This is a genomic window from Metabacillus sp. YM-086, assembly GCF_048059995.1.
GTDB classification, from domain to species: Bacteria; Bacillota; Bacilli; order Bacillales; family Bacillaceae; genus Metabacillus; species Metabacillus litoralis_B.
The window spans coordinates 1-57,671 of record NZ_JBLUOI010000001.1 but is presented as its reverse complement, the minus strand read 5'-3'; the positions used below and the strand labels follow the sequence as shown (position 1 = coordinate 57,671).

The 57,671-nt window shown below is 34.3% G+C and carries 61 protein-coding genes and 2 pseudogenes; 19 read left to right on the top strand and 44 right to left on the bottom strand.

The genetic code is table 11. The features are described 5' to 3' along the window. Window positions 1–143 precede the first annotated feature (143 nt). On the bottom strand, window positions 144–278 hold the full coding sequence (locus ACEWK1_RS00315) for a YjcZ family sporulation protein (protein ID WP_373995118.1): 135 nt from the start codon (window positions 276–278) through the stop codon (window positions 144–146). Window positions 279–632: 354 nt separating this feature from the next. On the opposite strand from ACEWK1_RS00315, the gene ACEWK1_RS00310 reads away from it, so the two are divergent. Further along, a complete protein-coding gene (locus ACEWK1_RS00310) occupies window positions 633–1,142 on the top strand; it encodes a DUF3231 family protein (protein ID WP_251403332.1) in 510 nt (169 codons plus the stop codon). Between the two features lie 150 nt (window positions 1,143–1,292). Here ACEWK1_RS00310 and ACEWK1_RS00305 read toward each other — a convergent pair whose 3' ends face one another. Together ACEWK1_RS00305 and ACEWK1_RS00300 are read right to left on the bottom strand one after the other, a co-directional pair. Beyond that, a complete protein-coding gene (locus ACEWK1_RS00305) occupies window positions 1,293–2,066 on the bottom strand; it encodes a TerC family protein (protein WP_121661573.1) in 774 nt (257 codons plus the stop codon). Between the two features lie 320 nt (window positions 2,067–2,386). Further along, window positions 2,387–2,767, bottom strand: a complete 381-nt coding sequence (locus ACEWK1_RS00300) for a YbaN family protein (RefSeq protein WP_257535979.1) — start codon at window positions 2,765–2,767, stop codon at window positions 2,387–2,389. 231 nt (window positions 2,768–2,998) lie between these two features. Here ACEWK1_RS00300 and ACEWK1_RS00295 point away from each other — a divergent pair, with 231 nt between their 5' ends. Further along, entirely contained in the window at window positions 2,999–3,256 is a 258-nt protein-coding gene (locus ACEWK1_RS00295) for a hypothetical protein (RefSeq protein WP_416635263.1), read from the top strand. A gap of 58 nt (window positions 3,257–3,314) precedes the next feature. Here ACEWK1_RS00295 and ACEWK1_RS00290 read toward each other — a convergent pair whose 3' ends face one another. The 10 genes from ACEWK1_RS00290 to ACEWK1_RS00245 all read right to left on the bottom strand — a co-directional run bounded on the left by ACEWK1_RS00290 (window position 3,315) and on the right by ACEWK1_RS00245 (window position 11,774). Then, complete coding sequence (locus ACEWK1_RS00290) at window positions 3,315–4,094, bottom strand: Cof-type HAD-IIB family hydrolase (protein WP_251393993.1); 780 nt, start codon at window positions 4,092–4,094, stop codon at window positions 3,315–3,317. A gap of 35 nt (window positions 4,095–4,129) precedes the next feature. After that, complete coding sequence (locus ACEWK1_RS00285; RefSeq protein ID WP_251403092.1) at window positions 4,130–5,089, bottom strand: LacI family DNA-binding transcriptional regulator; 960 nt, start codon at window positions 5,087–5,089, stop codon at window positions 4,130–4,132. Between the two features lie 66 nt (window positions 5,090–5,155). Beyond that, entirely contained in the window at window positions 5,156–5,296 is a 141-nt protein-coding gene (locus ACEWK1_RS00280; protein ID WP_162987244.1) for a hypothetical protein, read from the bottom strand. Between the two features lie 234 nt (window positions 5,297–5,530). Continuing rightward, entirely contained in the window at window positions 5,531–5,998 is a 468-nt protein-coding gene (locus ACEWK1_RS00275) for a DUF523 domain-containing protein (RefSeq protein ID WP_121661568.1), read from the bottom strand. Between the two features lie 26 nt (window positions 5,999–6,024). Beyond that, window positions 6,025–7,074: a flavin-containing monooxygenase gene (locus ACEWK1_RS00270; RefSeq protein WP_251403328.1), complete on the bottom strand. Its 1,050-nt coding sequence runs from the start codon at window positions 7,072–7,074 to the stop codon at window positions 6,025–6,027. 146 nt (window positions 7,075–7,220) lie between these two features. Then, the gene (locus tag ACEWK1_RS00265) at window positions 7,221–8,003 is read right to left on the bottom strand and encodes an ABC transporter permease (protein WP_251403090.1); all 783 of its coding nucleotides are present in this window, start codon (window positions 8,001–8,003) and stop codon (window positions 7,221–7,223) included. Continuing rightward, complete coding sequence (locus tag ACEWK1_RS00260) at window positions 8,003–8,629, bottom strand: ABC transporter ATP-binding protein (RefSeq protein WP_416635259.1); 627 nt, start codon at window positions 8,627–8,629, stop codon at window positions 8,003–8,005. Before ACEWK1_RS00260 ends, ACEWK1_RS00265 begins: the two co-directional genes overlap by 1 nt. Before the next feature lie 114 nt (window positions 8,630–8,743). After that, window positions 8,744–9,529: a cytochrome c oxidase assembly protein gene (locus ACEWK1_RS00255; protein ID WP_416635257.1), complete on the bottom strand. Its 786-nt coding sequence runs from the start codon at window positions 9,527–9,529 to the stop codon at window positions 8,744–8,746. Beyond that, window positions 9,519–10,004 carry a DUF2243 domain-containing protein gene (locus ACEWK1_RS00250; protein ID WP_416635255.1) on the bottom strand — a complete coding sequence of 162 codons (486 nt, stop codon included), beginning with the start codon at window positions 10,002–10,004 and terminating at the stop codon, window positions 9,519–9,521. The genes ACEWK1_RS00255 and ACEWK1_RS00250 overlap by 11 nt, the downstream gene beginning before the upstream one ends. Window positions 10,005–10,157: 153 nt before the next feature. Next, window positions 10,158–11,774, bottom strand: coding sequence for an ABC1 kinase family protein (locus ACEWK1_RS00245; RefSeq protein WP_416635253.1), 1,617 nt, complete (start codon window positions 11,772–11,774; stop codon window positions 10,158–10,160). 265 nt (window positions 11,775–12,039) lie between these two features. On the opposite strand from ACEWK1_RS00245, the gene ACEWK1_RS00240 reads away from it, so the two are divergent. Next, window positions 12,040–12,393: a hypothetical protein gene (locus ACEWK1_RS00240; protein WP_121661562.1), complete on the top strand. Its 354-nt coding sequence runs from the start codon at window positions 12,040–12,042 to the stop codon at window positions 12,391–12,393. A 692-nt stretch (window positions 12,394–13,085) separates the two neighbouring features. Here ACEWK1_RS00240 and parC read toward each other — a convergent pair. The 3 genes from parC to ACEWK1_RS00225 all read right to left on the bottom strand — a co-directional run bounded on the left by parC (window position 13,086) and on the right by ACEWK1_RS00225 (window position 18,173). Continuing rightward, window positions 13,086–15,524: a DNA topoisomerase IV subunit A gene (gene parC / locus ACEWK1_RS00235; RefSeq protein ID WP_251403066.1), complete on the bottom strand. Its 2,439-nt coding sequence runs from the start codon at window positions 15,522–15,524 to the stop codon at window positions 13,086–13,088. A 3-nt stretch (window positions 15,525–15,527) separates the two neighbouring features. After that, window positions 15,528–17,495, bottom strand: coding sequence for a DNA topoisomerase IV subunit B (gene parE, locus ACEWK1_RS00230; protein WP_251393983.1), 1,968 nt, complete (start codon window positions 17,493–17,495; stop codon window positions 15,528–15,530). Window positions 17,496–17,759: 264 nt separating this feature from the next. Further along, the gene (locus tag ACEWK1_RS00225) at window positions 17,760–18,173 is read right to left on the bottom strand and encodes a CoA-binding protein (protein ID WP_416635250.1); all 414 of its coding nucleotides are present in this window, start codon (window positions 18,171–18,173) and stop codon (window positions 17,760–17,762) included. A 219-nt stretch (window positions 18,174–18,392) separates the two neighbouring features. Between ACEWK1_RS00225 and plsY the strand changes: the two genes are divergently transcribed. Beyond that, window positions 18,393–18,977: a glycerol-3-phosphate 1-O-acyltransferase PlsY gene (gene plsY, locus ACEWK1_RS00220; protein WP_098798273.1), complete on the top strand. Its 585-nt coding sequence runs from the start codon at window positions 18,393–18,395 to the stop codon at window positions 18,975–18,977. Window positions 18,978–19,115: 138 nt separating this feature from the next. After that, entirely contained in the window at window positions 19,116–19,403 is a 288-nt protein-coding gene (locus tag ACEWK1_RS00215; protein ID WP_121661558.1) for a HesB/YadR/YfhF family protein, read from the top strand. A gap of 44 nt (window positions 19,404–19,447) precedes the next feature. On the opposite strand, the gene ACEWK1_RS00210 is transcribed toward ACEWK1_RS00215, so the two are convergent. The 8 genes from ACEWK1_RS00210 to acnA form a co-directional block, all read right to left on the bottom strand. Continuing rightward, window positions 19,448–19,750, bottom strand: coding sequence for a hypothetical protein (locus ACEWK1_RS00210; RefSeq protein WP_416635248.1), 303 nt, complete (start codon window positions 19,748–19,750; stop codon window positions 19,448–19,450). Continuing rightward, complete coding sequence (locus ACEWK1_RS00205) at window positions 19,750–20,166, bottom strand: acyl-CoA thioesterase (protein ID WP_416635246.1); 417 nt, start codon at window positions 20,164–20,166, stop codon at window positions 19,750–19,752. The genes ACEWK1_RS00210 and ACEWK1_RS00205 overlap by 1 nt, the downstream gene beginning before the upstream one ends. Window positions 20,167–20,311: 145 nt before the next feature. Then, entirely contained in the window at window positions 20,312–20,557 is a 246-nt protein-coding gene (gene tlp / locus ACEWK1_RS00200; RefSeq protein ID WP_121661556.1) for a small acid-soluble spore protein Tlp, read from the bottom strand. Between the two features lie 98 nt (window positions 20,558–20,655). Beyond that, a complete protein-coding gene (locus tag ACEWK1_RS00195; RefSeq protein WP_098798278.1) occupies window positions 20,656–20,793 on the bottom strand; it encodes an acid-soluble spore protein N in 138 nt (45 codons plus the stop codon). Between the two features lie 103 nt (window positions 20,794–20,896). After that, window positions 20,897–21,028 carry an FbpB family small basic protein gene (locus ACEWK1_RS00190; RefSeq protein ID WP_121661554.1) on the bottom strand — a complete coding sequence of 44 codons (132 nt, stop codon included), beginning with the start codon at window positions 21,026–21,028 and terminating at the stop codon, window positions 20,897–20,899. A 143-nt stretch (window positions 21,029–21,171) separates the two neighbouring features. Then, the gene (locus ACEWK1_RS00185; protein ID WP_212135149.1) at window positions 21,172–21,684 is read right to left on the bottom strand and encodes a TlpA family protein disulfide reductase; all 513 of its coding nucleotides are present in this window, start codon (window positions 21,682–21,684) and stop codon (window positions 21,172–21,174) included. 11 nt (window positions 21,685–21,695) lie between these two features. Beyond that, window positions 21,696–22,106 carry a hypothetical protein gene (locus ACEWK1_RS00180; RefSeq protein WP_212135190.1) on the bottom strand — a complete coding sequence of 137 codons (411 nt, stop codon included), beginning with the start codon at window positions 22,104–22,106 and terminating at the stop codon, window positions 21,696–21,698. Between the two features lie 196 nt (window positions 22,107–22,302). Continuing rightward, entirely contained in the window at window positions 22,303–25,029 is a 2,727-nt protein-coding gene (gene acnA / locus ACEWK1_RS00175; RefSeq protein ID WP_416635243.1) for an aconitate hydratase AcnA, read from the bottom strand. Window positions 25,030–25,343: 314 nt separating this feature from the next. On the opposite strand from acnA, the gene sspO reads away from it, so the two are divergent. Then, a complete protein-coding gene (sspO, locus tag ACEWK1_RS00170; protein ID WP_098798283.1) occupies window positions 25,344–25,493 on the top strand; it encodes a small acid-soluble spore protein O in 150 nt (49 codons plus the stop codon). A gap of 43 nt (window positions 25,494–25,536) precedes the next feature. Here sspO and ACEWK1_RS00165 read toward each other — a convergent pair whose 3' ends face one another. Further along, window positions 25,537–25,800, bottom strand: a complete 264-nt coding sequence (locus ACEWK1_RS00165) for a hypothetical protein (RefSeq protein ID WP_121661552.1) — start codon at window positions 25,798–25,800, stop codon at window positions 25,537–25,539. Window positions 25,801–25,932: 132 nt separating this feature from the next. Between ACEWK1_RS00165 and ACEWK1_RS00160 the strand changes: the two genes are divergently transcribed. Both ACEWK1_RS00160 and ACEWK1_RS00155 read left to right on the top strand, forming a co-directional pair. Then, window positions 25,933–26,079: a small acid-soluble spore protein P gene (locus ACEWK1_RS00160; RefSeq protein WP_098798285.1), complete on the top strand. Its 147-nt coding sequence runs from the start codon at window positions 25,933–25,935 to the stop codon at window positions 26,077–26,079. 160 nt (window positions 26,080–26,239) lie between these two features. Next, window positions 26,240–26,644: an Hsp20/alpha crystallin family protein gene (locus tag ACEWK1_RS00155; RefSeq protein WP_162987301.1), complete on the top strand. Its 405-nt coding sequence runs from the start codon at window positions 26,240–26,242 to the stop codon at window positions 26,642–26,644. A gap of 299 nt (window positions 26,645–26,943) precedes the next feature. On the opposite strand, the gene ACEWK1_RS00150 is transcribed toward ACEWK1_RS00155, so the two are convergent. From ACEWK1_RS00150 to glnA, 4 genes and pseudogenes are all read right to left on the bottom strand, one after another. Next, a complete protein-coding gene (locus ACEWK1_RS00150) occupies window positions 26,944–27,159 on the bottom strand; it encodes a hypothetical protein (RefSeq protein ID WP_212134702.1) in 216 nt (71 codons plus the stop codon). A gap of 33 nt (window positions 27,160–27,192) precedes the next feature. Next, window positions 27,193–28,614, bottom strand: a complete 1,422-nt coding sequence (locus ACEWK1_RS00145) for a PAS domain S-box protein (protein ID WP_212134701.1) — start codon at window positions 28,612–28,614, stop codon at window positions 27,193–27,195. A 160-nt stretch (window positions 28,615–28,774) separates the two neighbouring features. Further along, window positions 28,775–29,654, bottom strand: a pseudogene (locus ACEWK1_RS00140) (DUF4003 family protein). 327 nt (window positions 29,655–29,981) lie between these two features. Then, window positions 29,982–31,346: a type I glutamate--ammonia ligase gene (glnA, locus tag ACEWK1_RS00135; RefSeq protein ID WP_121661547.1), complete on the bottom strand. Its 1,365-nt coding sequence runs from the start codon at window positions 31,344–31,346 to the stop codon at window positions 29,982–29,984. 330 nt (window positions 31,347–31,676) lie between these two features. Between glnA and ACEWK1_RS00130 the strand changes: the two genes are divergently transcribed. The 6 genes from ACEWK1_RS00130 (at window position 31,677) to ACEWK1_RS00105 (ending at window position 37,500) form a co-directional block, all read left to right on the top strand. Next, the gene (locus ACEWK1_RS00130) at window positions 31,677–32,534 is read left to right on the top strand and encodes a VOC family protein (protein ID WP_212134696.1); all 858 of its coding nucleotides are present in this window, start codon (window positions 31,677–31,679) and stop codon (window positions 32,532–32,534) included. Between the two features lie 332 nt (window positions 32,535–32,866). Next, complete coding sequence (locus ACEWK1_RS00125; protein ID WP_212134695.1) at window positions 32,867–33,415, top strand: cysteine hydrolase family protein; 549 nt, start codon at window positions 32,867–32,869, stop codon at window positions 33,413–33,415. 102 nt (window positions 33,416–33,517) lie between these two features. Further along, window positions 33,518–34,990 (top strand): nicotinate phosphoribosyltransferase, encoded by a 1,473-nt coding sequence (locus ACEWK1_RS00120; RefSeq protein WP_212134694.1) that lies wholly within the window; start codon window positions 33,518–33,520, stop codon window positions 34,988–34,990. 35 nt (window positions 34,991–35,025) lie between these two features. Continuing rightward, window positions 35,026–35,847, top strand: coding sequence for an ammonia-dependent NAD(+) synthetase (nadE, locus tag ACEWK1_RS00115; protein ID WP_212134693.1), 822 nt, complete (start codon window positions 35,026–35,028; stop codon window positions 35,845–35,847). A 179-nt stretch (window positions 35,848–36,026) separates the two neighbouring features. Then, window positions 36,027–36,773 carry a hypothetical protein gene (locus ACEWK1_RS00110; protein ID WP_212134692.1) on the top strand — a complete coding sequence of 249 codons (747 nt, stop codon included), beginning with the start codon at window positions 36,027–36,029 and terminating at the stop codon, window positions 36,771–36,773. 220 nt (window positions 36,774–36,993) lie between these two features. Continuing rightward, window positions 36,994–37,500, top strand: a complete 507-nt coding sequence (locus ACEWK1_RS00105; RefSeq protein ID WP_212134691.1) for an acyl-CoA thioesterase — start codon at window positions 36,994–36,996, stop codon at window positions 37,498–37,500. A gap of 277 nt (window positions 37,501–37,777) precedes the next feature. Here ACEWK1_RS00105 and ACEWK1_RS00100 read toward each other — a convergent pair whose 3' ends face one another. The 3 genes from ACEWK1_RS00100 to ACEWK1_RS00090 form a co-directional block, all read right to left on the bottom strand. Continuing rightward, window positions 37,778–38,176, bottom strand: a complete 399-nt coding sequence (locus ACEWK1_RS00100) for an acyl-CoA thioesterase (protein WP_212134689.1) — start codon at window positions 38,174–38,176, stop codon at window positions 37,778–37,780. Between the two features lie 84 nt (window positions 38,177–38,260). Next, window positions 38,261–39,409: an iron-containing alcohol dehydrogenase gene (locus tag ACEWK1_RS00095; protein ID WP_212134687.1), complete on the bottom strand. Its 1,149-nt coding sequence runs from the start codon at window positions 39,407–39,409 to the stop codon at window positions 38,261–38,263. A 105-nt stretch (window positions 39,410–39,514) separates the two neighbouring features. Continuing rightward, window positions 39,515–40,804: a TrkH family potassium uptake protein gene (locus ACEWK1_RS00090; protein WP_212135147.1), complete on the bottom strand. Its 1,290-nt coding sequence runs from the start codon at window positions 40,802–40,804 to the stop codon at window positions 39,515–39,517. Between the two features lie 372 nt (window positions 40,805–41,176). Between ACEWK1_RS00090 and ACEWK1_RS00085 the strand changes: the two genes are divergently transcribed. Further along, window positions 41,177–41,737, top strand: coding sequence for a DUF2179 domain-containing protein (locus ACEWK1_RS00085; RefSeq protein ID WP_121661537.1), 561 nt, complete (start codon window positions 41,177–41,179; stop codon window positions 41,735–41,737). A 295-nt stretch (window positions 41,738–42,032) separates the two neighbouring features. On the opposite strand, the gene ACEWK1_RS00080 is transcribed toward ACEWK1_RS00085, so the two are convergent. After that, window positions 42,033–42,542, bottom strand: a complete 510-nt coding sequence (locus tag ACEWK1_RS00080) for a phosphatase PAP2 family protein (protein WP_212134684.1) — start codon at window positions 42,540–42,542, stop codon at window positions 42,033–42,035. Between the two features lie 174 nt (window positions 42,543–42,716). On the opposite strand from ACEWK1_RS00080, the gene ACEWK1_RS00075 reads away from it, so the two are divergent. Next, on the top strand, window positions 42,717–42,842 hold the full coding sequence (locus tag ACEWK1_RS00075; RefSeq protein WP_257535978.1) for a hypothetical protein: 126 nt from the start codon (window positions 42,717–42,719) through the stop codon (window positions 42,840–42,842). A gap of 43 nt (window positions 42,843–42,885) precedes the next feature. Here the strand turns inward: ACEWK1_RS00075 and ACEWK1_RS00070 are convergent, their stop codons facing one another. From ACEWK1_RS00070 to ACEWK1_RS00055, 4 genes are all read right to left on the bottom strand, one after another. Then, window positions 42,886–44,190 (bottom strand): DEAD/DEAH box helicase, encoded by a 1,305-nt coding sequence (locus ACEWK1_RS00070; protein WP_212135145.1) that lies wholly within the window; start codon window positions 44,188–44,190, stop codon window positions 42,886–42,888. Between the two features lie 383 nt (window positions 44,191–44,573). Further along, window positions 44,574–46,133, bottom strand: a complete 1,560-nt coding sequence (locus ACEWK1_RS00065; RefSeq protein WP_212134682.1) for a fatty acid--CoA ligase — start codon at window positions 46,131–46,133, stop codon at window positions 44,574–44,576. A gap of 224 nt (window positions 46,134–46,357) precedes the next feature. Continuing rightward, the gene (locus ACEWK1_RS00060) at window positions 46,358–47,164 is read right to left on the bottom strand and encodes a rhamnogalacturonan acetylesterase (protein ID WP_232273481.1); all 807 of its coding nucleotides are present in this window, start codon (window positions 47,162–47,164) and stop codon (window positions 46,358–46,360) included. A gap of 129 nt (window positions 47,165–47,293) precedes the next feature. After that, complete coding sequence (locus tag ACEWK1_RS00055; protein WP_212134680.1) at window positions 47,294–47,827, bottom strand: HPP family protein; 534 nt, start codon at window positions 47,825–47,827, stop codon at window positions 47,294–47,296. 145 nt (window positions 47,828–47,972) lie between these two features. Between ACEWK1_RS00055 and ACEWK1_RS00050 the strand changes: the two genes are divergently transcribed. Further along, window positions 47,973–48,917: a GntR family transcriptional regulator gene (locus ACEWK1_RS00050; RefSeq protein ID WP_212134678.1), complete on the top strand. Its 945-nt coding sequence runs from the start codon at window positions 47,973–47,975 to the stop codon at window positions 48,915–48,917. A 45-nt stretch (window positions 48,918–48,962) separates the two neighbouring features. On the opposite strand, the gene ACEWK1_RS00045 is transcribed toward ACEWK1_RS00050, so the two are convergent. Next, window positions 48,963–50,945, bottom strand: a complete 1,983-nt coding sequence (locus ACEWK1_RS00045) for a methyl-accepting chemotaxis protein (RefSeq protein WP_212134676.1) — start codon at window positions 50,943–50,945, stop codon at window positions 48,963–48,965. Window positions 50,946–51,162: 217 nt separating this feature from the next. On the opposite strand from ACEWK1_RS00045, the gene ACEWK1_RS00040 reads away from it, so the two are divergent. Together ACEWK1_RS00040 and ACEWK1_RS00035 are read left to right on the top strand one after the other, a co-directional pair. Beyond that, window positions 51,163–51,330 carry a Fur-regulated basic protein FbpA gene (locus tag ACEWK1_RS00040; protein ID WP_121661531.1) on the top strand — a complete coding sequence of 56 codons (168 nt, stop codon included), beginning with the start codon at window positions 51,163–51,165 and terminating at the stop codon, window positions 51,328–51,330. Between the two features lie 171 nt (window positions 51,331–51,501). Then, window positions 51,502–51,645: a hypothetical protein gene (locus tag ACEWK1_RS00035; protein ID WP_162987297.1), complete on the top strand. Its 144-nt coding sequence runs from the start codon at window positions 51,502–51,504 to the stop codon at window positions 51,643–51,645. A 64-nt stretch (window positions 51,646–51,709) separates the two neighbouring features. On the opposite strand, the gene ACEWK1_RS00030 is transcribed toward ACEWK1_RS00035, so the two are convergent. The 6 genes and pseudogenes from ACEWK1_RS00030 to ACEWK1_RS00005 all read right to left on the bottom strand — a co-directional run. Then, a complete protein-coding gene (locus ACEWK1_RS00030) occupies window positions 51,710–52,864 on the bottom strand; it encodes a glycosyl hydrolase family 18 protein (protein WP_212134675.1) in 1,155 nt (384 codons plus the stop codon). A gap of 94 nt (window positions 52,865–52,958) precedes the next feature. After that, a complete protein-coding gene (locus ACEWK1_RS00025) occupies window positions 52,959–54,092 on the bottom strand; it encodes a hypothetical protein (RefSeq protein WP_212134673.1) in 1,134 nt (377 codons plus the stop codon). Then, entirely contained in the window at window positions 54,076–55,410 is a 1,335-nt protein-coding gene (locus ACEWK1_RS00020; RefSeq protein ID WP_212134671.1) for a F390 synthetase-related protein, read from the bottom strand. The genes ACEWK1_RS00025 and ACEWK1_RS00020 overlap by 17 nt, the downstream gene beginning before the upstream one ends. Continuing rightward, window positions 55,403–56,254 carry an MBL fold metallo-hydrolase gene (locus ACEWK1_RS00015; RefSeq protein ID WP_212134669.1) on the bottom strand — a complete coding sequence of 284 codons (852 nt, stop codon included), beginning with the start codon at window positions 56,252–56,254 and terminating at the stop codon, window positions 55,403–55,405. Before ACEWK1_RS00015 ends, ACEWK1_RS00020 begins: the two co-directional genes overlap by 8 nt. Continuing rightward, window positions 56,244–57,236 carry an NAD-dependent epimerase/dehydratase family protein gene (locus ACEWK1_RS00010; protein WP_212134667.1) on the bottom strand — a complete coding sequence of 331 codons (993 nt, stop codon included), beginning with the start codon at window positions 57,234–57,236 and terminating at the stop codon, window positions 56,244–56,246. The genes ACEWK1_RS00015 and ACEWK1_RS00010 overlap by 11 nt, the downstream gene beginning before the upstream one ends. Then, window positions 57,233–57,671: pseudogene (locus ACEWK1_RS00005) on the bottom strand (hypothetical protein); the annotation flags it as partial. The gene ACEWK1_RS00010 and the pseudogene ACEWK1_RS00005, both read right to left, overlap by 4 nt.

Sequence of the window (57,671 nt, the reverse complement as noted above, 5' to 3'; positions counted from 1 at the left end):
AATTACGGTTATTTCAAATTTTGTACTTCAAAACCGAACCCACCCATAAATAAAAACACGATGATTTTCTAACACCCATTCCATTTGTGAAAAGGAACTAAAAAAGACACTAAAAAATAGTGTCTTTTTTAGGGTGTATGTGGTTAACACTTATTACCGTAAATCGTTGCACCTATAATAATTAGCAAAATAAATAACACAACGATAAGCGCGAATGTATTCGGTCTATAAGTAGGAGCACAATATCCATAAGCAGGGGCTTCATAAGTGTAAGGCATTACAACTGGCTGATGAGGAACATTTTCTGCAGCAACATGAGGCATGTTTGCTCCAGCCATATGTGGACTATTTTCATATCCGTACATTTAAACATCTTCCTTTCGATTGTCAATATTAAATTCTTAGACGATATAGTATATACGTTTATAACAATTTGGAGCCCGTCTAATGCTAAGAATGATTCATTAAGGAGCCTAAAATGGAGCCCATTTTTCTAATTCATAACATTTTCAAATATCTTTTTGTAAAAGATTAAAGAAGAAAGATTTAACGCATACTATTTTTTGTCTATAAGACATTAAGAAATTAGGAGAGTTTTTATGGATATGAAAAAAACTATAGGGAGTGTTTTAATGGGAATTCTAAGTGATAATCCTCAAAACGAACCATTACATTATGGAGAAGTTTTTGGTGCTTGGTCGTATCTTCTAACTTCAAAGGGAGCAGTTGCTGGATATCAAACTAAGGTTAATCATGCTGGAGATGAGGACCTTCGTAAATTACTAATGGAAGCGATTGATCTATGTCAACAAGAAATGAAACAAATTGAGACAATTTTAAAAGACAATGGAGTCGCTCTTCCTCCTACACCTCCTGAACGTCCTAACGCTCGTATCGAGGATATTCCAGCAGGGGCAAAGTTTATGGACCAAGAAATTGCAGCAGCTTTATCCGCAAGCATAGCTGCTGGATTGGTGGCATGTAGTCAAATGATTGGTCAAGCAATCAGAGAGGACATCGCTATGATGTTTGGTCAATTCCATACACAAAAAGCAGCACTTGGTGGCAAAGTGTTACGACTAAATAAAGAAAAAGGCTGGCTAATCCCACCTCCTCTTCATTTAAATAAAACAGAAGAATAATAAAAGGGAAAAAATTTCCTTAAACAGCTAAAAGATGACCTTAGTGAATAAGGTCATCTTTTTATATTTCTTTTGAAATTGTTTCTATATTTTACAAGTGTCAGTCAATTTTGTAATGAACTCACACTTTAATTATTCAAAAAGCTTACTTTAAGTTAAATCTTTTTCTAAAGACTTATTAGCAGGTGCAAACCATCCAAGTAAGGCTATTCCAACTAACACTCCATAAAAGATCAAAGTCCAAACAGTACTATGTGGAAAATGATGATCTAAGATACCTATATCTTCATGAGCCAAAGTAATGACTGCAAGTTTAACACCTACCCAAGCAACAATTGCATATGCTGTCGTTTCTAGAGCTGGACGTTTTGCAAGTAGCTGGACAAACCATGTTGCAGCAAACTTGATCAGGATAAGACCAGCAATACCTCCTAAAACAACTACTATAAACTTTCCTCCATCCATACCACCGAAGTTGCCTAGTGGTGAATCCGGAAGTCCAAGCGCCAGTGCGACTGCTGCGAGAATTGAATCAATCGCAAAAGCAAGGTCTGCCAATGCTATCTTACCTACAGTTGGCCAAAAACCTTTACCAGCTGCTTCCTTCTCTTCTTCCTCACGAATATTTTCATTTTCTTTACCGAAACGTGCCTGAATAATATGCTTCAATCCTAAGTAAAGAAGATAAGCTGCACCTATCGCCTGAATTTGCCAGACGTTCGCAATAAATGATATAGCAAAAAGTGCAAGAAACCTGAAAACAAAAGCCATGATAATTCCATAATTTATAGCTCTTTTTTTCTCATCCTCAGGTAAATGTTTAGCTATAACTGCCAGCACTAACGCATTGTCAGCAGATAGCAGTCCTTCCAATCCAATTAAAATCAACAATGCCCAGGCATACTCTAACCATAATGACTCCATTAAATTTCTCTCCCTTCCATGACTAAACCTCTCGTGTAAATGTTTCAATATCTATATAATTTCCCAGCTAGCATCAGGTATCCTAGTGAAATAATGCTAAAAACTTTTAAGCATTGTATTTGTTGAAAAGATCGTACGTTTTGTACTATCACGCTGTAAGTAGTCTCGTCCTTCATAGAAAAATCATGCTGTTTACTTTTTTATGAAAAAGTGCACAATATTAATGTGATAAAACTGAATCATCCCAAAAAAGTATGATGTATAACTACTCACAACTTTCTTCATACCTTATCCACTACTCTTAATCATTGCTAAATAAATCACTTCCTAAAAAAAATTTTATCTGCTTCTTTTTGCTTTGGGTTAATCGTTTTAATTTTCTTTAAGAAATAATAGTGCTTGTATATTGCAAGTAGCACTAAAATAACTTTTATTACTAGGATGTTTATGTAAAAGACCGAAAATAAGATGAACGCATCTGCAATTAGGTTGATACGAATTTTTTCTTTGAGTGTCATACCTTTCTTCTGCCGGAAACCTTCAACGTATTTCTTATAGAATGAGGTACTTTTAAACCATCTTTCAAATTTCTTAGAGCTTTTTGCAAAGCAGAATGAGGCTAAGAGAAAAAATGGACCTCCGGGTAAAATAGGAAGAATAATTCCCGCAACTCCAACACCGAGGGAAATGAATCCAAGCATAGCAAACATCATATTTTTGATATTTTTGATGATCGATCACCTTATTCCTAATATAGTGTTGCTCTTGAAAGCTTTAGCAAAAACGATTCATCTTTATTATAAGTTATTTTAAGGAAGATGTAGAATATTTTGTAACTAAATGAAATTAGGGAAAACTCAATATCATAAATAATCAATCAGGGGACATACTGTATTTTGGCTGTGATGAATAAATGAAAGGGGTTTTCAAATATGGATAGAAGCAACGAAATAGTAGATAGAATGGAGAATATTTTTCAAAATACATGCGGGTCATGGCAAAACTGTACCGATACAACAATTCAGGCTTTCCTTGATCAATGTGAACAAAACAATATTGATCCACAGTTTTGCATGAGCTGGGTTGAACAGCATAAATCTGAAATACCGGGATGGGATACTGTTTCTAAGGTATCTCTTCAGTGGGTGAATGAACATACTTCAACAGGTGCTCCTCACTCATTTAAATAGTAGAAACCAAATAGGCGCTCTGAATGTTTAAGCACCTGTTTTCTATCCTATATATAAATTATAAAAGCCCTACCTGTTGAAGTCCATGAAGTATACCATTTTCCTCAACTGATTTTGTTACGTATTTTGCGACTTCCTTCACCTGATTTTCTGCATTACCCATTGCAACACTATTTTTGATCGTTGAAAGCATTTCAATGTCATTTAAACCATCGCCAAAAGCATATTGATGTTCTTCCGAAAACCCAAGCTTCTCAACAATTTTCTTAATTCCAATTGCCTTTGACCCGCCACTCGGGACAACATCCACTGAAAAGGGATGCCATCTTACAAAGTCAAAATCCTGATAATTTAGTTCGTATTGCTTTTCCTCTCCTTCTGGACAGAATAAAAGCGTTTGATACAACTCACGACCTTTATAGTAGTGCGGATCATGTGTAGGAAATTGTTTGATCTTTAATGATTGAATGCTTTCGTTAATATAGCGGTGTTCGGAAACATTTGCTTTCATATCCTCATGATCCATAAAGACAACAGGATGATCGTTCAGAAGAGCGTTTTCTGTTAATTTTTCAAGTGATGAAATCTTTAAAGGATTTGTAAAAAGCACTTCGCCATCTAAAACGACAAATTGACCATTATAGCTAACATATGTATTTATATTTAATTCTTCACGTAAATCTTCAAACATAAAAGGAGCACGACCAGTTGCGATCGCAACAATATGGCCTTCATCTTTTAGTTTAAAAATAGCTTCTTTAGTTGAAAGAGGTAATTCTTTATCATGAGTAAGTAAAGTCCCGTCTATATCAAAAAAAATTACACTTTTAGTGGTCATCATTATTCCTACTTTCTAATCATATTCCTATCATATCAAACTGTTTTTCTCTGAATTAACTTTACCGATATTTCCTTGTTCGACACCTGATCGTTAATAGCTTGAAGGAAGAGATTTTTCCCCATTTCCTCGAGAGGAATTTCTATTGATGTAATATTCATCATTTTAGCAATTGGTTCGTTGTCAAACCCGATAATTGATAGTTGATCTGGTATTGAGATATTGTGTTTTTGGCAGCATGTTACAACCCCAGCAGCAACCTGGTCACTCGTTATCAACAATGCAGTTGGTGGTGTATCCATATCATTTAGTTGCTTTACTACTTTTTCCCCGTCTTCAAAGTACAGGCATTCATCCATTATATAATAAGAATTGTAAGGTAAATTATATTTTTCATGAAAATCTCTATACGCACGTTCACGATTTTGACTGTTGGTTCCTGATTTTCTGCCAATAGTGTAACCGATTTTACTATGACCCTTACTATAAAGATATTCTAGTGCATCAAAGAAGACCTCATAATGATTAACAAAAGTAGTAGACACTTTTTTATTTATCATATTTTCGCATAACGTAATTGTACCATAAACCAAATGTTCCTCAATAATCGACCAATTACTAGTTCTCGAACAAATAATGAGAGAGTCGATTTGTTTATGCTTTAACATATACAGAGCTTCCAATTCACGGCTCTCAATGTAGTCTGTCTGAAATAAGACCAATTTATAGTTGTGTTCTAACGCTTGTTTAGCTATTCCCTTTAACAACTGACCAAAGTAAGAATGGTCAGTATATGGAAGAACAACACCTATTAGTTGAGTTTTACCTTTGCTTAAATGAACCGCATTTATATTTTTGTGATAGTTACTTTCTTCTATAGCTCTTAAAACAGCCACCTTTTTTTGTTCACTAACATATGGATGGTTATTTAAAACACGAGAAACAGTAGTTACGGATACGCCAGCCATCCTAGCTAAATCTTTTATATTTGTCATAAAATCACCCCGTTAGCAAGTGCACATTGAGCCTCGTAATCATTCCATAAGTTTAATGAAAGTGCTTTACATTTTCTTTTTCGAATCGATAAAGAAATCATCAAATGTTTTTAGTGTTTTTATTTTTGGTGACTGTCCTGAAGCCTTTATACAGAAATAAGCTCCAGTATAAATGATAAAACAAAGCAATACTAATACCCACATCATTAATCTCCTCACTTTTACTTTTTAAGTAAAAACTAATTGTTGAATTCTTCCTTTATTTAGAGCAAAAACAACAATTAAAGCTTAGAAAAAACCTATTTGTAAGGAGTTTAAATGATGAAACGCGTTTCATGTCAAATAGAAATTTTTAATGAATTCGATGTGTTTGTAACAAGTAAACTCGTTGTTTTGTATTCATTTTTTTATCTATAGCATAATCCTGATATAAGTAAACTTTTATAAAAGTTTACTTATATCGTTAGGCAGATTGTTTTCAGAAAACACCTTTATCCCGTTTCTCTCTAGTAAAGCGGCTGTTACTCCGTTTCCTATTATTTTATTTCCCTTAAATTCTCCATTATAAATCATCGAACTGCCGCATGAAGGACTATAATCTTTTAATATCACTGCCTTAGCTTTCATCTTTTTGGCTTTTTCAAGTGTAGAATATGCCCCTTTTATGTACAAATCTGTTACATCGTTTCCTGAACTTTCTATAACTCTAGCATAACCATCTAAAACATTTTCTCCATTTCCTCCAACAATTTCTGCTGGCTCTCTAGGTGTGGTGAAGCCTCCGAGTAATTCCGGACACACCGCTACAGCTTTATTTTCTTTTACTAATTCCCTTATTTCTTCAACTAGGCTGTGTGTTCCATTGTATCTTACTTCCATTCCGGCTAAACAAGAGCTAACCAACAACATTCCCCTGTCCCCTTCCTACACACTATTTAAGTTTTTTCAATAATTTGTTGAAATAGATATTTTGCATCATTTCCAACCCCAAGCAATAGGGCTGATCCTCTTCTATGCTGCCATGGAAGTCCTAAGAAATACAATCCACTAACACTAGTAACACCTCTTTTATGCTTTGGATTTCCTTGCATATCAAAAGCTTCCTTTATTTTAATCCATTGATAATCTAAGCAAAAGCCTGTTGCCCATATGATGTTTTTTACCTTTATAGTATCTCCATCTTCAAAGTATATGGTCGAATGTTCAGCATTTCTTGTTCTAGGCTTTAAGCTTACATTCCCTTTTTGAATTGATTCTTTTAACTCATACCCAAAAACAGGATCACCCTGCTGCTGAAGCTTTTTAGCTATAAAAGAGTCACGGTTTGCATGTAATATACCTAATTTATCAAACCACCAAAATATACTTTTAGAGGCAAAAGTTAACGGTAAGAATTTCAGCTTTTGACTAATAGATAAATATACTTCTCTTGTTTTCGATAATTCAACGGCTATTTGTGTCCCAGAGTTACCTCCCCCAATCACTAAAACAGCCCCATCCTGTAGTTGATTACTATTTTTATATTGAGATGAGTGAAGTTGTTTAATGCTCTTATCTAGATTTTGAGAGATTTCAGGTATTTTCGGTGTTTGAAAAGGTCCTGTAGCAACTACTATTTGTTTTGCTAACAACTCTCCTCTATTTGTTACCACATGAAAAATATTTTTAGTTTTTTCAACACTAATCACTTCGGTACCATGTTTTATTGGTAAAGAGTAAGTAGTTGCATATTTTTTAAGATACTCAACTACCTCGTCTCTTTTTGGAAATTCATCTACATTTCCTTCCATCATCAAACCTGGTAAAGAACTGTATCTTTTAGGTGTAAATAAAACCAAAGAATCATAGCGTTTCCGCCATACATCTCCAATTTCTTGTTCCTTATCTATAATTAAAAAAGATAAATGACTTTGTTTAAGAAAATACCCCATTGAAAGACCCGCTTGACCTGCACCAATAATTAAAACATCATACATCATCGTAATCACACCTTACATACAATACATGAACATATTATCATATATAATTTATTCTTCTAGGTAGAATTTGTCAATAATATTTTCAAAGCATTTACTGTTGGTAAACAAAAAAGCCAATTACGCAGCTTCGAGAGCTGCATAATTAGCTTTTACTACTTAATAAACTGTTGACGGTCATTAAAGAAAGTTTTATAACCAAATGATGTGAAAATCATGACTGTTAGAGCTACACTTCCAGCAATACCGAGCAAAACTGCAATTTGATATTCAATCGCTATGATTGGATTTATTCCGGCTAATATTTGACCTGTCATCATCCCTGGTAAGAAAACGATTCCCATACCTACCATACTATTAATTGTTGGTAATATTGCTGAATCAAATGCAGAGTTGACAACAGACTTGGTGGCGGCTTCAGGCTTAGCTCCTAACATGAGTGCACCCTCAATTAAGTGCTTTTCCTTTTCGATACCTTCTACTAAATTCTTCACACCAAGAGTAATCCCTGTCATTGAGTTTCCTATTATCATTCCTGCTATTGGAATCAGATAATGAGGCTCATACCAAGGTTGAAAATGAATGACAACAAAATTAAAGTAAATTAACGTAAGAAGCGAACCGGCAGTCATTGAGAGAGCAATAATTTGTTTTAGTTTTTTAGATAATGGTTTTGCCACCTGCTTATATGTATTAAAAATTGAAAAAGTAAGCATAAACAGCACGATAAACATGATGATATAAGGGTTTGGCTCTTCAAAAATGTACGTCAGGATGTATCCAACGAGCACTAATTGAATCGTCATTCTTGCTGTAGAAACAATAATGCGGATTTCTCTATTTAAGCCTCTCCATCTAACGAATGCAATCAATAATATAATAAATAAATATCCAGCAGCTAGCCTCCACAGCTCAATATCTCTTATCACATTCTCCATCAACTCTCACCCCCACTTTTCTTTAAGGTAACAACATTTTCAGCATAAGTGGAAACAAGCTTTTGAGAATGTGTAATAAGAATGGCTGTTTTATTATTTTTCTTTATCATTTCGATAAAATTCTTCATGACCATTTCTTCTGTTACCTCATCTAGGGCTGAAGTCGGTTCATCCAATAAATAAACTTCCGCATCTAACAAAAGAATTCGTGCAAGCGCAAGTCTTTGTTTTTCCCCTCCTGAAAGGGTATCAGCCTTTTCATCAAGATTTTTCTCTAAATAAACAATAGTTAGTGCTTGCTTTAGCTCTTTATCTTCTTTTTCTTTTTCACCTGCGAAAATAAGACCTTTGTTCAAGTTTTCTCTAATTGTTCCTTCAAATATCGTCGGTTGTTGTGATAGCATGATAACATTTCTTCTATGATATATAGGATCAAGATCATCTATATTTTCTTTCTTATAAAAAATCTGACCATGGTCTGGAGACAACATGATATTTAACATTTTTAATAATGTTGATTTTCCTGCACCACTTTCTCCGACAAGAAAAGTCACTTTATTTGCTGGTATATTAAGTGATTCAATATTTAATATTTCTTTGTAACGAATATTTTGTAATGTAAACATTGCACTACCTCCATAAAACCTATAATCTACTAAATTTAGAGATTTGTAAAATATTTTTCTTTTTTCAGTCCAAAAGTAGAAATTATCAAAAAAACCTACGTAAAGCTAATTCCATTACGTAGGTATTGTAATTGCTCTTGGTCTAGTTGCTTTATACCATTCTAAACAAAGAAAATAAATAAGAACAAGGTCTATGAGATCCCCACCATAGTACATCAACATTGCTCCAGCCTCTGCCTGAACTTTTGAAACAGAAGCTGGTGGATTAGCATATATTAATTTTGATAATATCCCATGACTAGCTAGAGCACTGATTAAGACACAAGCACGATATGTAAAACTTGCTTTATGAGGGTTTGGGTCAAACGATATCATGGAAGACGTAAACAGATAACCTGCCAAAAAAACATGAATATGTATGATCAAATGCAAAAACACATTCTGATGCATGAGTGAGTAAAGGTCAGTTAAATAAAGTATCCATAACCCACCTATATTAAGCAAAGAAGAAGCGATTGGGTCACTAATCGTTCTAATAGGCCAGCTTCTTAAAACACGAGACAAACGTCGGGAAGCTGTTACACTCAATGCCTTCATCATTAATGATATTGGAGCTGCAAGGACCATTAATAACGGGGAAAGCATTCCAAGCAATAAATGACCAATCATATGAAATGTAAAATCGAAATGGGCTCGGTTAGCAATAGGTCCTACCAATGAAATAGCAGCACATAAAATACCTAATATCCATAATATTGTTCGGTAAAGGGGCCACTTTCTATTTTTATGATTCGCAAATACAGCTGCAAGAACATAAATGAAAAGAAGCAAGCAAAATCCTATTATAAAGTATAAATCAAGGGTATCCCAAGTTGAATGGTGATTATGATTATTGTTCATATGTAGCATCCATTCCCTTGCTTTTTTTCGCGTGATTTTTTGTTTGGAATAAAAGAATACAGCCAACTAAAATCATTATTGCGGCTATTATATTCCAAATCAAATCATATGGAAGGATATTTTCTACATAGCGAATCTGATGAATTCTCATTAATTTGTGTTGAATAATCCCATCGTAAAGTTGAAATCCACCCGAACCTACAAGCATACCTCCCCACCACCTTTTAAACCAAAACCCTTGTTTTCTTCGAAGATCGGCAAGCAGGAACAAACCCCAAATAGTAGCAAACCAACTAAATGCATGAAAAAGTCCATCTGATATTAGACCAACATCTGTTGTTGATCGATCATAAAAATGATGCCAACGCAAAAGTTGGTGAAACACAGTTTCATCAATAAAGGCTGCTAAGCCTATTCCAAATAAAAAACCAGACCATAGATTACGTGATAAATATTTTTTGAAATCAGAAAACATCCTTTTCCTCCTCAATTAAACCTACCGATATATCCAGATAAACAGTTTAACCATTAAAAGGAATCCTATATACACCTTTTAATATCCTTGAAATAAAAAGAGTATACACTCTAGACGAATGTATACTCTTACTTTTAAACAGGGCAACTTCATTCATTTTCGTTCCTGCATATATTTCATCCATTTTTTCAGTTTAAAACTACAAATGAAAAACCCAATAATCGATATGAACCCAATAGCTGTAGATAATTGCCAAAGAACAGATTGTCCGCTATATAATCCAAAACAGAATCCGATTAGCCCAATTAGTAGTAGTTGAAAAAATCGTTTTTTATTATTTTCATATATAACAAACTGGAAATGTCTTCTCTGCTCCTTTTCCTTTATTGACTCTAATTTTTGAGGTAATTGTAAAAACTCATTTACAGAATGTACAACCTTAAAAACAGGCTGAGATTGAGCCCATTGCCAGAGAAACGACCACTTATTATTTCCTTGCTTTTGTAGCCACCTCATAAAAACAGGTCTTCCTAATTCTAGCATTTCTGCTTCAGGTGCAACTTGACGAAGAATTCCTTCAATTGTTACAACTGATCGACCGAGAAAAACAAACCTTGTTGGAACTTGAATAGGTAATGCCTGAATTATATCGTTCATTTCCATTTTTAATTGAATTAAATCTGTTTCTTTTAAAGCAGCTATATCAAAGGTAACTAATTCAGCAAGTAGTTTTTCCATTGTCCTAAGATCAGCTTGAGGATGTAGAAATCCTAATTGTGATAAGCATTCAACTGCTTTAGAGTAATCTTTTGCAAGTATACTGCCAATTAAACTTTGAAAATAAGAGGCGTCTTTTTTAGTTATTTCCCCCACCATTCCAAAATCTAATAAAATTACTTGTCCATCCTTAGTAATGAGAATATTTCCCGGATGTGGGTCTGCATGAAATATTCCAGGCTCGAGCCATTGAGGAAGAAACACCTTAAGGAGTCGTTGTGCGAGTTCTTCACGGCTTAATTCTATTGATTCAAGAGCTTTATCGTTTGTTAACCTTATTCCTTCTACCCATTCCATTACGATAATCTTTGATGTGCAAAGATCAGAATATACATGTGGAATTTTCACATCATCATCTGTTTTAAATCTTTCTTTGAAAAATAATAATGATTTCATTTCTTTTTGAAAATCGAGCTCTTGTTCAATCACATGATTTAATTCTTTATATAACACTTTAAAATTAATAAACCCCTTAGGAACCGGAACAAAAAGATCCGCAAACCATATAATAATCCCTAATGTGCGAAAATCAGTTGAAACAATAGACTGAATCCGGGGTCTTTGTACTTTTATCGCGACTTTTTCTCCATTATTTAAAACTGCTCGGTACACTTCCCCTATTGATGCAGATGCAATTGAAGCTTTCTCAATTGAAAGTAGGTTTTTATTAAGTTCGCATCCCCATTCTTCTTCAATCACAGCTTTAATCTCTTTCCATTCTGAAGGAGGTACTTTATCCGTTAAATCCTGAATTTCCTTTATAAAGGAATGAGGAAGTAAATCCGCACGAATAGTTAAAATTTGACCAACCTTTATAAGTAAACCTTCTAATTCAAAAAGTGTTTTTCGAAACTCTTCGCCGATCTTCCCCCATAACAAATCCCATTCTTGTTCAGATTTTTTCCTCAGTTTAAACCAGTAAATCCTTATAAATATTGAAAAAAATAATAACAAAACCTTTGACATTCGACTCCACTTACTTCTTATTTTCATTATATAAACCTCTTTTTCTAATTGTTAAAATCCTTAGCACAGCAAATCAGCTACTAATCTTTCTCCGCTTAATTCAACAAAAAAAGAGAAACTCCTTTTATTAAAGGAAAATTTATACAAAGAATGACTGAAGTAAGTATGCCTCTTGGTAACCCTTACAACTCTCATTCGAAAGAAAATGGCCTTTTAAGGCAAACAAATCTCTTTTCAAATGAATAAAAAAGGTTTAAGATATTATCTATCAAACAGCAAAGGGGTGAGACAATTGAAACATCTATTGCTGATAAAGTCATTTATGGTGCTATTAATCTCTCTTTCTGGCTTACAACTTGTTTCAATGTCTACGATTTATCATCATCCTACAAATCAAGGAAAAATAATTGCTGTTGAGAATGAAGCAACTGCCGGAGTACTGATTGTCGAGGAAGATCAAAAGCACTTTGACCTATTTCGCTCAGTAGATACAGCTTACATTGTTTTGATTATTGCTCTTGCAATGTTTTTATTTGGTCAATTGTTAACACATAGACAACAATTAAGACCATTTTTATACGCTGTTTATTACCAATCCTCATACTTTTCAAAAAATCATTTATTGAAACCAACCTTATTAGCATAAAAACAAAATTGGAGGTTTTATAAATGATGTTTTGGTTAAGAATGATTCCTGTTGTTCTTTTTTCAATTACTGCTCTTAGTTTGTTCACCTATCAAGGTATTGAAATCCTACATGCTTTTACAGATTATTTTAATAAAAAATAATGTAATGAAGGGCTGACCAATCTGGTCAGCCCTTTCAGGTTATAGACAAAAGGGTTTGGAATGGTCACATTCCTAACCCTTTTTGTCTTTGAGTTGGCTTTTTTATTAGAAAAGACACCCGGGAGAGAATTCTATGCCAGCTCCAGCATAAGGACCTAATGACCTTAAGGAACAAGCTGATCTACGGTAACCATCTCTAATTGATCTCGTGCGTTTGAACTCTTCTTTGATAACATCTCCATCACCTCATGCACTATAAAGCCCATTTTAGGTATGTTTTATTACTGCTGCACATAAAGTTTAAAGTTTCTGTTGATTGAAGTGGAAGGCGCGCAGACTCCTGCGGGAGCAGCTGGACAGGTTAGACCCGCAGGAGCTTGGCGACGAGGAGGCTCACCGCCAGCCCCGCGGAAAGCGAAGCGCCTGGAATGGAAATCAACGGCCCCCTTTCACCTAAAGCCAAAAAAAAGACTGTAGGCAAGCCCAATTTTTATCGAGATTGTCTACAGTCTGAGAGGGCTGACCAATCTGGTCAGCCCTCTTTATTTATTAGCTCTCTTTTTCCTCAGCGTCTTTTATCCACACCTCTGTTACAGAACCAGCATCTTGTTCATCTAAGATAAATGAGCCATTGCTGTATCGGTCGTTTGCCCGTAGCGTTGACACATTAATACTTTCAACAACACCCTGTTCTGATTCCAAGAAGAACTCTTCTTGTTTATAAACAATTGCTCCCCCAACTATTCGATGAGGATTGTTTTTAAGTTCTCGAAGCATAATGAGACCACGTTTTGCACGAGATGACTTCTCAAAATCATTGATAGACATCTTCTTAACTGCACCTCTTTGAGTTGCAATGACTAAATATGCCTTTTGGTCTGGTTTTAATACATTTCCGCTAACAACATAGTCCTCCGGCTTTAAGTTAATCCCCTTAACTCCTGCAGCACGTGGACCTACAATATTCACTTCTTCTTCAGCAAACCACAATCCATAGCCTAAATGAGTAACAAGAAATAGATCATCTTTCCCACTAGTGATATGAACGTCTACAACAATGTCATCACCTTTTAAGTTAACAGCCACTAAAGGCTTCGAATATCGTTGTGCTTTATATTGACTAAGCTCTGATTTTTTCACCATTCCATGCTTTGTAATGAAAGTAACAAAGAGAGGTTCATCAAAATTTTTAACAGGTATTGCCTTTAAGATTTCTTCATCCCGTTCAATTGGAATAATATTTGCTATATGCTGACCAAGGTCTTTCCAACGGATGTCTGGAAGTTCATGTACAGGACAGTACAGATAATTTCCTTTATTCGTAAACAACAGCACAACTTCTGTTGTATTAATGTCAAGTTTAGTAAGCAATCGGTCGGTCTCTTTCATTCCAAAATCCTGACCGTTTGATGCTGCATATGAGCGTTGGCTCGTTCTCTTCACATAACCGTCCTTTGTAACTGTTACGATTACATCTTCAGAGGCAATCATCACCTCAAGATTGATCTTAATTTCTTCAATTTCAGCTTCAATGACTGAACGACGGTTATCTGCATATGTTTTTTTCACTTTTTTCAAATCGGTCTTTATCACTTTTAATAAAACATTTTCATCATTAAGAATGCTTGATAGTTCTTCTATCTTTAAAGCTAGCTCTTCTGATTCATTTCTTAACGCCGTTATATCTGTATTCGTTAATCGATAAAGTTGTAATGAAACGATCGCTTCTGCTTGAGGTTCAGTAAATTCATACTTTTGAATTAAGTTATCCTTTGCATCACGCTTATCTTTTGAAGCACGTATTGTTGCAATTACTTCATCTAAAATCGATAATGCTTTGATTAAACCTTCAACAATATGCTGACGTTCGCGAGCTTTACGAAGTTCATAATTCGAACGGTTTGTTACTACCTCTTTTTGATGACCAATATAAGCATCTAAAATGGAAGGTAAACCCATCAACGTCGGACGACGATTGTGTATCGCCACCATATTAAAGTTATACGTTATTTGGAGGTCACTATTTTTGTATAAATAGTTTAGGACACCTTCCGCATTAGCATCCTTTTTTAGCTCGATTACGATACGCAGTCCTGTACGATCTGTTTCATCACGTACTTCTGCAATTCCTTCAACCTTACGCTCAATACGAAATTCATCCATACGTTTAACAAGATTCGCCTTATTAACCTCAAAAGGAATTTCTGAAATTGAAATTTGCTGTTTCCCACCGCGAATTTCTTCAATTTCGGCTTTCCCACGGACAATAATCTTGCCTTTACCTGTTTCATAGGCCTTTTTTATACCTTCCACACCTTGAATGATTCCGCCTGTTGGAAAATCTGGACCTTTAATCACGGTCATTAATTCATCAACCGTACAATTTGGTTTTTCCATTCGTTTTATAACAGCATCAATCACTTCACCTAGGTGATGTGGAGGAATTTCTGTTGCGTAACCAGCAGATATACCGGTTGACCCATTCACGAGTAGATTCGGAAACATAGCTGGGAGCACTAAAGGCTCCTTACTTGTGTCATCAAAGTTTGGAACAAACTCAACAGTTTCCTTATCTATATCACGTAAAAGTTCAGAAGCGATTGCAGATAATCTTGCTTCTGTATAACGCATTGCGGCTGGAGGGTCACCATCTATACTTCCGTTGTTTCCATGCATCTGGATAAGAAGATTACGAACTTTCCAATCCTGACTCATACGAACCATTGCATCATAAACTGATGTATCACCATGAGGATGATAGTTACCAATTACGTTCCCGACTGTTTTTGCTGATTTACGATAGTTTTTATCATTTGTGTTCCCGTCAACGTGCATAGCATATAAAATTCTTCGTTGTACAGGTTTTAATCCATCACGTGCATCAGGTAACGCACGATCTTGAATAATGTACTTACTATATCGCCCAAAACGGTCACCAAGCACATCTTCAAGAGGTAAATCTCGAAAAATCTCTACTGAATCTGCCAAATTCTATACCTCCTCTGCGACCGATAAGTGCTCATTTTCTAATATATTTGTTTCTTCATCAAGACCAAAGGCCACGTTACTTTCAATCCATTTTCTACGAGGTTCAACTTTATCCCCCATTAAAGTCGTAACTCGACGCTCAGCACGTGCTGCATCGTCAATTTTCACTCGAATAAGCGTTCTTGACTCTGGGTTCATTGTTGTTTCCCACAATTGGTCTGCATTCATCTCACCAAGACCCTTGTATCTCTGAATCATGTATCCTTTTCCGACTTTCTTTATAGCACCGTCTAGCTCTTCATCTGACCAAGCATATTCTACAACTTCTTTTTTGCCCGATCCTTTACTTACTTTATATAAAGGTGGTAATGCAATAAATACTTTACCATTCTCAATTAATGGCTTCATATATCGATAAAAGAATGTTAAAAGAAGAACCTGAATATGAGCTCCATCCGTGTCGGCATCTGTCATAATAATAACTTTATCATAATTCACATCATCAACTGTAAAGTCAGCACCTACACCCGCCCCAATTGCATGAATAATTGTATTAATCTCTTCATTTTTGAAGATGTCTGCAAGCTTTGCCTTTTCTGTATTGATAACCTTACCACGTAAAGGAAGTACTGCTTGAAAGCGGCGGTCTCTTCCTTGTTTTGCTGATCCACCTGCAGAATCACCCTCAACTAAGTACAGCTCATTTTTTTGTGGGTTTCGAGATTGAGCAGGTGTTAACTTTCCACTAAGAGTTGTTTCTGAACGCTTACGTTTTTTACCGCTACGTGCTTCTTCACGTGCCTTGCGCGCTGCCTCTCTTGCTTGAAAAGCTTTGATCGCTTTTTTAACAAGTAAAGTACCAGAATCAGGGTTTTCTTCTAAAAAGTAGGAAAGATTTTCAGACACAATCGCATCTACAGCAGATCTTGCTTCACTAGTACCAAGCTTTCCTTTTGTTTGACCTTCAAACTGAAGAAGCTCTTCTGGAATTCTTACAGAGATGATAGCTGATAATCCCTCACGAATATCAGATCCTTCTAAGTTCTTATCTTTTTCCTTTAATAATCCTGTTTTTCTTGCATATTCATTAAAGGCTCTTGTCATTGCTGTTTTAGAACCGGCCTCATGTGTTCCACCATCTTTTGTTCGAACATTGTTAACGAAAGATAAAATATTTTCAGAGTAACCATCATTAAATTGAAATGCAAACTCAACTTCAATGCCGTTTTGTTCACCTTCAAATGAGACAACTGGATGTAAAGCATCTTTTTCCTCATTTAAATATGTGACAAATGCTTCAATACCCGTTTCATAATGGTATATCTCTGAGTTGTCGTTGCGTTCATCAATTAGCTCAATTTTAAACCCTTTCAAAAGAAAAGCCGACTCACGTAAACGTTCACTTAAAGTTTCGAAGTTATACGTAGTTGTACTAAACATCACCGGATCAGGTTTAAAATGAATTCGTGTTCCAGTTTTAGTTGTCTTCCCTTTCTTTTCAAGGGTGGTAGCTGGTTTCCCTCCATTTTCAAAACGCTGCTCATATATAAATCCATCACGCTGGATTGTTACGACTAACCATTCAGAAAGTGCATTTACTACAGATGCACCTACTCCATGTAAACCACCACTTGTTTTATAACCACCTTGACCAAACTTACCTCCTGCATGTAATACGGTTAAAATAACCTCAGGAGTTGGTTTGCCAAGCTTGTGCATACCAATTGGCATACCTCGACCTTTATCTTGTACAGAAATACTATTATCTTTATGTATTTTGACAATTATATGATCTCCGTGACCAGCTAGGGCTTCATCCACAGAGTTATCGACGATTTCGTATACGAGATGATGCAAGCCTCGGCTATCTGTACTACCGATGTACATTCCAGGACGTTTTCTAACGGCCTCTAGCCCTTCAAGGACCTGAATAGCATCATCATTATAATCAAACTGTTGCTTCTTACCCAAGCGACTAAACCCCTTTCAATGACACACAATAAATCCTATTCTTAGTTAGAACGCATGTTTTAGTATTTTATACAATAATTTGCAGATCGACAACCCCCACTAAGCAAAAGAAAATCAAGTAAAAGTTTTTAATGCTGATTATGACTACAATTTACCTTATATCCATGCTTTATTGTATATGGTAAATTGGTTTTAGGAAACATTATTCGTGTAATAAAGGAAAAAATCCTTGTTTTACAAGGATTTTTTCATAATACTCTTATATTACTTTGTCATAGCATGCTCAACCTTAATACAACGATTCATGATAACTGTTTTATCGTTTTCTTTTAGAAGATGATAGGCCTCTTCATTTTCAAGCCCTAATTGTGCCCAATAAACATCAGCATCAATTTGTAAAAATTCTTTTGCCACATCAAGCAGGTGTTCTGAACGTCTAAAAACGTTTACAATATCGATATGTTCTTTTATATCCGTTAGGTTTTCAACTGCTTTTTGTCCAAGTACTTCATCTACGCCTGGATTTACAGGGATAATTTCATAACCTGCATCCTGCATTGCCTTACTAACCATATATGAAGTACGTTCTGGATTATCCGACAACCCGACAACTGCAATTTTTTTGCTATTTTTTAAAATTTGTCCAATCTCATCTCTAGTTGGATATTCTATTGCCATTTTTTCCAGCTCCTTTTTACTTAATCATATCAAGTTCATTCGCCTCTAACAAATGATATGTACAATAAATACTGAATGATAATAATTTATATTTCTTATACTATAATAGTCATTTATATAACTTTAACATGAGAGTTTTTAGGTTTTTTTATTCTCTCATGGAGATTTTATCTTTTCCTCATGATAGAATATAAGAAGATTATGCAAAGGAGTACAAACATGATTGAAGTCCTAATATTTATTTTAGCTTATTTACTTGGTTCCATTCCGTCAGGCCTTATAGTTGGAAAACTAGGTTATGGTATTGATATTCGTGAACATGGTAGTGGTAACCTCGGTGGTACAAATACATTTCGAACACTTGGTATAAAAGCAGGAATTATTGTGACAAGTGCTGATATCCTTAAGGGTACGCTTGCTACAGCTTTACCAGACTTATTTAATATACATGGGTTACATCCGCTTCTAGTAGGTGTAGTTGCTGTAATCGGTCATACATATCCCATTTTTGCAAAATTTAAAGGCGGAAAAGCTGTTGCTACTTCTGGTGGTGTTTTATTATGCTATGTACCACTTATGTTCATCACGATGCTAGCATTCTTCTTTATTGTTTTATATATTTCTAAGTATGTTTCGCTTTCCTCTATGCTTGCAGGTGTATACGGAATCGTATACAGCATTTTCACGAAGGATATTCCACTCATTATCGTTATTTCACTTCTAACGATCTTTGTCGTATATCGTCACCGTGCGAATATTAAAAGGATTTTGAACAAAACAGAGCCAAAAGTAAAATGGCTCTGAAAGTAAGTATAAAAGACCAATCCTAATTTTAGATTGGTCTTTCTTACTTGATCATGCTTAATCATGATTATTAGCTCTATTATCTTTTCTAGTTTATAATAAAAAGTGTATTTTGTAGGTGAAAAAGGAGTGTTATTGATGAAGATTACAATAGAAGATAAAGCTGTAAGCTGGTATATAAATGAATTGCAACTTCAAAAAGGTGATAAAGTCCACTTTTTCGTACGATATGGTGGATGTAGCAATGTTCAGAAAGGCTTCTCACTAGGGGTCGTCAAACAAGAACCTGAGGAAATTGGTTCAAGTGTAGAGAGCCAAGGTATTACATTTTATGTTGAAAATAGAGACTTATGGTATTTCGATGATCATGACTTAGATGTAGTTTTAGATGAAGAAGCTGATGAACCTGTTTTTCACTATAACTAAAGCTATAAATAATGATAAAGGGTCAAATACCTTGACCCTTTATGTTACGATAATTTAAAACGAGCTATATGATCATTTAATCCGTAATGTTTTAAAACCTTTAATTGGGTTTCCCCCATAATATCAAAATGAGGATATTCTTTATAAAAGTGAATCCATTCTTGTTTTAAGTCAAATGAGGCTCCCCATTTTTTTAGTTTGTTAATGTCGGCACATCCAACTTTGGTTACGCAATGAATGGTAGGAAATCGATCATCAAGCCAGAAATGTGTTAAAAATGAGATTTCCCCTTTTTCAACCTCTTCTTTCCATCTCGTTAATTCAGAACGGGAAATACCAAAAGCCATTATCTTTTCGCCTTTTCGTAGGCTTCATGCCATTCTGGGAATAATTTACGAAACTTTACTGGTCTAAAGGTGTCCTTTTGTACACACACATGGCTTGATTTTGCTTGAACTGCTAGATCACCTGATGGAGTATATATTTTGTATCCATATACACTTTTTATGCCATTATATTCTTCAATCCATGTATGTATAGTAGCTGTTTCACCATATCTTAATGGTTTTTTATAAGAAATGTCTAGATCAATGACTGGTGAAATGATTCCTTGATCTTCCATTCCTGCATATGAAAAACCTAAATCCTGAATTAACTTTGTTCTTCCCACTTCCATCCAAATAAGATAATTTGCATGGTAAACTACACCCATTTGATCTGTTTCTGCATATCTTACTTCTATTTCCGCTTTTGTTACATGCATCTAATCCGCTCTCCTTGCTATCGCTGCCCATTTTTTAGTGTATTCCATTATTTATCATATCTTTAACACTAAAGTATGTCTAATAAAGACTATCAAAACATAGAAAAAGGCCTAAAAAATAAACCAGGCATAAAGCCTGATTTATTTATTGATCGTATCTGTATCCATTTTCACGTGCTTGTGCTTCATCTTTTATTTCATTACGCATTGCATTAATGCTCTCTTCACGACGATGATTCTTAGCTTCAATGCGTTCACGTTCCTCTGGATTTGCAAATTGCATGGAATCCTGCGCTTCCTCAATGTTTTCAATTGTGTTTTGCACCATGCTCTGTAATTTCTCTACGTTATCAGAACGGTCATCTGGATTAGGTTTGTTATGTTTTGTCATCGTGTATCCTTCCTTTCATCGTTGTTTATTCAATGCTTAAAGCAAAGAAACAATGTTAGTCTGCTTTATTGAAGGAGTTTTTAAACACGTTTTTGTTCTTATTCACCCTTTGTTTGGATGACTTGAGCATGTTCTCCAGATTTATCTTGCATTTGTTTTCCTTTGTTGTTACCAAATCCTCTAGACTTCATTCCAATATGTGAAGGGTTGAGATGTGCTTGTTGATTTTTTCCCACTATTATCGCCTCCTCAAAGAATAGATTACCCTTTGTCGAGACAATTAATGACTAGAAAAGCTTGTAAAAGCGAACGAAAAAAACACTTCTTATTTTATATAACTTAATCAAGTTTCTTTAACATCCTCTGTTCCCATCGTTCTTCTAATAATTCAAGCGCTTCACGATCTTTTAACAATTGCTGTCTATTTTCTTTTACTAGTTCCTCAAACGATTTCTTTTTGCTTTTCCTCATGTTGCCAATCACCTCCATATTGTTATAAAAAGGTTACCCAATTTTCTGATTTTTTAACACAATATTTAGAAAATATTTGAAAGTGAGATGATAATGATAATTTTTAAATTTAAGAAAAATAAAAACCGAGATCTATTCTCGGTTTATAAATCATCTAATAAATCATTCATCTGGTCGTACGTCATTGCCCCAACAAATTTTGTTCGAATCACACCTTCTTCATCAAGAAAATAAGATGTTGGATAAGATAAAACTTCAAATTGATTATTAACTTTTCCTTTTTCATCTAGTAAGACAGGAAAAGTTAGTCCTAACTCATTTACAAAGTCTTCAACTGTCTTGACACTGCTTTCTGAGCTAGTTAAGTTAACCGCGACGACAACGACGTCCCCATCGTGTTCATCCTGTATTCTTTGCATGTCCGGCATTTCTGAACGACAAGGAGGACACCAAGTTGCCCAGAAATTAAGGATCACTTTCTTTCCCTTTAAACTCTCTAAGCTCATTGATTCACCGTTAAGGGTAGCTAATTCAAAGTTAGGTGCCGCACTACCTTCTGTTACACCTTCTTTAGCCGTATTAGGATTAATTGCATAATAAATGGCATAACCGATAAGAAAAACCAGAATGGATACTGCTATTATCTTTTTCAAGATGATAAAACCTCCTACATGACAGACAATACAATAAATTTCACTAGTGAAAAGGCCCCTAAAAAGACCGTTGTCAGAATGAGTAATCCACATACAAAATGTTTGAATACTATTCTTTCTCTAACCATATTCCTTAATAAAAATATAAGTGATAGACATAAACCTAAATATATGCCATTATTTCCTCCAGTAAGGAAGAGCCACCGATTTGTTAACAAAAGTTGAGGGTAAAACAGGACAACACTAAATTTATATGTAATAAATATGATAAATACTACAGTCCAAAAATGTTGCTTCATAAATTTCTTTGCAGTTGTTTCCTTCAAAAGGCCATCTAATATAAAATAAGTGGCAATAAAAGAAGAAATAGAGATAATCCAAAAATATTGGATTGTAAAAGGCCCTACCTGTAAAGCATCATACATAAATACAGATCTCCTTAATGACTATATCCCTTCTTATTTAAGCATGGATTTTACTATAGGACAATGTATAATAGGCAAGTTTCAGATTTTAGACAAAGATAACGATGAATAACGTGGGCTTGTAGTCCAATCACCGTTCTGGGAGCACATACAAAAAGGGAACGGATAACCGTTCCCTTTTCATTACTAATCATAATTAGCCTTTCAACTTATCACGTAATACCATTTGAAGGATTCCGCCATGACGATAGTAGTCAATTTCAACTTCACTATCGAAACGAACTAATACTTCAAATTCCTTCTTATTACCAGCTTCATCAGTAGCAGTAACTTTAACAAAATCACGTGGTTTAACATTTTCATCAATTTCAACTTCAATTGTTTCTTTACCAGATAAGCCTAATGATTCAGCACTTTCTCCTTCTTTGAATTGAAGAGGAAGAACACCCATTAGCACTAGGTTACTACGGTGAATACGCTCGAAGCTTTGTGCAATAACTGTTTTAATTCCAAGAAGGTTTGTACCTTTAGCTGCCCAGTCACGTGAGCTTCCCATTCCGTAATCATTACCAGCTAAAACAACAAGTCCTGTACCATCTTGTTTGTAATCCATACATGCATCATAGATTGATTTAACTTCGCCAGTTGGCCAGTAAGTCGTATATCCACCTTCAGTACCAGGAGCGATTTGGTTTTTAATACGAATGTTTGCAAATGTACCTCTCATCATAACTTCGTGGTTACCACGACGTGAACCATAAGAGTTAAATTCTCTTGGTGTTACACCATTCTCTTGTAGGTAACGACCAGCAGGTGTATCTTTACCGATAGAACCAGCAGGAGAAATGTGATCTGTTGTTACAGAGTCACCAAATTTAGCAACAACACGTAACCCTTTTAGCGTTTCTACTTTTCCTGCCTCAGCTTCTAAACCTTCAAAGAATGGAGGGTTTTGGATGTATGTTGATGAATCATCCCATACATATAAAGCTTCGTCAGTTGTTTCGATTGCATTCCAACGTTCGTTATCATCGAATACTTGATCATATTCTTTTCTGAATAGTTCAGGAGTTACAGTCTTATTAACAACTTCATTAATTTCATTTGTAGTTGGCCAGATGTCGCTAAAGTATACATCTTTACCATCTTTGTCTTTACCTAGTGAATCGTTTTGTAGATCGATATCAACAGTACCTGCTAATGCATAAGCCACAACTAATGGTGGTGATGCAAGGTAGTTTCCTTTTACTAGCGGGTGAATACGACCTTCAAAGTTACGGTTACCAGATAGTACAGATGTTACTAATAAATCGTTAGCAGCTACAGCTTCTTCGATTTCATCGGCAAGTGGACCTGAGTTACCGATACATGTTGTACAACCATAACCAACTGTGTTAAAACCAAGTTGCTCTAGGTGTGGAAGTAGTCCAGAATTTTCCAGGTAACCTGTAACAACTTTAGAACCTGGAGCTAATGATGTTTTTACATATTTAGGAACTTCTAAGCCTAATTCTGTTGCTTTTTTCGCAACAAGACCTGCAGCTACTAGTACGTAAGGGTTTGATGTATTTGTACAACTAGTGATCGCAGCAATTGCAATGGCACCAGTTTTCATGCTTGTTTCATCACCATTTTTGAATTTCACAGTGATTTTTTTGTCAAGTTCAGATTTTTCTAATCCGAATCCTTGGTTTCCAGCTGGAGCTACTAAATGCTCGTGGAATTTTTCTTTCATAGCTGAAAGTGGAATTAAATCTTGTGGACGTTTAGGACCAGAAAGATTTGCTTCAATTTCAGAAAGATCAATTTCGACAACCTTCGTGAAGATTGGGTCTTCATTTTCAGGTGTGAAGAATAGTCCATTTGCTTTACAGTATTCGCCAACTACTTTAATTTGCTCTTCATCACGACCAGTTAAGCGCATGTAGTTAAGAGCTTCCTCATCAACTGGGAAGAAACCACAAGTAGCGCCATATTCAGGTGCCATATTTGCAATTGTTGCACGATCTGCAAGTGGTAATTGTGCTACACCAGGACCAAAGAACTCAACGAATTTACCAACAACACCTTGTTGACGTAATACTTGAGTTACTTTTAACGCTAAGTCAGTAGCAGTTGTACCGTTTGGAAGTTCACCAGTTAATTTAACACCAATTACTTCAGGCACTGGGAAATATGATGGTTGTCCTAGCATACCAGCTTCCGCTTCGATACCACCAACACCCCATCCAAGAACCCCGATACCATTGATCATTGTTGTATGAGAGTCAGTTCCAACTAATGAATCTGGGAATGATTCAAATTCACCAACTTCGTTTTGTACAGCGTGAACAACATTTGCTAAGTACTCTAAGTTAACTTGGTGTACAATACCTGTTGCAGGTGGTACAGCACGATAGTTATCAAAAGATTTTTTAGCCCAGCTTAAGAATTTATAACGCTCAGCATTACGTTCGAATTCAAGATCCATATTGAATTGAAGTGCATCAGCTGTTCCAGCGCGGTCAACCTGTACAGAGTGGTCAATAACAAGGTCTACTGGAATCTCTGGATTAATCTTATCAGGATCTCCACCCATATCTGCCATTGCTTTACGTAATGAAGCTAAGTCAACAACAGCCGGTACACCAGTGAAGTCTTGTAGGATAACACGAGATGGTTTAAATGGAACATCGATATCTTTTAGTTCGCTTGTTCCCCATTTAGCTAAGTTTTCAACATGTTCTTTTGTAATCACTCTGCCATCTACTTGACGTAGCACAGATTCTAAAAGAACTTTAACTGAATATGGTAAACGTGAAACGTTACCAATTCCAGCATCTTCTAATGCTTGTAAAGAATAGTAGTTGTAGGTCTTTCCATCAACCGTAAAGCTTTTACGTGATTGGAAAACATCGTTTTTTGTAGTCACTTGATTAGTCATTAATTCTCCCCCTTAGTAAGATCAAGGATCGACTCTTGTCGAAGGATGTTACCCCATTTTTAATAATTTTCACAATTTAATATTAATACAACTAGTAACATAAGTAAATAACAATGATGTTATTGATATGTATAAGTTATTCTTATGAAAGCGTACTAGTTTTACTTTTTTACTATATCAAATTTTGAGGGAAATAGTATAGTAACTTTAACATTTTTTAAATATTTTTTCTGTCATTTTTTTACCTGTCACTGAGTTTGCATGCAATTTTATCAAATGTGACAAGCTAATTTTATCGGGAGGTGAAGGAAATAATGGCTAAACGTAAAGCAAATCATGTTAGAATGGGTATGAATGATGCAAGCGCTCAAGGAGTTGGCACTGGATACAATGAAGAACTTCAAAATGAGCCTTTAACAGCTGCACAAAGACAGAACAATAAGAAAAGAAAGAAAAATCAATAATTTTTCTTACGAAGACAAAAAACGACGGAATCACCGTCGTTTTTTAATGTTCTGTTTGATTTACTTCTTGAACAATTTGTTGAAGATCTCGCTGATATTGTTCAAGTCTATTTCTTTGTGTTTCTGAAGCATTTTCCAGCGCATTATTAATTTGCTGATAAGCCTCGTTTACTTCTTCTGCTAAATGTTTCAATTGATGTCCGTAGTCAGCACCGTCTCTTACAAGATTATCATAAACATCAAAAGCTTCCTCAGCTCCCTGCTGTGCGGCTTGAAACGATTGTTGCTTATCCTTATTATAAGGCATATCTTCACATTCCTTTCAGGTATCATCTTAAACCATATATTAGGATTCGTTATTAACTAAAATTTATTCATATTTGTTCAGCATTTTTTTATGACATTTGACTCATGATATAGATAAAGAGGAGGGATATTGATGACGAACAAAAATACAGGAAAAGATATTCGCAAAAATGCTCCAAAAGGAAACAATCCAGGGCAACCAGAACCATTAGACGGTTCTAAAAAAGTAAAAAATGCAAACCATACTCGCCAAAAGAATAATCAAGGTCATGATATGTAAAAGGAATGGGTCTCCCCATTCCTTTTTTATTTCCTCGTTTTACTTATTTTTGATATCCATTGGACAATTCCCCTTCACCAAAAATCATTTTGTGAATAATTTAAAGGTTAAGGGGACCTATGTTTTATTATGTACGCTACGTCTATGGAGGTCAATAAACATGAATATTAGAAAGTGTTCTAATCCAATGAACATTAAAGGTATAGAAGAGTGGATGACTCAATTTTTCACTGATCCGTTTACAAGCTTGCTGGATGAGCACACGTTTCGAGTTGATTTATTTGAGACTAGTGATCAGTTTATCATCGAGGGAGAAATTGGAGAGAATATAAAAAAAGAAAACATCAACATACACGTTAGTCAAGAACAGATTACAATTAAAGTAATAAAGGAAAATAAAGCAGAAAATCATGAAACTAATGAAGTAACTAGAAAAATTGTTCTCCCATATAGAATTGAAAAAAAACAAATTACAGCAACATTTACGAATGGAGTACTGGAAATAAAAATTTCGAAAACCTCAGATTCTGAAAGTTCCTCTAGTTGTATAAACATCATTGGCTGATACATTTGTAAACGCTCCCTTTCATCAGCCATGTCCATTCTTTCTTTGACTACAATTAAAAAGGTCCCCCATTTATTAGGAGAACCTTAATGTATATAAGGAAGTGAGTTTGAAAATTTCTACTCTTTCTTTTCCTTTTGATTTTGAACACTTATTGTTAAATGTTTTAATTCTAAGTTTCCGCATTTAACACAGGAACTGCGCTCATCATTTAACAACATGCATCTGGAGCAATAATATTTCACCATCTTACATTCCCCTTTTTCAATCAATATATGATGAAAAAGGACAATTGTTTCTTATTCCACAAGATGTTCAAAACTATTGTTGAAAATTTTATCTACCTTATCGATTTCATATATAAAGAATTCATGATCAGAATACTCATCTAAAGAATTCAATTCTTTATATTCATCTCTAGCAGCTTTTGCTTTTTCCAAACTTGTAAAAATCCCAACGACATTCGAGCTTTCTCCGCACTCTGCACACCCTAAATCCAAAACAACATATAACACGAGAAGCACCTCTCCTCTATTTCAAATTCAGGATTATGACAAAGGTAGTGAAACACTTACCGTTGTTCCTTTCCCGACAGTCGAATCAATACCAATCTTCCCTTTATGGTTTTCGATAATTTTATAGCTGGTCATTAATCCCATTCCCGTCCCCTTTTCTTTTGTTGAATAAAAGGGCTCACCGATATTTTCAAGTCGGTCCTCCGGAATTCCACAACCATTATCAATAAATTCCATGCATACTCGGGAATCGTTAGAATAGAGTCTAACGAAAACAACCCCTTTCTCATCAATCGCATCCAAGGCATTTTGTATAATATTAAAAAATACCTGTTTTAACTTGTTGGAATCTCCTTCTACGGGAGGAATGTTCGATTCAACCAAAAAATTTATTTCTTTATTAACTAATATGGCCTGAGTTTGTAACAATTGAATGACTTGTTTCAGTAACTCATCAACCTTTATCGTTTCCACTTTCTCTTGGTGTGAACGTGCTAAAGTTAAAAATTCAAAAATAATATCTTCAACACGATCTAACTCATTAAGAACAATATTCATGTATTCCTCATTACATTGTTTTGTTTCAGAAAAAAGTTGAATAAATCCTTTAACTGATGTTAACGGGTTACGAATTTCATGTGCTACAGCCGCAGCCAGTTGTCCAACAACAGCCATTTTTTCTGATCTATGTAGAAGTTTATCTTGTTCAAGCCTACTTCTAATATCTCTGGAAATTGCAATCATACCTGTAATCTTGCCAGTTTGCTCATCTATTACAGATCTTAAGTTAGATTCCACCCAAATGTAAGTTCCATCTTTATGTCTGAAGCGATAAGTAACTAACACGGGCTGTTTACTCTCTACAAGAGATTTATGTTTTTTTTCAACAAATGAAATATCATCAGGATGTATAAAGCTATACGGAAGTTCTCCCAATAATTCATCATCCTCATATCCTAAAATCTGAGTAATTGACGGAGATGTATACAAAAACCTCCCATCAGGCAAATACAAGCCGATAATATCAGATGAATGATCAGCTAACAATTTATATTTTTGTTCGTTATGCGTCAAAACCCTTTCAAGGTTTTTTTGTTCTGTAATATCAAATACCTGAGCTAAAAAGTATTTATTATTTGTCATAGGATCATTGATTGCCGTTACATGTAAAGATCCCCATATAATTTCACCTGATTTATGGAAATACCGTTTTTCCATTTGATAGGACTCACGTTTTCCAGTATACACTTCATGATAAAGCTGCATATCTAACTCATAGTCTTCGGGGTGTGAAACTTCTTCAATAGATAACTCATCCCACTCTTCTTTAGAGTATCCAATAAAATCAAAAAATGCTATATTAGCAACATTTTTCTTTAAATTATATTCAAAAATCATTTGAGGAATTGTTGATTGCATAAAAACTTTTTCTAAAATAGATGATTGTAACATCATTTGCATCCGACCTTCACTTACTAATAATGTAATAAACTACCACTATATCTACTATAGCAATTTTTTAGTCGAATAACCATGAATTTTGTGTTTAGAACAAATTCATTCAACAATATCATAGATTTTGCATAGGAATGAATCATTCTTGTTTTTTACATTATTATCCTCCACTAGATGAAGAAGAAGCTGCAGTAGCAGCTGACACACTTGCAATCATCGCTGCTTGCTGCGCTTGAAGAATCGATTCAATTGATGTAATCATTCCTGTTGTTACTAAGTCTCCAAATTCGGTTTTTTCTTTTAATAGGAATACAATAGCCACCATAAAATTAATATCCTTTTGCCATTTAAATTTTTTATCAGAATTTAATTGGTCATATATTAATTTAATTGTTTGTATATAATTTCCAGGTTGTTCTAACAATGCTAAGATTCCAACGTAAGGATAATACGCTGTTTTAACTTTGATACCATTGTTAATAAGAAGCTCCTTCACATCCAAACACTTGTGGGCTAAGTTTTCTTTTTCTAAATTGGGATCTAAAGCTAAAATATGGCTTAAAAACTGTAAAGAATCCCCACGGTAAAATCCATTTTTATGTAATTCTTGATAATACTTTTCCATTCGTTCAATTGAACAGGATACTTCCTCTCCAGTTTGTGAAAGCAAAGTTGCTAAAGGATAATCACCTGATCCTGTTAAAAAGAAATGCTTTTCCTTCATTCCTCTAAATATATCAAAGGACTTCTTTATGTAAACATCAATCTTTGAATCATCAAGCTTTAATAAAGTTCCAGCCGCAATATAGGTAAAGGTTGTTCTAGAAAACCCTTCTTGAATTAATTTTTCATATATATTTAATAACTTTCCAAAACCTTCTTTTGGGTCTGAAGTCATTAAATCGAGTGTAGCAGCTGTTGTGTGTTGATTTTAAATAAGAAAAGAAACCAACATTTGCTTTTATGTAATCGGCTATATGACTGTATCTTTCTATATCAAAGTTTTTATCATTTATGATATACATCGTTGAAACTAACATAAGAATTTTGTCATCTGCATGCCATTTATAAGAATCCTTTAAACTAGTAAAAACACTTTTGTAATTAGTTATGCTGTTCTCAAGATAAGAATTTAACAAGTATATCCCGCCATTTCATAAATTAATACTATTAGTACGGCATTACAGAAAAAAAGTTTCATTGTACCCCAAAGAGTTATTGTTTACATAATATTATTATTTTACAAGACTACTCTAATGAGCAATCCTCCATTTATTAAAATGGACGCAATTCGACAAAAACCGGGTAGTGACAGGCACTAAAAAAAGCCAGGTGATCTCTCACCCGGCTTTTTACAACAGCTTATATTAAAATTTAGATTGATAGTTATCGATTTCCCAAGAGTGAACAGCTGTACGATAGCTATCCCATTCTGCTTTTTTAGCAGATAGGTATTCACCGTATACGTGCTCACCTAATGTTTTACGGCCAATTTCTCCGTTTTGTAATTCTGCAATTGCTTTTTCTAGGCTTCCCGGAAGATTTTCAATACCCAATTCTTCACGACGCTCTTCTGTCATGTGGAAGATATCCTCATTGATAGAAGCTGGAGCCTTTAAGCCTTTTTCAATTCCTTCTAAACCAGCAGATGCGATAATCGCGAATGTTAAGTATGGGTTTGCAGATGGATCTGGACAACGAAGCTCTACGCGAGTTGCCATACCTTTTTTAGCTGGAATACGGATTAAAGCTGATCGGTTAGATGCAGACCATGCAATATAGCAAGGTGCTTCATATCCTGGAACTAAACGCTTATAAGAGTTTACTAGTGGATTTGTAACAGCAACAATATTCTTAGCATTATCAACTAATCCAGCGATAAATGAATATGCTTCATCTGATAATTGTAATTCATCAGCTTCATTATAGAATGCATTTTCTCCATCTTTGAAAAATGACATGTTAACGTGCATTCCTGAACCATTAATACCGAAAACAGGTTTTGGCATAAATGTTGCGTGTAAACCAAACTTTTGAGCAATTGTTTTAACAACCCATTTATAAGTGGTAGATAAATCAGCTGCACCTAAAGCATCAGCATATTTGAAGTTGATTTCATGTTGACCTTCCGCAACTTCGTGGTGAGATGCTTCAATCGTGAAGCCCATTGCTTTTAATGCACGATAGATTTCTAAACGTACACGCTCACCTAGGTCTTTTGGTGAAGGCTCAAAATAACCACCGTTATCATCTAATTGTTGAGTTGGATTTCCATCCGCATCTGTTTTAAATAAGAAGAATTCTAATTCTGGACCAACTGAGATTGTGTAGCCTTTGTCAGCTGCACGTTCAACAGTCTTTTTTAACACATTTCGTGTATCACCTTCGAAAAGAGTTCCGTCTGGGTTCACTGCTGAACAAAGGAAACGTGCTTCTGAGTAACCTTCTTCAACAGACCATGGTAATACTGCAAAAGTTGTTAAATCTGGTTGTAAGTATAAGTCTGACTTATTAATTGGAGAGAAACCTTTTACAGATGAACCGTCAAACATTTGTTTCCCTGCAACAACATCATCAAATTGCTCAACTGTTACAGTTACGCTTTTTAAAATACCCTCTATATCTACGAATTGTAGATGGATAAGCTCTACACTTTTTGAGCTAATGATTTCTTTAATTTGTGCAAGAATTTCCGTCTCATTTTTACCTTTTGAAATAACCGCTTCACTCATGTTAGATAACCTCTCATTTCTATGTCGTTTTTTATAACATGACTTTATTATATTGAAAGTTTCATATTTTGACAAGAGTTTTTCCGCTAAATTTTCTGTATTTTTATAAAATTTTATGAGTAACCGCTTACATGCTAATTTCTTCTAAAAGATTACTATTTTTATACAATTAAAGAAACTAACAAAGCATTAATTGTTATAAAATACTAATATTTATACAAACTAACTAATAAATCAATACTCATATCTTCCTAATGTATTTTGCTTGACGATTTATCTTTATGAACAATATACTACTTACAAAAAGTAAGTAATCGTGGAGGGATATTAATGGGCTTTCATACATCGCCTAATATTTATGTGTCACATGTCCATTTAAAGGTTAGCGACTTGGATCATTCTCTTTCTTTTTATAAAAGAATGATCGGTTTATCTGTTCTTAACAAATCAGAGAAAATAGTGTGTCTAACTGCAGATGGAGTTAAACCGTTAATTACTATAGAAGAAATTGATTCAGCCATTGCTAATTCCGGCAGAAAAACAGGGTTATATCACCTCGCTCTTCTTCTTCCTAACCGAACGGAGTTAGCGAATGTTTTTTACCATTTAATAAGTTCTGGCTATCCACTTCAAGGTGCGTCAGATCACCTTGTTAGTGAAGCCATTTATTTAGCAGATCCAGATAACAATGGTATTGAGTTATATGCTGACCGCTCACAGGATAATTGGAAAAAGGTTGACGGAACGATTGAAATGGCAACAAATCGATTAGATACACAAAGCCTGTTATTAGAAAAAAGTGATGTACCTTTTACGAATATTTCACCTCAAACGATTATGGGGCACATACATTTACAAGTTTCAAATATTAAGAAATCTGAGGACTTTTATCGTTTAATTGGGTTTAATTCAGTAAACCGCTATGGATTACAAGCCTTGTTTATTTCAACCGGTGGATATCATCATCATATTGGATTAAATACGTGGCATAGTGCAGGAAGCCCTTCTCCATTTGAAAATGAACTAGGTATGAAATCTTTTACCTTGTTGTTTCCGAATGAAGAAACAAGACAGTCTGCTCTAACAAGATTAAAAACTTTCGGAACAAATTATACACAACAAGAAAATGATTTTATTGTAAGTGATCCATCAAATAATAAATTAATCTTTTCAATAGAAGATAAGTGAGTTAATTTTGCTAGTAAATCAATAACGATTTTTTCTTCACCTCTTAACTTGTTGTACTTCTACTCCAACCAAGATTCTTAATTAGGTCAACTTGGTATAATCGTAAAATCTTTATCTCAAAAATTAAAAATAACCAGTACCTGATCGTATTGGTTATTTTGTCCCCTCCCCTTCTTTCCCTTATTTGCTAAATTATAGAGATTGTGTAAAATTAAACATAATCATTTACTCGTTAAATTGATATACTTATGATAAGTATAAGTGACAAACTTTCCTTGCTGAAATCATTTACAACTCGAATTGTTTCTCATACTATAGAGGGGGTATGAACCATGAAAAGAGCTTTAATTGCCATTGATTACACAGTTGACTTTATCGCTGATCATGGCGCATTAACATGTGGTCAACCTGGTCAAGACATTGAAACTAAGCTTGTCGATTTAACACAACAGTTTATTCATAACGATGAATTTGTTGTATTCGCAGTTGATTTGCATGAAAAAGATGATCAATTCCATCCAGAAACAAAATTATTTCCACCACATAATATTCGTCATACAGAAGGCAGAAACCTATATGGAAAACTACAAGAATTATACATAACAAATAAAGATAATCTAAATGTTTATTGGATGGACAAAACGCGTTACAGTGCTTTTGCCGGCACTGATCTTGAAATTAAACTTAAGGAACGTGGAATAACGGAGCTTCACTTAGTTGGTGTATGTACAGATATTTGTATATTACACACAGCAGTTGATGCTTATAATAAGGGATTTTCAATTGTTGTATATAAAGAAGCTGTTGCTAGCTTTAATCAACAAGGTCATGACTGGGCGTTACAGCATTTTTCTTCCTGTTTAAATGCAAAAGTTCTATAGAATTATACACAACCATGAACCTAATAATCGGATATGATAATCCCTCCTTTGCCGTATATACCGGCCTTTGTGAAAAATTGAACTTACACTGGAGGACAAAAAATGAACACATATAATGATGACGATAGTTTAGCATTACATACTGATCTTTATCAAATAAACATGGCTGAATCTTATTGGGAAGATTCCATTCATCAGCGAAAGGCTGTTTTTGAAGTATACTTTAGAAAACTGCCTTTTGGAAATGGATTTGGTATTTTTGCTGGTTTAGAAAGAATCATTCAGTACTTGGAGCAATTTTCATTTTCTCAAACTGATATTACTTATTTGCGTGATGAGTTAGGGTACAAGGATGACTTTTTAGATTATTTAAGTCAGCTTCGTTTCACTGGCAATGTTTATTCCGTTAAAGAAGGAGAAATGGTGTTTGGCAATGAACCAATCATTCGAGTTGAGGCTCCTTTAGCTGAGGCTCAATTGATTGAAACTGCCCTCTTAAACATCGTAAACTACCAGACTTTAATTGCTACAAAAGCAGCTCGGATCAAGCATGTTGCCGGTGATGACACGGTAATGGAGTTCGGTACACGTCGTGCTCATGAATTAGATGCCGCTATTTGGGGAACTAGAGCAGCATTTATCGGCGGTTTTAATGCCACTTCAAATGTAAGAGCTGGAAAGCTTTTTGGTATCCCTGTCTCAGGTACCCACGCACATGCGTTCGTTCAAGCTTATAAAGATGAATACATCGCCTTCCATAAATACGCCCGAAGACATAAAGAATGTGTTTTCTTGGTGGATACTTACGATACATTAAAGTCGGGAGTTCCGAATGCCATTAAAGTTGCAAAAGAACTAGGAGATCAAATTGAGTTCAAAGGGATCCGTCTTGATAGTGGTGATCTTGCTTACCTTTCAAAGGAAGCAAGAAAGATGCTTGACAAAGCTGGTTTCCATTCCACAAAAATTATTGCATCTAATGATTTAGATGAATCAACAATCATAAACCTTAAATCTCAAGGAGCAAAAATTGATGTTTGGGGAATTGGTACGAAGCTAATTACCGCCTTTGACCAACCTGCTCTAGGTGCAGTTTATAAACTAGCTTCAATTGAGGATGAAAACGGGCAAATGGTCGATACGATCAAAATAAGTGGCAACCCGGAAAAGGTATCAACTCCAGGTCTTAAAAAGGTGTATCGAATAATCAATACATTAAATCATAAATCTGAAGGAGACTATATTACACTCCAACATGAACAACCGGAAAATGAAGAAAAGCTAAAAATGTTCCACCCTATTCATACATTCGTAAGTAAATTTGTTACAAACTTTGAAGCAAAGGAGCTTCATCATAAGATCTTTGATAACGGAAAACTTGTGTATGAGACTCCATCCCTTAAAGAAATGCAAAACTATACAATAGAAAATTTAGAGTTACTTTGGGATGAATATAAGCGTGCTCTACATCCTGAGGAATATCCTGTTGATCTTAGTCAAGCATGTTGGGAAAATAAAATGCAAAATATTGAAGAAGTAAAACAAAAGGTATCTGAAATGATAATGAAAAACTAGGGATACCAAAGAAACAGGCATGGAGGTTTTACGTTATGAGCTTACAAAAGAAAATCATGAACGAGTTACATGTAAAAGAAACCATAAACCCAAAAGAAGAGATTAGTGCACGGATCACATTTTTAAAGGACTATTTAAAGATGACGGGAGCAAAAGGATTTGTTCTAGGAATAAGCGGTGGGCAGGACTCTTCCCTTTCTGGTCGTTTAGCACAGCTTGCTGTAGAAGAATTAAGAAATGAAGGGTATGATGCAAGCTTTACTGCAGTAAGACTTCCATATGGTATTCAAAAGGATGAAGAAGATGCACAATTAGCCCTTTCTTTTATACAACCTGACAAAAGTGTTGCTTTTGATATATCAAGCAGTGTCGATGCCTTTACTGATTCTTATAAAAAAACTATGGGTGAAGCCCTTTCTGATTTTAACAAAGGAAATGTAAAAGCTCGAACACGAATGATTACACAATATGCGATTGGCGGTCAAGACGGATTACTTGTAATCGGTACCGATCATGCTGCTGAAGCTGTAACAGGCTTTTTCACTAAGTATGGAGATGGTGGAGCTGATTTATTACCGTTAACAGGTTTAACGAAACGCCAAGGAAGAAGTTTATTACAAGAATTAAATGCACCTGAACGTCTTTATTTAAAAACTCCTACGGCTGATCTATTAGATCAAACACCACTTCAAGCTGATGAAACCGAACTCGGCATCAGTTATGATCAGTTGGACGATTATTTGGAAGGAATGCAGGTTGATCCTGAGGTAGCTGAAAAAATTGAAAAGCGCTATATGATTACACAACATAAACGTGAAGTTCCGGCTTCAATGTTTGATACATGGTGGAAAAAATAAAATAACCCCCCTGAGTTTCTATTCAGGGGGGTTATTGTTTCTCAACACATTCAAAAATTGTCACATTTTCGCAAAGATTGAAATAAAATGTGACTAACTTGAATTTTTTAATAGAATTCATCTCGTTAATTGATTAAACTATAGGTATTAATGTTTAATATTAAGGTGGACATTGAAAAATGAAACGCAGAAAAAACATACTACCCTTTTTGGGATTAAGAAATAGGACTTATACTTTTAATGACCGTGAAATAAACAAACCTTCAAAAATGGATATATTAAATACTTTCTTCAGCGACCCAAACATTACATTAACTGGAACAACGTTCAGGGAAGCTATTAAAGATATATTTGGGTTAAATTTAATCGAGATTTCTAATGACGGTGAAGGTGCTAAGCTTTCGGTCTATGCTGAAGAAATTATGACTGGAGTTACAAAAGCTTTAGATCAAAAAGCACGTTCTTATGAAACTGACCGACACATTATGACGTTAAAGAAGGCAGAAGTTATGGATCTTTATCTAAGTATGATTCCAAACTATTCGCCTGAGGATTTGGTTCGGACTGTAAACCTTGTATATGGAATCAATCTACCAGGTATTTCTTCACTTGAACATGCCCGTATATCTCTTTATACAAAAAGTCAATGGCTGATAAAAAACGATCATGATCTTGTAGTAATATACACTGGAAAAGGTGACATTGATGTGAAGGTCTACCCCACTTCACTTTTCACCTCAATTACTGGATTAACTGAATTTCCAGATGAACTTAAAAAAAACCTCATTTCTCTAGGATATCATCATAATCAAATAGAAAATGAATTCTATTATCGTAGCCCTAATGATGAGTCAGTTCCTAACCTTTTTAAGGAAAAAACAATTAAAACTATATGCACTTTTATTGATAAGCATTTTAATCATTAATAGTTACCCCTGCCATAATAGCAGGGTTTTTTTAATAATCAAAGAAGAATGAATTCACAATAATTAAGTTATGTAAACTAGTTAGAGGGGTTACAGCTATCTTTCTAATAAAACATAATAATAGAAGGTGTAAGAAAACCAAACAATAAAATTGACGTTTCGAATCCGAAAAAACAATAATGGTTATATGAAAAGGACAAAAAAGTCAGGAGAGATGAATATGACTGAATTAACTGCAAAAACATGTAAGGAATCTCTTGTCATTAAAACAAGCAGAGTTTTTCCTTTAGATACAAATAACCATAATACACTTTTTGGTGGAAAGTTAATGAGTTATATTGACGATGTGGCATCCATATCAGCAGCGATGCATTCACGTTGTGAAGTTGTTACTGCCTCTACAGACTCAGTTGACTTCCTAATCCCTATTCGTCAAAGTGACTCGGTCAGCTTAAAATCATATGTTTCCTCAGTTGGCCGCTCATCTATGGAAGTTTTTGTGAAAGTCATTGCTGAAGATCTTAAAACTGGTGAGCGACGACTTGCTGCCACTTCGTTTCTAACTTTTGTTGCACTTAATGAGAAAGGAAAGCCAGAACAAGTCCCACAGGTTATACCAGAATCAGATGAAGAAGTTATGCTATTTAATACAGCACAACAAAGAAGAAATGTTCGTAAAGAGCGACGAGAGCATAGTGAAGCTTTTGCAAACGTTGTGACATTGTAAATCTTGTACTGCATGTAGCATTATATCCATTACTCATCAAAAAAAGCATCCATCGGATGCTTTTTTTGAGAATAGTTTTTTGAGAATAGTTTGTTTGAGAATAAAATGAGAATAGTATGTGAATGATTGTCTTCTTTATTATAATAACATCTATTAAATAAAAATCAATACTTATTTATAATTAATATAATTTAATACTTATAATTGTCTTTTTTTAAAATCATGAAAAAAGCTATATCATGAAGACTTTATGAAACTAGTATTAGCAAATGGTTGGCTAATTTCCTTCATAAATATGATGAAGTAGAATGTTTTTTGATTCTTCTGAGATAGACTCTGATTTTTGTTTATCTTTATTAAAATTCACATAAACAGCTGTACCTTTTGCACAGATTCTCCCATTTTGATGTATTTCTTCATACAATTCTAAGCTACTATTTCCTATTTTTTTAATCCATGTATAGACCTCAACATTTTGACCAAAGTATATTTGGTGAACAAAGTCTACATTCATATTAAGAATAATCATTTTCCAATTTTCAAATGTGCTATCAGGAGTGAATAACTTGAATAATTGATTTCGCCCAGCTTCAAACCATATAGGAATGGTTGTGTTATTTATATGACCTACCCCATCTGTTTCAGAAACCCTTGGCTCTATAATTGTTTTGAACACTTAAAATCGACCTCCAACTAAGTGACTATTATCATAACTTTTAAACGAGTAAACCTTAAAAAATCAAAAACTATCAAAGATTACTCAGTAAGCTGACCGGTAAATTTCCTCTATTTCTTGTTTTGAGAACACCCTTGGATTATTTTTAAGAAGGCGATCAATTTTACTTGCGTCCTCTGCCATATCAATTATCGCTGATTCTGGTATTTGGAAGGAACGTAGCCCCTTTGGAATATTTACAGCACGACATAAATAATCCATTGCAAAAACAGCCTTATCCGCTGCTTCACGATCAGTTAAGTCCTGAACATTTTCACCAAATGCAACTGCAATTTCTCGAAAACGGTCCAAGCAACTTATTTTATTCCACTCCATAACATATGGTAGTAATAGCGCGTTACTTACTCCATGCGGAATATGGAAACGTCCTCCAAGTGGGTAAGCAAGGGCATGAACTGCTCCAACTCCTGCATTTCCAAATGCCATACCCGCCATAAGGCTAGCTGTTGCCATTTGTTCCCTTGCCTGTATATTAGCAGGATTTGCATAAGCTTTCGGTAGATTTGTTGAAATTAACTTGATCGCATGAATAGCTAGAGCATCAGTAATCGGTGAAGCGTTTACAGAAATATACGCCTCTATTGCGTGTACAAGTGCATCGATGCCACTTGCAGCTGTGACTGACTTTGGCATCGTAATCGTCATTTCCGGAGCAACAATTGCAACATCTGGTAAAATAAAATCACTGACAATTCCTTTCTTTAACTGCTCTTCTTTATCAGATAAAATAGATATATTTGTTACCTCAGATCCAGTTCCTGCTGTTGTAGGAATAGCAATAATCGGAAATCCCTTCTCCGGGATTAAATCGGTTCCGAATATGCTTTTTAGATGATCATCAATCTTTGCATAGGCCGAAACAGCTTTAGCGATATCTATTGCACTTCCACCACCTACGGCGATTACTCCGTCATGCTTTCCATCCAAAAACATTCGTTTACACTCTTCAACTATTGAAATTTCTGGTTCAGGTTGAACACCTGTGTATACATCATGAGGATGATTTTTTAAAATATCCTTTATTTGAGTGATTACCCCAACTGTTTCTAGCACCTTATCTGTAACAATTAATGGATTTTTCATTTGTAATCTTACAACCTCATCCATTAACTTTTCTATCGCACCATTTCCAGTAATTAATTTGTTTGCCATCCTAAAGATTGAAATGTTCATTCTTCTCTCCATCCCCTTCTTTAACCCAACGTTTTAAAATACCAACCATTCAAGTTCTAAATGTAGATTGATTGACAGTACCCCTTGTTTTTCATTCATGTGAATCTAACCTAAAATAACTCTTTCCTTTGGATAATGATAATTCGTTTCAATATCTCCCTTATTAATTAGAAAGATAAATGATAGAATACCAATTCGCCCGATAAACATGAGAAGTGTGATCACAATCTTCCCAACTGGACTTAGATCAGCTGTAATCCCCATTGATAAACCCGTTGTCCCAAATGCTGAACATACTTCAAAGAGTATTTCAATAAGAGAAAAAGATTCTGTCCTTATTAGGATGACCGTAGCTAAAAAACAGAGAAAAACAGCAATAATCGTAACAACTAACGATTTTGTTACATCATCCTCATGTAGCTCACGTTTAAAGATGCGAACATTTTTATATCCCCTTGCAAATGCAAATAAAAACAACAAATTAATCGCAAATGTTGTTGTTCTTACACCTCCTCCAACAGAGCTTGGTGATGCCCCTATAAACATTAAAACGCATAAGATAAGCAATGTAGGTTCCGAGAAATCACTAACATCCATCGTGGCCAAACCACCATTACGGGTTGAAGAAGATTGAAAGAATGCGTAAAAGAAAGATTCATGCCATGATTTATCTTGAAAAAAATGATTTACTTCAAGTGCTAAAATAGCTATTGTACCAAGTATCATGAGAGCAAAGAACGTAATTGTCGTTAATTTCGTATATAAAGTAAAGCGAAATCTCCTATTATTCTGTTTTCTATGTAATATAAAGTCCTTGCACTCAATTAACACCGGAAATCCAATTGCCCCTAGTGTTAAAAGGATAATGTTAATAGTTTGAACAAAATAATCATGAGCAAATGGAATAAGTGATTCTCCCGTTATATCAAATCCTGCATTAGTCGTAGCGCTTACTGATGCAAATAACCCTTGTAGATAAGCTTCTTGCCAAGTAGGGAAATATGAGAGGAAATAGGTTCCTAAAATAATAGTACCAATGGCCTCTATAATTAAAATAATAACCAATATCTGCCTCATCAGTTTCACTAAACCTGATAAATGTGACTGGTTTTGATCAGTCATAATTAATTGTCTTTCTTTAAGACCAATTTTTTTCCCTAAGACTAGCCAAACAAATGTACCTAATGTCATAATCCCTATTCCCCCAAATTGGAGGATAAATAAAAGAATAAAAATACCAGTAACACTAAATGTATCAGGTGTTGAAACAACTGTGAGTCCTGTTACGCTAACAGCACTTACTGCAGTAAAAACAACATCTAGAAAAGACCAACTAACATTCGGCTTAAGCGCAACTGGTAAACTTAATAAGCATATAGAAATAAAGACAGTCATAACATAAAATGAAACGATTAATTGTGATGGTTTTAAAGAATTTATTCTTTGTTTAATCAAAGTAAAACTCCCTTTAAATAATATCTTGTTTCTTTATTATAAAAGGTATAATTCAAAACTTCCATCTTCTCAAAAAAATAGTTAATTTTGTTTACTTTTATAGTTGTTAATATTTTAAAATTTCAAGCTCTAGTTTACATAATAATATTATTTTTATGTTTCAGCCCAACTTAAACGGGGTAGAATAATAAGACATATATTTTCCTAGAATTCCCTTAAGATTATTTTTAAAAAATTGCTCACAATCCATAAAATTTATTTTGAAAATATGTTATGCTTTCGATATTACTTTTTAGAAGGGAAATACGAAATATGCTTTTACAGGCTTTACTCATTTTTGTTTTACAACTTATTTATGTTCCTGTTCTAACGATCAGAACAATTTTACTCGTGAAAAATCAAACGAAATCAGCTGCAGGTGTTGGATTATTAGAAGGAATTATTTATATTGTTAGCTTAATCTTTGTTTTTCAAGACCTATCAAATATCTACAATATAGTGGCTTACGTTGTAGGATTTAGCGTTGGTTTGCTTCTTGGAGGAGCATTAGAACGAAAATTGGCAATCGGATATATTACGTATCAAGCTAATATATTGGATAAAAATATGGAATTAGTGAATGCATTAAGAACAGCGGGATTTGGTGTTACAGTCTTTGAAGGAGAAGGAATTAATACAGCTCGTTTCCGCCTAGACATTGTAGCAAAACGCTCGAGAGAAAAAGAATTACTTCATATCATCGATCAACATGAGCCTAAAGCATTTTTAATGTCGTATGAAATCCGTTCATTTAAAGGCGGTTTTCTTACAAAATCCATGAAAAAAAGAGCTGTTACATTCTTTAAAAAGAAGCATGCTCAAGAAGAAAAATAAATAATAACGATGGCAAGAGAGCGATGTTCATTAATCTTCTCTTGCTTTTTTATTTGAATAAAAAAACTCTACATACCATCTTCCAATTTTTAGATTATGGGCATATGTCTTTTGCATCTGCCGAAACCCAACATATCATGATAAAAGACAAAATTCTATTGTATTTATATAGGAAAGGAATGTAAAATTGGTGGATCTTAAGTTAAGAAGACTAGTAAGAACATTATTAAGGTATAACCCTAGAAATGTTATTAACAAAAAGTTGGGGCATCTATATAAATAGGGTGATCTCTCATCACCCTTCTCTCCAACTTATGAACGTACATTTTTTTACAAATGTACTTATCAATGCACCTAGTATCGAGCTTCTTACAACATCAAGTGGATAATGGGCGCCTACCCAGATACGTGAGATTGCAGTTAGAAATGACATAGCCAACATGATCTTCCCGATTCCTCGATCATACAGATAAACCATGGTGGAAACAGCAAATGATAATATACTATGTTTACTTAAATATGTTGTATCTAATTTTGAGGGAAGTAATACATTAGCATCGCGTGTGACAAAAGGTCTTGGCCTATATTTGATCTTATTCATTAACGCCTTAACACTGGTACTAATAACCAATGAAATGACAGTTTGATATGTTAGCTTCTTTCTTGATCGAGTCAAAATTAACATCATCAAAAGAACACTAGCAAACAAATATCTAAACTTTGTTGATGCAAACACCATGACCTGGTCGATTGTTTGGTTTTTACCTGCTAAAGAATTAATCAATCTAAAGAGCTGCTGATCCATTTTATTGTCTCCCTTATATTCCACCTAGAATGCCAAATTTGTAACTAAAATATAGTATCCTCTTTTAAATAAAGAGTATGTAAGGGCCCTTGATTTTTAATAATTATTGTTAATATAAAAGCCAATTTTATTGTACATAATAGGATTGACTAACTCTGAAGGGAGGTACATACTATGACAAATCGAAATGATAACCGTGAGCGTCAAAATAAATATCCTAACAATAAAAATGAGGATACTGAGTTTTCTAAGGATATTAATATTAGAAGTGAACAAACAAAAAAGGATCTTAAAAAATAAAAAGAGTGGCTGTCACCTCTTAGGCAAGGGACAGCCACTCTTTTTATCTTTGTCTATTTCTTCTTCCATCTTTAGAAGCAGATTTTGATCCTCTTTTATTCCGTTCTTTTGTTGGTTGATTGGAATCGGAGTTTCTTCGAGGATTCGTTTTTCCCCCTCTATTAAATGGACGACTTTCTTTTCTTATTTGTTCTTTTCTTTCTTTATCATAATCTTCTCGATCAGGGACACTAATCCCTCTAATAACCTGTTTTTCCATAGATTGATGAATACCTTTTTCGATCATTCGTAAAAAATCCATGTCTTTTGGTGCCACAAGTGTATAGGCAATACCTACTCCACCTGCCCTACCTGTTCGACCAATTCGGTGAATATAGCTTTCTACATCGTGAGGAATATCATAGTTAAAAACATGTGTCACACCTTCCACATCAAGGCCTCTTGCTGCAACATCAGTTGCGACAAGGAACTGAATTTTAGCCTCTCTAAACCGTTTCATCGCCTTTTCCCGCTTAGCTTGAGTTAGATCGCCGTGTAATTCATCGGATTCATAGCCATTAGCAATTAATGCTTCTTGAAGCTTTTTTGCTCGAATTTTTGTTCGGCAAAAAATAATCGCTAAAAAAGGTCGCTGCTCTTGCAACAGATGCAACAAGGTGGCTTGCTTTCTTCTGTCAGTTGTTTCAATCACAATTTGTTTTATCTTATCAACTGTCAGATTTTTTGCTTTAACTTGTATATTTTCCGGATTCATTAAATATTTTTTAGCTAATGCCCGAATTTCATCAGGCATTGTTGCAGAGAATAACATCGTTTGTCGAGTGGAAAGTGTTTCATAAATAATATCTTCTACTTCTGGCAAAAAGCCCATATGTAACATTTGATCTGCTTCATCTAAAACAAGCATTGTAACAGTTGATAAATCAATTGTTTTACGGCGAATATGATCAAGCAATCTTCCTGGTGTTGCTACAACAATATGTTGGGCCCCTCTAAGCTTTTTCAACTGGTGTTCAACATCTTGTCCACCATAAACGGCAAGAACATTTACACCTTCCAAATTTTCAATCATCTTTTTTATTTCTTTTGATATTTGTTGTGCCAATTCTCTTGTTGGAGTTAAAATAAGTGCTTGAACCTCAGATTGACTTACATCAATTTTTTCTAAAATGGGAAGAACAAATGCAAGTGTTTTCCCTGTACCGGTTTGAGCCTGTGCAATCACATCTCTTCCCTCTAATACTTTTGGAATTGTTTGTTCTTGAATAGGTGTTGGCTTCATTAGTCCTAAAGATTTTAATGTATCATTCACTTCTTTTCGAATACCTAATTTTAAAAATTCAGTCAACATGATCACGTCTCTTTTCTTTTCATCTTATCAAAAATAGCTTTCTAACTATATCATACTCATTATCTTTTTTCATTTGGTTTTGAATTATGTTATTTCCACTGAATTTTACACTTATTTTGAAATGATAAAGTGATAAACTTCTTTTCAATTATCTTCACCCTTTACAGTAGTCTTTTAAATTAGGGAGGAATGTGGAAAGTGACAAATAACAGCAATGAAAAAAATGATGGACTGATTAAAGGCATTTCAAAGGAAGCCGGAAAAAGCTTTCAAGAAAAAAAGTAATATGAATACTTAATCCACAATCCAAATCATACCTTTCAACTATCATTATGTTATAAAAAATTAGAGCCTTCCGTCAGAAAGGCCCTAATCTCCAGTTACTTCACTTTATTTTGTGATAAAGATTCTCTTAATAAAAACTTTTGAATTTTACCACTTGCATTCCGTGGTAATTCAGAAACAAACACATATCTTTTTGGTCGTTTATAGGGAGCAAGTTTATTTGAGCTTTTTAAAAATTGATCAAGTTGTTCAGCTGTTACAGTTTCATCCTTTTTCACTATAACTGCAATTACTCTTTCTCCCCATAACTCGTCAGGCTCTCCTAAAACGGCAACATCCAAAATTCCCTCATGTTCATATAAAGCGTCCTCTACTTCACGGGGATATACATTTTCTCCACCACTTATGATCATATCATCAACTCGGTCAGCGACAAATAAATAACCATCCTCATCTAAATACCCAAGGTCTCCGGAATGATACCATCCTTTATACATTGCTTTTTCTGTTGCTTCTTCTTTATTAAAATAACCTATCATCATACATGGACCTTTTACAATAATTTCACCAACCTCACCTACAGGAAGGATGTCATCTGGATCTGATGGGCCTTCTTCACTTGGTTTTACAATTCGTATTTCATGATTGAAACAAGCCCTACCAGCCGAGCCAGCTTTAGTTAATTGTTCATCTCTATCTAAGAACGCAATTGCTGGTCCCATCTCTGTCATGCCATATGCTTGAACAAGTTCAATTCCTAAACTTTGTTTACAAGCCTTTACTAAAGCTGGTGCCATCGGTGCTGCACCATATAATCCAACATCGAGTGACGATAAATTATATTGCCCAATATCTTCTTGAAGAAGCATATTCCACATAGTAGGAGCTGCAAACAGCATTGTTACCCCTTCTTCTTCAATTGTTTTTAAGACCATTTTTGGATCAAAATGATGGATAATTACGTTTGTTGCACCAGCATGTACACGGGGTAAAAAGCTGCAATGAAGCTCTGCACAATGAAACATCGGAGCTGTAACAAGACCCACATCTTTAGAGGTAATGGATAATGCATTTATACAAATTAAACTTTGTTCTATCATATCACGATGTCGATGCATAACACCTTTTGGGCGTCCTGTCGTTCCACTGGTATACATAATGGCATACGTATCATTTTCTTCTACAAAGATGTCTGGATGATTTGATGGAGAATTTTTTACGATGTTTTGAAAAGAAGAAGCATAACTAGGAACAGATTCATCAATATAAATAAAAGAAATAGAGGGAAATCGTTTGTGAATGTTCGTGATGGACTCTTCAAGAGCTTGTTCGAATAAAACAACCTTTGGAGCAGCATCTAAAAGGATGTATGAAACCTCCTCTGCTTTTAATCTAAAATTAATTGGATTAATAATGGCACCAATTTTTGCAGCAGCAAAATAAACTGTACCTAATTCATAACTGTTAAACAAATAAGTAGAAATTCGATCCCCTTTTCTTACACCCAAAGATAACAGAGCATTAGCAAGTTTATTTACTTCTTCATTCCACTGTCCAAATGTAAAACGAATATTTCGAGAGCAATCCACAATTGCTTCTTTGTTAGGATACTTTGAAACAGTTTGTTCAAAAAGCCTTCCAATTGTTAGATACATATACTACACCCCTCCGCTTCAATTAAGTAAACGCTTTCAAATAAACCTGTATATATGTATTTCTTTCTTTATTTAAATATTCCTTTTCTAATGTAAGATTTTATTAACGATTTTCTTTGTTAGTTGAAGTTTTCTCATAGTAATGACCAAGAATATGATCATTATTTCTGTATATATCCTATAAATGAAAAAAGTACTGTTAGAATAGAATTCTAAACAGTACCTTATTTATCTTGATTAACAATGTGTTCTTTAATAGGTAGATTTAGTTCCTTTATTCCATCAATTACTAAAGATGCCACAATATAAGCACCTCGTTCCTGAAAATGTGTGTTATCTTTTTTTCCCTCAGGGAAATGTGGGTTTTTATTTGGAGGGAGCCATAAAAAAAGTTCTTTCGTTTTGTTAGCTCCGAGTTTACTAAAAAGCTGATTACTTTTTGATGTTAGGTCAATTACTGGCACATTTTCTTCTTCAGCTAATTGCTTCATTGCTTTTGGGTAATCACCATGTGTATGAACGATATGTCCATCTGGTGAAAATTTCCTACGCTCAACCGGAGTTATTAGTACTGGGAAAGCCCCTTTTGACCTTGCAGCTAAAATATATTTTTTTAAGTATTTCTTATAGGTTGTAAATGGTTCAGTGTATCTGCTTGGATCATTTACTTTTTCATCATTATGTCCGAATTGAATAAAGAGATAGTCACCTTGTTGTAAATGGTTAACTATTTTTGTTAATCTTCCCTCATTGTAAAAACTCTTAGAGCTTCTTTTAGATACTGCTTCGTTATGAATCATAACCCTCTCATTAAACATTTCATCTAAAACCTGACCCCACCCCATTCTAGGTGCCAAAGTCTTTTTATAAGTTGAAACGGTTGAATCCCCAGCAAGATAAATATGAACCTTTTCTTCTTCATGAAAGTTCATAATAGCAAAAGTTTCATGCCCCTTAATAATAGATAAGGCTATAAAAAATAGGCTAAATCCTACTATTGGTATTGTTAAGTAAAATCGAATGATGATCACCCCTTCTGTGGGTCCTTTATTATTAATTTACCTAAAATCATTCTAAATATGAAGTTAAGATCAACCTTTAATAAATTTTCATAAGTACATGGATTGAGATATATCAAAAAAGAATTCAGTCACATGAGATTATACCCAAAAGGTAGGATATTTTCTGTTAGGTTGCAAGTTATTAAAGATATATGCGAGTAATGACAGCAAAATCGCCCCAGATAATACAGGTAAAAATAAGAATTCCCAAGTACTTCCCGCTAGGATCACCACAATTGGATCCGCACCAGCTGGTGGATGAGTCGTTTTTGTAAGAATCATCATCATAATAGCAAGACCTACACCCAAAGCTAACGTCCAAGCATGATTACCAAAACAATTCAAAACAATCAGACCAACTAAGGTTGAAATAAAATGACCACCTATAATATTTCTAGGTTGCGATAGTGGAGAATCCCATACATGAAAAGCCAAAACACAACTTGCTCCAAATGGTGCCATTAATAAAGCCACATCATTCCAACTTATTAATGACAAAGCAAATATTGTGAAAAAACCACCAAAACCTCCTACTAATATAGCTTGTAAACTAACCTTTAATGGTGAACTTCTTTTCTTCTTTAGTTGTAATTCATTATTACTTTGACTTGTATTTCCAACTGATCTTTGCATTTTACATCACTCCTTCATAAGTTAAAAAACATAATAACATATGTTAATATGTTTATTATAATGTTGAGTACCATATTTTTCAATATAATGATCTTGTATTTTTTTCTTTTCTTATTTAGTATGAATGGTAACGGAGGTTACGTTCATGCGCCAATTTGATAAATTACCCTTAATCATTTCTGAAGATATTCCTATACCATTAAACCTTTTTTTAAAAGAACAAATAAAATATTTAATTGTAAAAGGCATTTTACAACCAGGTGACTATCTGCCAAATGTACATCAGCTTGGTGATCAATTAGGGATTAATCGTAATACAGTTAACTCAGCGTACACTTTATTAAAAGATGAGCAAATCTTGTTAATGGGTAAGGGAAAAAGAACTCAGATTTCCAGCCATAACTCAGTCCAATCGTTAAAGGAAACAGCTGTTCATCGATCGATTGAACAAGTTGTTAAGGATAGCGTTGAGCAGGGTTATACACTGGAACAATTCTTATCCGTTACATATATGTACAGCCAATATTTTATAAAAGAAACAAAAGTACGTGTTTTATTTATCGAGTGTAACGAACATGATTATCAGTTTTACTTTAATCAATTAGTTAACTATCTACCAAATGCTGAAGTTGATTTAGCATTTATTCATAATGATGATCTTAATCATAAACTTCGTGATTGTTCAATCATTATTACCACCCTCAATCACTCTGAAGAATTAAGAAGAATTGTTCCTCCCCAAACATATGTTTATACTATTGGAGCTACTTTGGAACCAACAAAACTAGTTTCCCTTTCAAAGATTAAGCCAGAAAGTAAAGTAAGCTTTATGTGTTTTGGGGAAAAGGGTAGTAAATGGATGAGTCAAAAAGTGAATGAGGCTGGCATCAATCAGTTTCATATATCTCATGCTCATTTGAATATGCCAGAGCATGAATTAGAGTTCATTTATCAACATTCAGATTTTGTTTTTATTTCAGAAGGGGCCCTGTCTTTTATTAAACAGAAACCAAACCATATGATATCTCTTCCATTAACATTAGAAGAAACAAGTATTCATATTTTAAAAGGAATTAATCAATCTTTATAATAACAAAAAGGCTAACTCTCAAAAATCGAGTTAGCCCTTTTTGTATCACATTTTAAACTTTCTAATTAACGATTCTAGCTTTTCAGCTTGTTCTTCAATTCCATCTGCTTGAGAAGAAACATGATCCATCGAAGTTGTTGTTTCGAGTGCAGAAGCTGATGTTTGTTCAATTCCGGCAGCAGCTTCCTCTGAAATAGAAGCAATATGTTCAATGGCATGATTGATCTCACTACTGCTCTCTTTTATTTCGTTTAGATTTAGAGTAATGGCTTGAATTTTGTTCACCATATCGCTAACAGACACATTGATTTGTTCAAATTTATTGCCCGTTTCTTTAATTTGATTTGTTCCTTCCACTACCTGTTCATAACCAGTCATAAGGGATGTAACAACATTACTAGACTCGGTTTGAATGTTATTTGTAATAGCAGTAATACCAGAAATGGACTGCGATACTTGCTCTGATAATTTTCGAACTTCATCAGCTACAACTGCAAACCCTTTCCCGCTCTCCCCTGCTCTTGCTGCTTCAATCGCAGCGTTTAATGCCAATAAGTTAGTCTGATTAGCAATCTCTTGAATAACGTTTATCAAATTGGAAATCTCATTTGTTTGTCTATCTAATCCCTCAACTTTTTGGACAGATTCGTTAACAATTTTATTAATCATGTTCATTTGATCTATAGATTCGATCATTAGCTCATAACCTTTATTGGTTAGACTTTTCACATGTACTGAAGATTCTTTAATAAGATCTCCATCAATATTGGCCTCAGAGATACGTTGTGAAAGAGCTTCTATTTGTTGAGATAAGCTTGTAGTCGATGTTGCTTGGGACTCTGACCCACTTGACAGCTCTTGCATTGTTAAAGCAACTTGCTGACTAGACAAATTAACCTCATCACACGAATTTTTCATTATAGTTGACTGCTTTTGAACATTAGAAGATACCTCTGATATGTTTTCAATCATTGATCTAAGTTTTAATTGAGTATCAAGAACGGAATTAATTAGATTACCAAACTCATCATTACGCTCTTTTCCAGTATATTCATTTTTGAGATTTCCTTTTGAAATCTCATCCATAATATTATTTACCTGTTGTAATGGTCTCGAGAAACCTCTGCTAATCAACAAAGCAACAATAATGACCATTAGAGCTGCTCCGGCCCCAATAAGAAATAGATAGATAAGAATTTGATTTTGAACTTTATTTAATATAGCTACATCCTGCCTCAAATTTATTATTCCAATTACTTCAGTTTTCGTTGGATCATATAAAGGCATGTATAAATCAACGGATTGTTTATTTTCTTTTGATATTTCTCTTCCAGTAGTAACTTGCTTTATAACTGATTCGTCCTGGAACGTTGTCCCTATAGCATTTTTATCTGATCCTACTAAAATCTCGCCTTCTACATTCATTATATTTAATTGTACACCTTTAACAGATTGGGTAATTGATTCAATAACTTGACTATCAAGTCCCGTTTGTAATGTACCAATAATTTGATTGTTATAAGTAATTGGCACGAATGCACGGACGGCTAACCCACTACTTCCAAATTCAAAGCCTGTAGAAGCAGTACCTTTTAATCCTTCTTGAATAGCCGTTTTATCGCTTTTATCATCGCCAAACTTTTCAGGATTATGACCTCTATAAAAAACGGTACCATCTACACTTCCGAATTCAAATACGTCTACTAAATGCTCCTTCTGTAATCTTTCATAGATAGGACCAGCAATCTTTGCTAAATTCTCCCGGTCTCCTGAATAATAAGCTTCAATTAATTCTCGGTTATTTGCATAAAGTGCTGTTAAGTTTAATAATTCTTCTGAGACGTCTTTTAACTGATTGGATATAGATTCCTTCGTTGAAGCTTGATTGTTGGTCATAATAGTTGAAAAAGCTTGATTTGTCATAAAATAAAGTAACGTACTCATTATTATTAATGGAATAATTGAAACCATGATTAGTGTAACGGAAAGCTTTGATTTTATTGTTTTTAAGGTCAACTTACTTTTCATAAAAACACTCCTCTGCTATTTACAAAGATGTTATTTGATTTTTAAATTTTTTATATGTATGTATACAATTCCCTTCTGTTATATCGTCAGGTTTTAAAAGATCTTAATACCAATCTGATTTAAATAATTAAAAAACTACATGTAAATCTGGTTGACATTTCCTGAAATTTTCTTTATTATATTATTGTAAACGCTTTCAATTTTTGAGGTGATATGTATGTGTGAAGCAACAAAAGATACTTTTATAACTAAAGCGGAAATTATTTCTGCTCTTTTGGATCAAAATGTTTTTAAAATGCCTGATGGAAGACAGTTTTATGAGGCAACTGAAAAAGAATTAGAGCTTATTCTCTATTCCAGATCCGCTAAGGATCATTACTGTTAATAATATATGATTTATACATTTAAAAGACCTTAGCCGAAAAAGGTCTTTTGTTTTTGAATACAGTTTCCTTTTAATACAAATGATAAAATAAAAATTAGGCTTAACAATGGCAAATGCCGAGTTACATTCCTTTATAATTTTGTCTATTCAGGAGAAAGGAGCTCTAAGCATATGAATGAAGATAAGGAAAGCTCTTGCATTGAGGAAGGCGATTATGTAAATCATATGTTAATCGAACAAATTACTCGTATTTGCGTGCTAGAAGAGGAAGAACGAATAAAAGATGAAATGGCGAAAAATCATGATAAACAATAATTTTTTTCTTCCTAACCGATAAGAAAAACACGTTCATCTTATTTGATGAACGTGTATAAGGCATTTATTCTTCTCTTACTAACAATTTTTCATCTTCTAACAGCTGTGATATGACTGTTGTTAAGCTATAATCTCCAGATGCATCATGTCCCATCTCCCATATCATCATGCCTCCAAATTCTTGATCTATAGCAAGCATGGTTTTTTTCTCTATAGTGGGAATGCCGTTATAATGATATGTTGTTCCATTTACTTGTGCTGCATCGTGATGAGCAAATTTAGGATTGTTGGCAATAATTGCCCCGAAGGACATTTGTTTAATTGATGGATCTTCAGGCTGAGCATAATAAGGAACACCCAGCACCAGTTTTTCACGTGGTAATTTATTACTGTCAAAAAGTGCTCCCCAATATTTCACAATGTTTTCTATAAATGAATAAGGAGCTAAATTCGCTGCATTGTACTCCCCATCCCATTGGCCATCGTAAGCCATAATATTCACATAATCTACATAGGTAAACATTTCAGGATGAAATACAACTGATTGAATTTCTGTACCTGCTACACTGTGAATTTTTGAGTAGACAGCAATTGTGAGCTGTTTCTTTTTTTGATGCAATTTATTGCTCAATTGCTTCGTAAATTCTAACAGTTGGTCGGCATCTTCTTGTGAACGTGGATGCTCAAAATCGATGTCTATTCCATCTAATTGCTCCCTATCCACTATAGCTAGTAGTTCATTTATTAATTTAGTTCTAGAAGTTTCCGAAGAAATGGCCGTTTTAAAATAATCATACGATTCGCCGCCCTCAATATGGTACCAACCACCAACGGCCAGCAAAACTTTTGTATCATGATTATGTGCGCGCTTTACTAACTTTTTTAAATTTGTTGGCTCCGTTCCTCCGTTTAATAAAATACTTCCATCTTTGGTTGGATGGGCAAAGGAATAGACAACGTGCGTTAGTGAAGAAAAGTCGATTGTTTCTGGATCTCTAAAATCTTGAACATAGCCTATTAACACTTTTGGCTTGGATTCCTTCACATCCGGAATTTTTTTCAGAGGCGGTTGTTTTATAGATTTAGATAAAATCTCAGTTTGTTTAGACTGATCGTTAGTTTGGTTTTGTCGTTCTATATTCGAGAAGAGAACGCCTGAAAAAAATCCTCCTGCAAACAAGATAACAGCTACTATCATTAAAAGATATTGCTTTTTCAAGGTACTCACTCCTTTTGTGGCAAACTCTTTTAAAATAGTAACAAATAACTCTTTGAAGTAGCGATGGTAATTAAAGTAAGGCTTATTCAAAAGGTTAAAATTGTTTTTTCTTAGCTAATGGTTCGACAACAAGATCCATTATAATTTTGAGCAAATTCCACCCCCATCTCTGAGTCATAGGCAGATGTTTTTGATAAAAATATGTATATTCAATCTGTTGAATGGAACCGCGCTTTCTTTTAAATTCTCCCGCCCCAGCACTACGATGCCCGATATAATGATTGTTCATAATTTCTTTCGTAATAAGGAATGAAAGAACCCTGTATAACCCAGCATTTTTCTCCAACTTTATGCTATAGCCTAAAATCGGGGTCGTCAGCACCTTTCCTTGGATGAAAAATCCTATAGCACCTACTATTTGATCACCTTTACAAACCACTTTAAAGGTTAATAACTTACTTTTATACGCATGACGAATGAACTCTGATGTAAACTGAGGGTTATTAGTGGAATACTTTTGTATATATAATTCTAAATACAAACGCAAAATAAGATCACAATCTTCTATACTTACATCTCTAATTTTATACTGATGCTTTTTGATCAGTTTTTCGTCTTGATAGAGGTTTTTTAGTTGTTGCTTAGTGAGCTTTTGTTCAGGATTAAATAGATAGATAGACCGTGACATTATTCTTTTATATCCAACTGTATCAAACGATTTCATCATATTTTCATGCAAATTCTTTGTAATCGATCGAAACAAGATCGTGTGCTTAGGAAACTCCCTAGCTAAAAAATCTGTGATTCTCTGCACTTGATTAAAAGACAAAGTTGATTCAAATAGATTTGTTGATAAAAGCCAATTATTAACAATAACAACTTTGTTCATGTTACTCTTTCGAAGAAGCTGTCCCATCATCCCGATTACAGGACGAAGAAGCTCTTCAAGCGCCTTGTTCTTTAGCTCCCATAACTCTTCTTTTGCATAGCTAATATAATGAGTATAAGGCGAAGCAACATATGAATCCTTATACTGTTGGTCAGTTACAGAAACCGGCAAAAGAAGATCACCTACTTCTAACAAATAAATCTTCGAATGAACATTTTCAATGAAATAGGGAATCTCATATTTTATTAAAGGCTCAAAGTAAGTCTTTAAAAACTGTCCGTTTCGCTTAGAAAACCAATCAATTGTATGAAAATTATCAGCATTATATAAATGAATCATTACTTTTACCCTTCATCATATTTTCAATTCGTTTTAACTTTCGGTCTGACGTAACTATGTCATAAGGTGTGAAGTGAAACTGTGGAATTAATAATTGTTCATGTTTCCACAATTTTTGTAACTCAGCTAAAACAAGTTCTTTAACTACTTCTTCATCACTTTCTACCTTCAACTTAATCTCTATTAAGTTGAACTCCCGCTGCATAACCTTATATTCTAAAATCTGATCTGATGCAATCATGATAGATTTTCTAATGAAATCTGGGAATAAACATATTTCTTCATTTGTTAATAATTTTTTCCCATAAAAAAGATCATCGCAACGCCCATCTATCCGTTCTAATGCTAAAAAATGTGACCCACAGGGGCATGCTGTCTTTTTCTCTATTAATATATCATTTAAACGATATCGAATAATCGGTTGCGTTTTCCTAGTAAAGTCTGAAATAATCGGTACAAATATTCCCTTTTCTTTGTTAAGATACTCTTTTTGAACCGCGATTATATCCTCATTCATATGAAGAACTCCAAATGAACAGGTAGCAGCTAAAAATCCTTCTGTCGCTTGATATACTTGATGCAGAGTTTGTTGGAAAATGTGTTCTATATATGTTCTATCAAGATCTTCTAGTACTTCTGCTACCGATATAATCTTTTCTGGAGAAATACTAATAATCTGTTTATGCTTCCATGTAGCAATCATTCTTAACATCGAAGGGGGCGCAATGATAATTGAAGGTTTAAGCTGATTTAATCGTTCTATATGTTTAGGAAATGAATCTAACAGATCAAAATAATGAAAGCTAATTTTTCCGCTTTCTGTCGATTCATAAAGATTACTATTTGCCCTTAGAAAAAAGGCAACCCTATGCTCTCTGAAAATACTGCTTGGTAACATCTTCGCAAGAACCGTTCCAGCCCACATTGCCTCTTCTCTATTGCTTACTAGAAATAAGCCTCGATTTCCGCTTGTTCCAGAAGAAAGACCTATTGAAACATTTCCTATTCTAGGGGAAAAATCCCTCGTTTCTTCCGCATCAAAAGCTAACTGAAAAGCTTTTTCTTTCTTAATTCCGACGGTATTTAACTCATTAAAAGAGTCCATCATATCAGATTTCGTAATGATAGGAAGGGATGTCCAGTCATGATGGTACCTTTCATCTTGATAGAGTTTTTTATAAAAGGTAGAATGCTTTAAAACATTTTTTATATGTTTTTTCATTTTTTTGTCGTGAAAAGCAAGCAATTTTTCCCGAGAAGTAAACCTCCTACCATACTTTGTAAGAAAATACTGTTTGAGTAATAACAATTTATTCATAAATGATACCCTCTTTTGCGATCTCCCACGTTTTTTGGCAGTGAGTTGGTAATATTTCAATATGTTGATTTTGCTTAGATAATAGATGTAACTTTTTAAGATTCTGTTTATAAGCGTCAATATCTTCAATTAATAAATGGGCTATACGATGAGGGAAAATCATATTTTCAAAAGCGGTACTTTGCCAAACAGCATCAGCACAAAGAAAGATTTTTTTACCACTACTCAAGTTCACGAAGATTCCTAGCTGACCTATAGCATGACCTGTTAAGTCTACAGCAATTATAGAATCGTCTCCAAACACATCAAAACCTCCCGTGAAAGGATGATAACTTTCCCCTAAAGGTAGTAAAGGTTTTTCATCAATAAAAGAAACTCTTTCTTGAAAATCTTTAGGAAGTAAATCAAGCAAGCAGCCTTTAGTTAAGGCTCTCAGCTTGCTAAGTTTTTTGATGTGGTTATAAGCTTTTTTAAAAGTTACTATTTTTGCGTTCGGGAAATCCTTTAATCCTCCAACATGATCTCCGTGAAAATGAGAAAGAATGATGATTTTAATGTCATTATGATTTATGTCTTGTTTCTTTAATTGATTTTTAATCGATCGTTCTTCTGAGAAGAAAACAGGTGTTAAATTTGCGTAAATAGAATAAGGGAATACCTTAGTAGCTTCTAGAAAATAAGAAGCATAACCTGTATCAAAAAGAATATAGCCAATAGTTGGATGTTTTAACAAAGCTACTGTAGCTGGAAATTTTATTGTTTTTAATGTTTTTTGAGGGTTCACAATTTTTTCTGGATGTGTACAATACCCACAAGCAAAAATTTTCATCATGTTAATGGACATGTGACTTCCACCAATCTACAAATTCCTTCGTCCCATCTTCAACAGAAACAGCTGGCTTATATCCTAATTCACTCTTTGCCTTTTCAATTGATAGTGTTTGAGATTGAGAAAGGACACTAACTGTATATCTTGTGAGCAAGGGCTCTTTTCCAAAAAGAAGAAGTTTCGATACATACTCCAAAGATGTTGCTAGATGAAAAGCTTTTTTAAATGAAATCTGTTTATAAGTAAACGACCTGCCTAGTCGTTTCATTACTGTATCAATCATAGAATATAACTGAACTCTTTCACCATTTGTAATATTATATTTTTGTCCCAACGTTTCAGATCTAGAGTTCATACATAAAAGGATTGCATCTACAGCATTATCTATATAAGTCATATCAATAACAACATCACCAGACCCGACTTTAGGGAACATTCCCTTTTCACAAACCTTGATAAGTCTTGGAAAAATAGCCTGATCACCAGGACCAAATAGTGCTCGGGGCCTTATCGTAATGGTTGATAAACCATCTATAAAAGCTTGGTCTACTTCTTTTTCTGCAAGAAATTTAGTCTTTGCGTAATGGTTAACGAATTTTTCCGGTAAACTATCATCTTCTTTCACATCTTGACGCTCGTCATAGTGAAAATATAAACTTGGTGTTGAAACATGAACCAAGCGACTCACATTCCACTTTTTACAGCCATCAATTACATTTTTTGTACCAATAACGTTCGCTTGATAAAAGTCATTATACTTGCCCCATGGAGATGAAAGCGCTCCACAATGAATAACAAAATGTTGATTTTCACACAACATTATGATACCATCACGATTTTCCAAATGACATGCTTTAAATTGAATCCCAGAATTAGAAAGAGAGTCCCCTACTAGTTGGTTTCGTCCTGTCCCTGTGACATTGTATCCAATCGAAGCAAGATGAAGCGCTACTTTTCTTCCTAAAAAACCAGTAGCTCCAGTTACTAATACATTCAAATCGTTTCACCATCCCAACTTATGTCTATGGTGGATTGTTCCATAAGAGAAACTTTATTTCTTCTGCTTTCCTTCCACATCTTATATAAACTAATTAGTTGATAAAAGTAAGGCCCAAGGTCATTGCTTGTAAACGTAATGTCCTTATATGAAAAAAATACTTCTAACAATCTCCTAAGTTGACGTAGACTTTTTACTTGTTTCCATCCATATAAAAAAACGGCCAACTTTATCGCTTCTTTTTTATCCTTCCTAGGATAAAGAATTGATTTTGCATCTGTGAATAGATAAGCCAATTTCTTATCAAATAAATGGAGACCACTTGTCGCTCTAGGGTTACATTCTATCGGAAAGGCGACTCCATTTTCATGTATGATAAAGTCAAAAGATATCTGTCCTGAGAAATTCAGTTTTTCAACCACAACCTGTGCAAAC

Excerpts from the sequence above, each read along its gene's own strand:
- ACEWK1_RS00315 (WP_373995118.1), bottom strand. The coding sequence starts at position 278 with ATGCCTTACACTTATGAAGCCCCTGCTTATGGATATTGTGCTCCTACT.
- ACEWK1_RS00310 (WP_251403332.1), top strand. The coding sequence starts at position 633 with ATGGGAATTCTAAGTGATAATCCTCAAAACGAACCATTACATTATGGA.
- ACEWK1_RS00305 (WP_121661573.1), bottom strand. The coding sequence starts at position 2,066 with ATGGAGTCATTATGGTTAGAGTATGCCTGGGCATTGTTGATTTTAATT.
- ACEWK1_RS00300 (WP_257535979.1), bottom strand. The coding sequence starts at position 2,767 with ATGCTTGGATTCATTTCCCTCGGTGTTGGAGTTGCGGGAATTATTCTT.
- ACEWK1_RS00295 (WP_416635263.1), top strand. The coding sequence starts at position 2,999 with ATGGATAGAAGCAACGAAATAGTAGATAGAATGGAGAATATTTTTCAA.
- ACEWK1_RS00290 (WP_251393993.1), bottom strand. The coding sequence starts at position 4,094 with ATGACCACTAAAAGTGTAATTTTTTTTGATATAGACGGGACTTTACTT.
- ACEWK1_RS00285 (WP_251403092.1), bottom strand. The coding sequence starts at position 5,089 with ATGACAAATATAAAAGATTTAGCTAGGATGGCTGGCGTATCCGTAACT.
- ACEWK1_RS00280 (WP_162987244.1), bottom strand. The coding sequence starts at position 5,296 with ATGATGTGGGTATTAGTATTGCTTTGTTTTATCATTTATACTGGAGCT.
- ACEWK1_RS00275 (WP_121661568.1), bottom strand. The coding sequence starts at position 5,998 with ATGTTGTTGGTTAGCTCTTGTTTAGCCGGAATGGAAGTAAGATACAAT.
- ACEWK1_RS00265 (WP_251403090.1), bottom strand. The coding sequence starts at position 8,003 with ATGGAGAATGTGATAAGAGATATTGAGCTGTGGAGGCTAGCTGCTGGA.
- ACEWK1_RS00260 (WP_416635259.1), bottom strand. The coding sequence starts at position 8,629 with ATGTTTACATTACAAAATATTCGTTACAAAGAAATATTAAATATTGAA.
- ACEWK1_RS00255 (WP_416635257.1), bottom strand. The coding sequence starts at position 9,529 with ATGAACAATAATCATAATCACCATTCAACTTGGGATACCCTTGATTTA.
- ACEWK1_RS00250 (WP_416635255.1), bottom strand. The coding sequence starts at position 10,004 with ATGTTTTCTGATTTCAAAAAATATTTATCACGTAATCTATGGTCTGGT.
- ACEWK1_RS00245 (WP_416635253.1), bottom strand. The coding sequence starts at position 11,774 with ATGAAAATAAGAAGTAAGTGGAGTCGAATGTCAAAGGTTTTGTTATTA.
- ACEWK1_RS00225 (WP_416635250.1), bottom strand. The coding sequence starts at position 18,173 with ATGGCAATAGAATATCCAACTAGAGATGAGATTGGACAAATTTTAAAA.
- plsY (WP_098798273.1), top strand. The coding sequence starts at position 18,393 with ATGATTGAAGTCCTAATATTTATTTTAGCTTATTTACTTGGTTCCATT.
- ACEWK1_RS00215 (WP_121661558.1), top strand. The coding sequence starts at position 19,116 with ATGAAGATTACAATAGAAGATAAAGCTGTAAGCTGGTATATAAATGAA.
- ACEWK1_RS00210 (WP_416635248.1), bottom strand. The coding sequence starts at position 19,750 with ATGGCTTTTGGTATTTCCCGTTCTGAATTAACGAGATGGAAAGAAGAG.
- ACEWK1_RS00205 (WP_416635246.1), bottom strand. The coding sequence starts at position 20,166 with ATGCATGTAACAAAAGCGGAAATAGAAGTAAGATATGCAGAAACAGAT.
- tlp (WP_121661556.1), bottom strand. The coding sequence starts at position 20,557 with ATGACAAAACATAACAAACCTAATCCAGATGACCGTTCTGATAACGTA.
- ACEWK1_RS00190 (WP_121661554.1), bottom strand. The coding sequence starts at position 21,028 with ATGAGGAAAAGCAAAAAGAAATCGTTTGAGGAACTAGTAAAAGAAAAT.
- ACEWK1_RS00180 (WP_212135190.1), bottom strand. The coding sequence starts at position 22,106 with ATGTATGATGCTTTACAGGTAGGGCCTTTTACAATCCAATATTTTTGG.
- acnA (WP_416635243.1), bottom strand. The coding sequence starts at position 25,029 with ATGACTAATCAAGTGACTACAAAAAACGATGTTTTCCAATCACGTAAA.
- sspO (WP_098798283.1), top strand. The coding sequence starts at position 25,344 with ATGGCTAAACGTAAAGCAAATCATGTTAGAATGGGTATGAATGATGCA.
- ACEWK1_RS00165 (WP_121661552.1), bottom strand. The coding sequence starts at position 25,800 with ATGCCTTATAATAAGGATAAGCAACAATCGTTTCAAGCCGCACAGCAG.
- ACEWK1_RS00160 (WP_098798285.1), top strand. The coding sequence starts at position 25,933 with ATGACGAACAAAAATACAGGAAAAGATATTCGCAAAAATGCTCCAAAA.
- ACEWK1_RS00155 (WP_162987301.1), top strand. The coding sequence starts at position 26,240 with ATGAATATTAGAAAGTGTTCTAATCCAATGAACATTAAAGGTATAGAA.
- ACEWK1_RS00145 (WP_212134701.1), bottom strand. The coding sequence starts at position 28,614 with ATGATGTTACAATCATCTATTTTAGAAAAAGTTTTTATGCAATCAACA.
- glnA (WP_121661547.1), bottom strand. The coding sequence starts at position 31,346 with ATGAGTGAAGCGGTTATTTCAAAAGGTAAAAATGAGACGGAAATTCTT.
- ACEWK1_RS00130 (WP_212134696.1), top strand. The coding sequence starts at position 31,677 with ATGGGCTTTCATACATCGCCTAATATTTATGTGTCACATGTCCATTTA.
- ACEWK1_RS00125 (WP_212134695.1), top strand. The coding sequence starts at position 32,867 with ATGAAAAGAGCTTTAATTGCCATTGATTACACAGTTGACTTTATCGCT.
- ACEWK1_RS00120 (WP_212134694.1), top strand. The coding sequence starts at position 33,518 with ATGAACACATATAATGATGACGATAGTTTAGCATTACATACTGATCTT.
- nadE (WP_212134693.1), top strand. The coding sequence starts at position 35,026 with ATGAGCTTACAAAAGAAAATCATGAACGAGTTACATGTAAAAGAAACC.
- ACEWK1_RS00110 (WP_212134692.1), top strand. The coding sequence starts at position 36,027 with ATGAAACGCAGAAAAAACATACTACCCTTTTTGGGATTAAGAAATAGG.
- ACEWK1_RS00105 (WP_212134691.1), top strand. The coding sequence starts at position 36,994 with ATGACTGAATTAACTGCAAAAACATGTAAGGAATCTCTTGTCATTAAA.
- ACEWK1_RS00095 (WP_212134687.1), bottom strand. The coding sequence starts at position 39,409 with ATGAACATTTCAATCTTTAGGATGGCAAACAAATTAATTACTGGAAAT.
- ACEWK1_RS00090 (WP_212135147.1), bottom strand. The coding sequence starts at position 40,804 with ATGACTGTCTTTATTTCTATATGCTTATTAAGTTTACCAGTTGCGCTT.
- ACEWK1_RS00085 (WP_121661537.1), top strand. The coding sequence starts at position 41,177 with ATGCTTTTACAGGCTTTACTCATTTTTGTTTTACAACTTATTTATGTT.
- ACEWK1_RS00080 (WP_212134684.1), bottom strand. The coding sequence starts at position 42,542 with ATGGATCAGCAGCTCTTTAGATTGATTAATTCTTTAGCAGGTAAAAAC.
- ACEWK1_RS00075 (WP_257535978.1), top strand. The coding sequence starts at position 42,717 with ATGACAAATCGAAATGATAACCGTGAGCGTCAAAATAAATATCCTAAC.
- ACEWK1_RS00065 (WP_212134682.1), bottom strand. The coding sequence starts at position 46,133 with ATGTATCTAACAATTGGAAGGCTTTTTGAACAAACTGTTTCAAAGTAT.
- ACEWK1_RS00055 (WP_212134680.1), bottom strand. The coding sequence starts at position 47,827 with ATGCAAAGATCAGTTGGAAATACAAGTCAAAGTAATAATGAATTACAA.
- ACEWK1_RS00050 (WP_212134678.1), top strand. The coding sequence starts at position 47,973 with ATGCGCCAATTTGATAAATTACCCTTAATCATTTCTGAAGATATTCCT.
- ACEWK1_RS00045 (WP_212134676.1), bottom strand. The coding sequence starts at position 50,945 with ATGAAAAGTAAGTTGACCTTAAAAACAATAAAATCAAAGCTTTCCGTT.
- ACEWK1_RS00040 (WP_121661531.1), top strand. The coding sequence starts at position 51,163 with ATGTGTGAAGCAACAAAAGATACTTTTATAACTAAAGCGGAAATTATT.
- ACEWK1_RS00035 (WP_162987297.1), top strand. The coding sequence starts at position 51,502 with ATGAATGAAGATAAGGAAAGCTCTTGCATTGAGGAAGGCGATTATGTA.
- ACEWK1_RS00025 (WP_212134673.1), bottom strand. The coding sequence starts at position 54,092 with ATGATTCATTTATATAATGCTGATAATTTTCATACAATTGATTGGTTT.
- ACEWK1_RS00020 (WP_212134671.1), bottom strand. The coding sequence starts at position 55,410 with ATGAATAAATTGTTATTACTCAAACAGTATTTTCTTACAAAGTATGGT.
- ACEWK1_RS00015 (WP_212134669.1), bottom strand. The coding sequence starts at position 56,254 with ATGTCCATTAACATGATGAAAATTTTTGCTTGTGGGTATTGTACACAT.